Raw genomic sequence first — 57,671 nt, forward strand, 5'->3', positions numbered from 1 at the left:
ATCGAATTAATGTGTTCCGCGCAGTAACTCCGTCCCCAAGTGGCTGCTTACGGCCGAATTAATTAGTCCCGCAGCAAACCCTCGATTCAACACAGTTCTTTTTTTGAAATAGCGATGCACCGCAACAAAAAAAGTGGGCTTGCGGCACCCTCGCCGCAAGCCCGAAATCTATTATTGAAAAGGGGGGTCATGTAAGCATTGTAACCCGTCAAGATGAAGAGAACATGAAACTTAGATTACGGTATTATTACAAACAAGAAAGCGCTATACATAGGGTTTAGGTTGAAACGCAGCATACTTTGCGGGCTCATTATCAATTTTCTTCCATGTAACCGCTTTCCCTCTGTCAAATGGTCTAAGAATTTGTTATATTATTGTCAAAATATATCGCTTGACAATCGTAACCTACAAATTTATTCCATCTGACGGGTGGTACTTCTGCATGCAAATAGCGATTGTCACTGTGTTAACGGCTGTTATTTTATGCTTAGCGATCTTCGGAAGCGGTTTTGTTCTATTTTGGATTCGCCGGGCGAAGGCACTTCAAGGGCAATTAATTCAGCTTGAGGCAAGCCGGCAGGAGTACGTGGATTTACTTCGGGAACAACACGGCATGATCTGTAAGTTCAGGATGATAGACGGCCATTATCGGTTTACGTTTGGTGAGGGAAAGTTGTTATATATGCGAGGATGGAATCAGGGCGACATCGGCAAATCGATGGAAGAGCTTCTGCCTCCAAGTATGCACGAGTATATCAGAGGGATCTACGATAGAGCTTGGGCGGGGGAACATGTACAGTACGAAACAAACATTAACGGTCGCCATTATTTAAATAACGTAACTCCGGTATTCGTGAATGGCGAAGTAACGGAAGTGATTCTCTCGGGCAGCGATATTTCCGATGGGAAGACAGCCATTCATGCGGTAGAGGAAAGCGATTATCGTTATCGCAAGCTTGTGGAACTGTCACCTGACGCTATCATCGTTGTAGGCGAGGATGGAAGAATCGGGTACGCGAACGAGCGTGCGGCAGTGCTGCTGAAAGCGAAATCCGACCAGCAACTGATCGGCATGCCGGTGTTGAAGTACGTGCATCCGGACGACACCGAATGTACAAGTGAATATTTATCCAAGACTATGTTGAAAGTTGAACAATGCGTGCCTTTGGAAATCAAAATGTCAAGGTTGGACGACGTGACGATTGACGTCGAGATGACGTCAGCTTGGATATCCGTCGAAGACAGCCCGGCGGCTATTGTTATTTTCCACGATATTACGGCCAGGAAGCTCGCTGACCAGCAGAGGCAAGAGTCGAACCGAATGCTGATGCGTCTCGCGAATTTGGACGGGCTTACCGGCATTGCGAACCGGCGGTATATGAACGACAAGCTGGAGCAGGAATGGGTGCTTGCTGCCGGGCGCGGGAGCGTTCCGTTATCCGTCGTACTATGCGACATCGACAATTTTAAGTTGTACAACGATACATACGGCCATCTCGAAGGCGATATTTGCTTAAAAAAAGTGGCGAAAGCTCTCGATGCATTCGAGTTTCCACCGGGAGGATTCGTCGCGAGGTTCGGCGGTGAGGAGTTTATCGCCATTCTCCCGGAGACGGATTCGGGTGCTGCGGAGAAAATCGCATTAGACCTTGCTTCCGTTGTTTCTGCGCTTGGCATTGCGAACCGGCATTCCACGCTAACTTCCGGGCTTGTGACGCTCAGCCTCGGTGTGGCAACGGCTTACCCCACGACTGGCGGTCATTGGGACTCGTTGATCCGCCATTCCGACGAAGCACTGTACAGAGCGAAGCTGCTAGGCAAAAACCAACTACACGTATATAAACAACAGCAATTCATAATAAACGAAGAGTAAAAAAGGATCGGAATGCCGAAGGCGTAGCGCCTTACGGGTTTCGATCCCTTTTATTTATTCGTTGCCGCCGCGGTTCTCCTCGCGCATGCGCGTCATCTGCTGCCAGACGGAGCCGGCGGCTTCCTCGCCTCGTTCGATGCGGGCGACGGCCATCTCCGCTTGCAGCCGAACTTCGAACTCGGGCTCGATAGCCGTCGTCCTGCGCAGTGCTTCGAGCGCGGACTCGTCGCCCGCTTCGAAGAGGAACCGGGCGGCGCGCCAGCGGACGAGCTTATTGGAATCCTCAAGCGCCTCGATCATCGAAGGCGCGGCGGCGGGATCGCCGATATCTGACAACGTATCTCCTGCCGTTCTGCGTACTGCGCCGGAAGAATCCTTCATAGCGCCATACAAGTGCGGCATCGCCTCAGCCGTGCGGAGATCGCCTAAATAAACGACGGCGAGCCGACGTACCGATAGCTGGCTGTCCCGCAGGGCGCGGGCGACGACCGGTAAGTCTTCCGGCGTCGGCTTCAACCGCTCCAACGCTGCGTACCTTTCGCGCCAGTCTTGCGAGTCGAGCGCCTTCCATACTTCGGCGCCGCTTAGCGGAGCCGGAGGGGCGGGAGGTGGAGCTTCGGGACCGGCGGCGATGGATTGGGCGACGAGGTCGCGAAGCCGTGCTTCGGGATATGCGGCATCCAGTTCTCGCTGCACTTCATCAAGCACTTCCTGCGGTTCGCCGTAGCGCACGCCGAGGTCTTCCAGCATCCGCTCCCGAATCATCGTCGCCCCGGCCGCTTCGGTTACCGCTTTCGCGAAACGTTCGGGCATCGCGGCTCTGAATTCCTGACCGCCGCTCTGAACTCGCAGCTGCATCGGAATGCCACGGAATTTCTGAACTTTCACGTGGGCTTCCCCAAAACCTGCTGCGCCTTCCCCTTGACCGGTCAGAGATCCTCCATCGGCAATGCCGAACGCTTCGCGGACGCCGTCTAGAATAGTGGCCCAGTCGGCATTGCCTTTGCGGTCCAGCGCCAGGAAGTCCGCCGTATGGAACACGGACTTAACCCCCTGCACCTCGAGCAGTTTCTGAATAAGAGGCGGCGCGGACGCGGTATTTTTGTCGTAAGTCAATTGCACCCCGGGTTCGAGTCTGACGTCGACGTTAAGTTTCATCGTATTCGGACTCGGGGTCGGCTCGATGGACAAGAGCTTCATGGACTTGACTCCCCCTCGCTTGTTCGCTTATTTAGCTACTTCCACAATAACGCATTCGGGGACGAAATGCCAAAATCGACTGGTGAACGTCGAAGAGAGGGAAACGCCGCTCTTTTTTTGCTGCGCGGCTTGGTACATTTCCGCGTTTCCTGCTATAGTATACATGAACACATCATCGGAGGGATTTCATGCTTAGAAGACGCTTCGGCAACTTGGACTCCGTTGGTGCCGGCAAAGCATCCATGGAACAGTTCGACCGTTGGCGTAGGGACCGAATTCGCAAAATTCTCGATAGAGACAACGTGGAATGCGTACCCAGCGTAGCCCCTGATTTGCGATTCCTACAGCATAACCGCAACGAGCCGTCCCTGACCTGGATTGGCCACTCCACGTTTCTCATACAGATGGCGGGTTTGAATATTGTCACGGACCCGGTATGGGCGAGAAGGATGGCGTTTCAAAAAAGACTCGCCCCGCCAGGCGTCGAGCTGTCGGACATGCCTTCGACCGACGTTGTGCTTATTTCCCACGCCCACTACGATCATTTGCATATATCGTCCCTTCGTAGGTTGAGAGGCCCCAAAAAAATGATCGTACCCGCCGGGCTGCGCAGGAAACTCATGCTTCGCGGATTCTTGCAAGCCGAGGAGCTTCATTGGTGGGAGCACTTGTCACATCACGGAGCGAAGTTTACTTTCGTCCCTGCCCAGCATTGGACGAGAAGAAACCCGTGGGACATGAACACCTCGCACTGGGGCGGATGGGTGCTGCAATGCGACCACGGCCCGACGATTTATTTTGCGGGAGATAGCGGCTACTTTCGTGGATTCGAAGAGATCGGCAGAAGATTCGATATCGACATTGCGCTCATGCCGATCGGCGCTTACGATCCCGAATGGTTCATGGCGGCTCAGCACGTCAGCCCGGAAGAAGCGTTGCAGGCTTTCCTCGACGTGAAGGCAAAATATTTTGTGCCCATGCATTACGGTGCATTTAAGCTTTCTGACGATACGCCTACGGAAGCACTGGATCGTCTGGAGGCGGCAAGACAGAATCTCGGTATTTCCGAAAAGCAAATTTTGCTGCTGCAACACGGTGAGACGTTACGTTTCGATCGTGCGGTTCGCGACAATTCAAGTGAAAAGGATGGATTAGACTCATGATTACCGTATCCGGCGTTAGCCTCCGTTTTGGCAAGCGCCCCTTATTCGAAGATGTAAATATCAAGTTCACGCCAGGCAATTGTTACGGTTTGATCGGTGCGAACGGAGCAGGCAAGTCTACGTTTCTGAAAATTTTGTCCGGCGAAGTGGAGTCTTCGTCCGGAGAAGTCCACATAACGCCCGGCGAGAGGCTCGCCGTCTTGAAACAAAATCATTACGAATACGATGACTTCCAAGTGTTAGAGACAGTCATCATGGGCCACGATCGACTCTATAAGGTCATGAAGGAAAAAGATGCCATCTACGCGAAGGAGGATTTCTCCGACGAAGACGGCATGAGAGCAGGCGAACTCGAGGCTGAATTCGCTGACATGAACGGCTGGGAAGCGGAGAGCGAAGCGGCGGGTATGTTGAACGGACTCGGCATCACGACTGATCTGCACGACAAGAAGATGTCCGAGTTGGACGGCAACCAGAAAGTTCGCATTTTGCTCGCGCAAGCTTTGTTTGGCAGTCCGAACAACCTGCTTCTCGACGAACCTACCAACCACTTGGATCTCGAATCGATCAACTGGCTGGAAGATTTCCTGTCGCGTTACGAAGGTACTGTCATTGTTGTCTCACATGATCGTCACTTCTTGAATCAGGTGTGTACGCACATCGCGGATATCGACTTTGGCAAACTTCAATTGTACGTGGGCAACTACGACTTCTGGTACGAATCGAGCCAATTGGCTCAACAGTTGATGCGCGACCAGAATAAGAAAAAAGAAGATAAGATGAAAGAGTTGCAAGCATTCATCCAGCGCTTCTCCGCAAACAAGTCGAAGGCTAAGCAAGCGACAAGCCGCCAGAAGATGCTCGACAAAATCTCGCTAGACGACATTCGTCCATCGAACCGCAAATATCCGTTCATTAACTTTAAGCCTGAACGCGAAGTCGGTAAGCAGGTCGTTACGGTCGAGAACTTGACCGCTTCTTTGGACGGTGAGAAAGCGTTGAACAACGTCAACTTCGTCGTGAACAAGGGCGACAAGATCGCGCTCGTCGGGCCTTACGGTCTGGCTAAGACGTTGTTGTTCCAAATTCTCGTAGGCGAGAAGGAGCCAGAAGCGGGTTCCGTCACGTGGGGCGTCACGGCGATTAATGCGTATTTCCCTAAAGAAAACGGAGCTTACTTCGATGGCGTTGACCTGAACCTGGCCGAGTGGCTGCGCCAATATACGAAGGATCCGGACGAATCGTTCATTCGCGGCTTCCTCGGACGGATGCTGTTCTCCGGCGACGAAGCACTGAAGAAAGCTTCCGTTATTTCCGGGGGAGAGAAAGTTCGTTGTATGCTGTCGCGTATGATGCTGACGAACGGCAACGTACTGCTGCTCGACGAGCCGACGAACCACTTGGATCTCGAATCCATCACGGCGCTCAACAACGGCCTCATCGATTTCGACGGTCCGATTATTTTTACCTCGCATGACCATCAGTTCGTGCAAACGATCGCGAATCGCATAATCGAGATTACGCCGAATGGACTCATCGACCGGATGATGACGTTCGACGAGTATCTGGAACATCCGGAAGTTAAAGCTCTCCGCGAGAAGCTGATTCCGGAAGAGGACAGAAAGTAAAATAGAGTTGCAGCTAAGCTTGCCGGGCAGCCGGCAAGCTTTTTTTACGTTGTTACACTCGACAGCCCGCCTCCCATCTCCCGCCGATCAGCACTCAACCCCCGGACTAGAAGTCAGTGTTAATGGAAAAGTCCATTAATTTCGCCCACGGCAGATAGTTTCTAGAACAATTAATGGAAATGTCCATCAAGATTCGGGGATCTCTCCGGTTTCGAGCGGGAATGTGCCGATTTACCAAAGGAAAGGGAGATCTCAAGCGATCGCATAAATCCGCTGAAGAGACCGCTGGTAAATCGCACCAATCGCGATCACTGTTCCCTCCGATTCCCTTGAATGGCGCGGGTTGCCGGACGTATGGCCTATGCAGCTATTGGCTCTTCTTGCCTATAGAGGGAATACGCGGCGTGATCGGCGACTCATGGAAGCAGCCCCTTGAAAAAATATAATGGACAAGGAGTTACATTTTTTCATCTTGGGAGGAATCGGCGCATGAGGAAAAAGGGTATACAGCTGTTGCTCGCCGCTTCGTTGTTCATCTCCGCGCTGCCGGCTGTCGCATCTGCAGCAACGAAGGTGGAAACCGCACAGATCGTGGCATCGGTGAGCTTCAGAACCGGACCGAGTACGTCAACTGCGGTAACGCGGTATTTGAAAGCGGGAGAGGAAGTCGTCGTCTTAGAGCGCACGAACGATAACTGGTTGAGAGTCCAAGATGTGTTCGGCAAAATCGGTTACATATCCTCGAGCGATAAATATGTAGATTACAAGCCGGCGGCGCAGCAACCGGCAGGGGCGAACGCGATTGTTGTCGCGTCAGTATCGTTCCGTGAAGCACCATCTACGAGCGGAGCTTTCATTCGATATTTGAAAAAGGACGAACAGTTCGTCATCACAAGTGTTGTCAACAAGAGTTGGTATGCAATTAAGGACAGCGCAGGCCTCACGGGTTATGTCAGCAGTCAGGAGCAGTACGTCAAAGTGACAGGCGCACTTCCGCAGACGTCCGCACCGCCAGCGTCCACACCGCCGACTAGCGTTCAAACCGCAGCACAGAAAATCGAAGCGGTAATCGCCGCGGGACAGAAGTACCTCGGTACGCCGTATGAATACGGCTCGGATCGGAATACAACCGCAACGTTCGATTGCTCGGATTTCACCCGCCAGGCGTTCAAAGACGCACTCGACATTGTGCTTCCGGCTGATTCGGCCGCCCAAGGCGACTACGTACGCAACAAGAACACCGTGACGACGGATTGGCATGCGCTAAAGCGCGGCGATTTGATGTTCTTTATGGATTATAAAGGCACGAAAGCATCGCTATACGGCGGTAAACGTCCGTTCTCGACCAAAATCTCGCATGTTGGCATTTACCTCGGCGATGGCCAGATGTTACATACCTACTCCGTCGAGTCCGGTGGCGTCCGGGTAGATAGCATAGCCGGCAAGCACTGGGAATATCGGTTCCTGTACGGCGGCAGCGCGCTGTAAAGGTTCAATCGACAGAAAAGAAGGAAGTTCAAGGTTTTCGCCCTTGCCGGGCGTTCCTTGAACTTCTTTTGTTTGTCTTATCCATTAGGGCGTGTCTGAAAACCCCTCGGAGTATTCAGACACGCCCTAGTTCATCAATGCGAGAACCGCTTCGGAGCATTTCGCCGGATGATATTCGGCATTGCGCAACGCAAGAAGTGCATCGCGGTGCTGATCGGACGCATAGGGCTCTTGAATAAGTCGGAACCAACGGTCGATCGTTTCGGTTGTCGTCATGAGCTCGCCGAAGCCGTGGGTGACGAAATATTCGGCGTTCTCTTCTTCTTGTCCGGGGATTGGTTCATAGAACAGCATCGGAATGCCTTTGGCCATGCCTTCGGTGCATGTCATGCCGCCGGGTTTCGTCACGAGCAGATCCGACACGTCCATCAGCTTGTTGATTTCCTTCGTATAGCCGATGACATGGATGTTCCGGTGCTGGAAACGAGGGTCAGCCATCAGCTTTTCCCTTGCCTTGTCGTTGTTGCCCATGCATAGAATCAACTGTACGCGCTCGGCATAGCCGGCCATATATTCAACGAGCTCCTCACCGTACAGCAATCCCCAACCGCCGCCCATAACAAGCACAGTAGGCATGTCCTTCAAGCTAAACTCCGCTAGCGCCTCCGCGCGGTCATGCGGGTGCCAGAAGTTCGGATGGACCGGTATGCCCGTCACCTCGATCGAAGTCGGCGGAACGCCGCGGGCGATCAACTTGTTCCGCACGGTTGCAGAGCTGACCAAATAAGTGTTCACTTCCGGGTTCGTCCAAGTCGCATGCGCGTCGTAGTCCGTAATGAGCGTATAAAGCGGAACGTTCAGTCCCAGACGCTTCAACCGGCTGACGACGGCATTCGGAAACGGATGCGTGCACACGATGGAATCCGGCTTCAATTGGCGCACAACATCGGATACTTGATTGTAAAATAGCCGATGCAGCGCGAATTGCGTAACCCGGTTAAGCGATTTATGGTAGCCGCTGCGGTACATTTTGCCGACCAGTTTAGGCTGTTTGCTGACGGTTTTGCGATAGGCCGACAAGATTAACGGGCCAATAACGGGATTCAGGAAAGTTCCCAGCTCGATCACGCGAGTCTGGATGCGAGGCGACAGCTGTCGCAGCCCGACCGCCAGCGCGTACGCGGCTTGCGTATGTCCGGTGCCGAATCCTTCGGAAAGCAGCAGAACTCGTTTTTTGCGCATAAGAAATAATCCCCCACTTTACCTACCTACATATTACGCGTAAGCGAAGCTCGGAACAAGTGGTACAATAAGAAGAAGCGATAAGAAGGAGGAATAGTGCGAGATGGGGATCAATGAAACGGTGTCGCAACTTGTGAGAATTAGCTACAAAACGGGGGAATATGTCGGAGAAGCGATAGAAGAGGACGGGCGGAGAACACTGGTGAAAGTGCTCGCCGTGCTTCGTCATCCGACCCAAGGCGACTTGCACAGCGAGTTCGATCCGGACGCGCCGATCTTCCACGAGCGCAAGGCGCTGGCGTATACGGAGAAGACATGGGTGCCCTCGCAGACGGTGAAGCCTTACGGCGGAGCGCTTCCGGACTATCCAACAAGCTTAAAGACGGCGCTCGAAGCGGAAGTTGCCAGAATCGACGGACTGAGGCGTTGGGCGGAAAAATGTTTGGAGAAGCTGGACGAAGCTCGCAAAGATTACAAGCTCTAATGTGAGACGATAGTCTCATTTTGCCGACGTAAAACGATCTTTTCTGCGTTATGTATTCAGGAATCATCTTCCAAAGCCGTTATTAGAAGTAGACATTTCCGTCTTAAAACGGTGTTATGGAGGATTCCCGATTGATGAAAACCTGGAACAATCAAGTCAAACCACATTTCCCGTCGTCCCGTTCCCGTGCCGCAGGCAGCCGCTTCATGGCGGCAGTTCTCGTCTTCGCAATGTTCTTCGGCGTTGTTGGCGGCGTCGCTTCGGCAGCTGACGAGACGGTTAACAGCGTACGTATTTCGCCGTCCTCAACATCCAAACTTTACGTCGACGACAATTCGTTGACGTTAACCGCATATGCGGACATCGCGAATGCCCCGTCTGAAAGAGATGTGACCGCTGACGCCACTTGGACGTCCAGCTCAACATCGATCAAAGTCGTCAAAGGCGTCGTGACTGCCAGTGGAGAAGCGAATTCCGTTGCGATTACAGCCAGATACAAATCCGTGTCGAGCACGATTTACGTGACTTCGGAATACGCGTACGATGCTTTAAAGATCAAAAAAGATTCGACGGATGCACCGGACGCGTTAACACTCGATCTGGGTCAGGATGTCGTCTTGAAAGCCGTCGGCGTGAACGGCAGCAAGGAAAGTGATGTTTCTTCGTCGGCCACGTGGACGAGTTCTGCGACTTCCGTGGCCACGGTGGAGAACGGTACGGTTAAGCTGCTGACCGAAGGTACGGCGACGATTACGGTCAAATACAAGGGCCGTACGGATTCCGTTAAGCTGACGGTTAACAACCCGTATGAATCGATTGATCTGTATGACGGCAGTTCGGTTGTCGCAGGTCCAATTACTATGCTTTTTGGCGACGGACAGAAAGAACTGACCGCGAAAGCTAAACTGAAATTGGGCGGGACCGACGAAACCATTACAAGCAAAGCGACTTGGACGAGCAGCAATGCCGCAGTAGTCAAAGTCGATACAGCGGGTAAAATCACGATCGTCGGTACGGGTACAGCGGTCGTAACCGCGAAACGTTTTGGCTTGTCCGATGCAGTGACGGTCATCGTTCGCAATTCATTCGAGGCATTGAAAATTTCGCAAGATAAGCCGATTTACATTGCACTTAACGGCTCTTCTGTTTCCTTGACGGCAGCTGCTGCCAAGGACGGCAAGTTCGACGACGTGACGCAACAAGCGGAATGGAAAATCGCGGACGCCGATCAGGCGGTCGCAACGATTGCATTATCCGCCGACGGCAAATCGGCAATTGTGAAGCCGAGAGGCGTCGGTACGGCTACGATCACTGTCACATTTAACGGCTTATCTCGATCGCTTTCTGTGACGGTCTTCCCTACGCTTGAGAAGCTTGACATCGGAAAAGACTCGCTAGACGCTTTCGTCGGCGACACAGCAGCCCTTCCGACCGTAACGGGCACGACATTGTCCGGCGACACGAAGGACGTCAGCAAACTCGTGAAGTGGACGATTGATCCACAAACGTCGACTGCTGCAGATACCGATAATGACGATGCTGCAGCTAGCGATTCCGCCGTGTTGTCGATCGAAGACGGCAAGTGGAAGGCGCTGAAGGAAGGCACGGTTACGCTCCGCGCCGAAGTCGATAACGGCGCCAACAATATCGTATCCGATACGATCGTCGTTAACGTTCATAATAAAATTTTGACGCTGATCCCGTCCGCTGATAACGTCAGCGTCGTCATCGGCAAGGAAGTATCGCTTCCGACGGTGAAACTGATTTACGAGAACGGAGAAGAAGTATCGATTACCGATAAAGTCGTCTGGAAGTCGTCGACACCTAACTTGCTCGTGAAGACAAAGACGATGAAGGGGCTTCTCCCGGCAACTGCGACGTTAACCGGCACGTATCTCGGCAAGACGGTTAAAGTGAAAGTAACGGTCGAGGAAGAGTTTGTTTCCTTCGATATTTCGCCGAAGAGCGTAAGCGTAACGTTAAACCGTTCGCAGGCGATTAAAGTGACGGCCACGACGAAAAGCGGTAAAAAAGTATCGATAGGCTCCCGAATCGACTGGAATCCATCTAATGAAGGTATCGTAACCGTGAACGGAGCGTCGGTGAAAGGGCTCGCGGAAGGAAGCGGCAAGCTGACGGCCAAAGTACAAGAGAAGTCGTTGGAAGTGTCTTATGTCGTAACGGCGAAACTCACGAAGCTTACGCCATCCTTGACTTCGACGAAACTTGCGATCGGTGCTGAGCAGTCTGTCAGCTTGACGGCGGCATTCGAGAACGGCAAGACGTCAACGCCGACATCGCAAGCGACATGGACGACGTCCAATGCTTCCGTGGCAACGGTAGTCGACGGCAAAATTACCGCCAAAGGTAAAGGCTCGGCGACAATTAAAGCGGCCTTCGGCGGAAAGACGGTCACGATTAGAGTAACCGTTAAATAAGGAGGGGTTAATATGGAAGTTGGTGGAACATTATCGGCGGCGCAGTTGCAAAACAGCGTATCGATCGCCGTCATCGGCAAAGCATTGGATCAAGCAGAGACGCAAGGTCAGCAGCTTGTTCAAATGCTCCAGACGAACATTCATCCTTATCTCGGACAGAACTTGGACATTAAAGCGTAAAAGAAAGCTCCCCCGAACCAAATGGGGGAGCTTTCTTTTTGGGGAATGCTATCGATCAAAGATTAATGAATGCGGTTTTAAGTTTGTTGCGGAACACGACCTGGTAATTCAGCGAGTCGCTAACGACTCCGAGCGGTACATACGTTTTCGTAACTTTGCCTACTTGTTGGAAGTAAGCAGGAGTAGCTAGCGGTTTCTTTACGCCGTCGACGACGATTGTTTTAGCGGCGATGGTGATGACGACGGAGTGACCGTTTTTGGTGAAGGTGACTGACTTTGTCTGAGGGTCCCACTTCCAGGTGGCGTCGATCGCATCGGCCAAGTCCGTAATGGCCAGGAAGTTTGTGTTGTTTTTGAAGATGGGTTTGTTCTGCGTCTCCTTACCATTGATGATGATTGTATTGACGACGTCCGCAGGACGAGGAGACGGCGTGCGGTATTCGTGCCAGAGGACATCGGAGAATGCTTTGGCGATCGTTTCGTAGCCTTTTTGCGTTGGGTGGATGTCGAAGCCTTCAAGCAGATTGAAATGCGTCAAGGAACTCGACTTGCCCCGGAATGGCTCGAACACATGAGCGACTTGAACGGGAATGCCAGCAGCGGATAACGAAGCGGCTTTTGCGTCCACCGTCTCGGACAGCGTTTTCCCGACATTATCCAAATCGGGGTACAACTCATGGGACGGCATTAGCGGCAAATATTGATCTGACATCACGATTCGTGCATCTGGCGCAAGCTTATGCAACAAATTCATCGTTTTATCCAAATCTTCTGTATACTTATTCATTGTTTCGGCGGCTTTATCTTGTATAATTTGTCGTGCGGAGGTTGTATCTTTGTCCTTCGCCGCTTCAATGAGTTTCGTGAAGTCGTTCGCCCCGATCGTTAAGACGACGAGATCGGCGTGGGCCAAATCTTTGCCAAGCTCGGGCGCTTTCTTGGCCATGTCATCGGCTTGCTTCAGGGCTTCCGATTGGGTTGTCGCAGGGAAGGCTTGCAAATCCATCGCAGTGACCGAACGGTTCTCCGAAGCGGCCTGCAGAAAATTGAAGAGGCCGGTCGTCGACAATCCAAGAATGGCATAGTTATCCAGCTCAGAGCGGCCATGGAACAGCGCTTGTTCGTATACGCGATCGACGTAGCCGTACGGCACGGATTGCAGCGTCATACCGGGTTCGTAACCGGTGCCGAGCGAATCGCCCAGCGCGACGATGTTGTAGCTGTCGTTCATCTGAGGGACGGGCTGGGGGACAGGATCTTCGGCGAAAGTCGCGGAAGCCTGACCGAACGTGAGCGCTGCGGCGAATAGAGGGATAAGGGTCTTGCGGAAGCTTTTGCTCATCGAAATGATTCCTCTCCTTTAATGTTCGTTATCGACATAATAAAAAAGATTAAATTGCCATCCTTCTTGACCCGGTGGTAAAATGATTGAATAAATTAAACGAATTTTATGAACGATCGCCGTGGATTTCGCCGATAATGTTCAGGTTTTCCTCTCGTTTTGTCGTTCGATCACCATTTTTTCCTCCGATAGTTCCATTTTAGGCCATCCGCGTCGGAATGAGAAGCCATGTCGTCAAATTTCCTAAACTGCGCAAGAGAGGTTGATATAGCATGATAGAGATGCATAAAGGTCTACCCATCAAACAAGGGATGTACGATCCGCAGTTTGAGAAAGACGCATGCGGCATGGGATTCGTCGCACATATTAAAGGAAAGAAATCGCATGAGATCGTCGAACAGGCGCTGACGCTGCTGTTTAACATGGAGCACCGCGGCGGTCAAGGCAGCGAGCCGAACACGGGCGACGGAGCGGGCATCTTGATGCAAATTCCGCATCGTTTCTTCCAGGCGGAGACGGAGAAACTCGGTTTTACGTTGCCGGAACCGGGCGACTACGCTGTCGCAATGGTGTTCCTGCCGAACGAAGAAGCTGTGCGCCGTAATCACGAAAGCATTTTCGAATCGATCGTTGCCAAGGAAGGTCAGACGCTGCTCGGCTGGCGTACCGTTCCGACGAACGACTCGATGCTTGGCCAATCGTCGAAGAAAGTTAAACCTTTCGTACGTCAGGCATTCATCGCGCGTTCCGAGAAGCTCTCAAGCGACATGGCATTCGAGCGCAAGCTGTATGTTATCCGTAAGCAAGCAGAGCAAGCGATTCGATTCGGCGGCATCGAAGGTGCGGATATGTTTTATTTTCCAAGTTTCTCGAGCAAGAAAATCGTATACAAAGGGATGCTGACGACGGAGCAAGTCGGTCTGTTCTATCCGGAACTGCACGAACCGACGCTGGAAACGGCACTGGCACTCGTTCACTCGCGGTTTAGCACGAACACGTTCCCGAGCTGGGAACGCGCGCATCCGTTTAACTATTTGATTCACAACGGCGAGATTAATACGCTGCAAGGCAATATCAACTGGATGCGGGCACGTCAGACGCTGTTTCAGTCAGAACTGTTCGGTGAAGACCTGGAGAAAGTTAAGCCGGTCATCGCTCCGGACGGCTCCGATACGGCAATGTTCGACAATACGTTCGAATTTATGTATTTGGCCGGCCGTTCGATGGCGCATGCGGCGATGATGATGGTGCCGGAGCCTTGGCAAAATAATGAGTTGATGGATGAAGATAAAAAGGCGTTTTACGAATACCACGCGTGTTTGATGGAACCGTGGGACGGACCGGCTGCGGTCGGCTTTACCGACGGCGTACAGATTGGTGCCATTCTTGACCGCAACGGCTTGCGTCCTGCCCGTTATTACGTGACGAAGGACGATTTGATGGTGCTCGCTTCCGAAGCAGGCGTTATCGAGCTTCCTCCGGAAGACATCGTGTTGAAGGATCGCCTTCGTCCGGGCCGCATTCTGCTTGTCGATACGAAAGAAGGCCGCATCATCTCCGATGAAGAAGTGAAGCGCGCGATCGTAACGGAGCATCCTTACCGCGAATGGCTGAACGACCATCTTGTCGATCTCGAAGACTTGCCGGAAGCGGCAGAGCTTCCGGAGCCGGATCATAGCACGGTGCAGCTGCGTCAACAAGCGTTCGGCTATTCGTTCGAAGACGTTCGCAAAATTATCGAACCAATGGCGTTGTCCGGCGTCGAGCCTCTTGCATCGATGGGGTACGACGCGCCGCTCGCTGTGCTTTCCGAGAAACCGCAGCGTCTGTTTAACTACTTCAAACAATTGTTCGCTCAAGTGACGAACCCGCCAATTGACGCCATCCGCGAAGAAGTCGTCACTTCCACGTATACGACGGTTGGACCGGAGCGCAATTTGCTGAATCCGGAGCCGGAAAGCGCGCGTCAAATTCGGCTGTACACGCCGATCTTGTCGAACGAAGAGTTCGCAAAGCTGCGCCACGTGCACCGTCCGGGCTTCAAGTCGATTACGCTGCCGATTTTCTTCGAGGCAAAGGACGGAGAAGACGGCTTACGCGCTGCGCTGAAGCTGCTGTGCGAAGCAGCGGATCGGGTTATTGCGAAAGGGCATAACATTTTGATTTTGTCCGACCGGGGCCTCGACGCTGACAATGCGGCGATTCCGTCGCTGCTTGCCGTCTCGTCGCTGCACCACCACTTGATTCGCCAAGGCACGCGGACGAAGGTCAGCATTTTGCTCGAGTCCGGCGAGCCTCGCGAAGTGCATCATTTCGCTCTGCTGCTCGGTTACGGCGTGAGTGCGGTTAACCCTTATCTGGCATTCGAGACGTTGGACGACTTGATCCGCCAAGGAATGCTGCGCAATATCTCGCATGAGAAAGCAGTCAAAAACTTCATCAAAGCGGCAACCAAAGGCGTCGTAAAAGTATTGTCCAAAATGGGTATCTCGACGATTCAGTCCTACCGCGGCGCGCAAATTTTCGAAGCGGTCGGCTTGAATACGGAAGTCATCGGCGAGCACTTTACGGGCACGGCATCCCGTATTCAAGGCGTGGGCTTCGACGTCATCGCTAGAGACACGCTCGTGGCTCACGAGCGCGCGTATTCCAAGCAGCTCGGCGCGGAGCGCGAGCTGGATTCCGGCGGCGACTATCAATGGCGCAAAGGCGGAGAAGAGCATCTCTTTAATCCGCAGACGATTCATACGTTGCAAATGGCGACGCGCACGGGCAATTACGAGACCTATAAGAAGTATTCGGCTCTTGTGCAGGGCGAATATAACGAGACGCGTACGCTTCGTTCTTTTCTGCAGTTCAAATTCGACCAGCCTCCTGTTCCGATCGAAGAAGTCGAGCCGCTCGAATCGATCTTTAAGCGGTTTAAGACGGGAGCGATGTCGTTCGGTTCGATCAGCAAGGAAGCTCACGAGGCGCTTGCGATCGCGATGAACCGCATCGGGGGCAAATCGAACTCCGGCGAAGGCGGGGAAGATCCTGCCCGTTATATTCCGGACGCGAACGGCGATTCTCGTCGCAGCGCGATCAAACAAGTGGCATCCGGTAGATTCGGCGTTACGAGTTATTACTTGTCCAGCGCGGACGAGATTCAGATCAAAATGGCGCAAGGCGCGAAGCCGGGCGAAGGCGGCCAGCTCATGGGCCGCAAAGTGTATCCTTGGGTCGCCGAAGTGCGCGGCACAACGCCTGGCGTTGGTCTGATCTCGCCTCCTCCGCACCATGATATTTATTCGATCGAGGATTTGGCGGAACTGATCCACGATCTAAAAAACGCGAACCCTCGGGCTCGCATTAACGTGAAACTAGTTTCCGAGGTCGGCGTGGGCACGATCGCGGCCGGCGTGGCGAAAGCGCGGGCTGACGTCATTCTCGTCAGCGGTTATGACGGCGGTACGGGAGCTTCCCCAATCGGCTCGATTCGCCACGCGGGCTTGCCGTGGGAGCTTGGCCTTGCGGAGACGCACCAGACGCTCATCTTGAACAACTTGCGCGACCGTGTCGTCGTCGAGACGGACGGTAAAATCATGAACGGACGCGATCTCGCCATTGCGGCGTTGCTCGGTGCGGAAGAGTATGGCTTCTCCACAGCGCCTCTTGTCGTCGTCGGCTGCATCATGATGAGAGTGTGCCAGCTCGATACTTGCCCTGTCGGCGTAGCTACGCAAAACCCTGAGCTTCGCAAGAAGTTTATGGGCGATCCGGACCAAGTCGTCAACTTCATGCGTTTCGTGGGAGAAGAGTTCCGCGAAATCATGGCGCAGCTCGGCTTCCGCACCGTCGAAGAGATGGTTGGGCGGGTCGACCGCCTAGACACGAAGGAAGCAATTGGCCACTATAAAGCCAAAGGCATCGATCTAACGCCGCTCTTGCATATGCCAGAGCTTCCGGAAGGTTCGTTCCGTTACAATGTGAAGAGCCAGCATCACTTGCTCGAGGAATCGATCGATATGATCTCGCTGCTTGATGCCGCGGCTCCGGCTTTGAACGATGGAGCACGTGTAGAAGGCACGTTCCCGGTCAAAAATACGAACCGCGTCGTCGGCACGATTGTCGGCTCTGAAGTGACAAAGCGTTACGGCAAAGACGGTTTGCCTGAAGATACGATCAAGTTCCACTTCGTCGGCACGGCTGGCCAAAGCTTCGGCGCGTTCATGCCGAAAGGGATGACGCTGACGCTCGAAGGCGACTCGAACGACTACGTCGGCAAAGGACTGTCCGGCGGTAAAATCGCCGTCTACCCTTCTGCCAAGTCATCGTTCGTGGCAGAGGATAACGTCATTATCGGCAACACGGCGTTCTATGGCGCGACAAGCGGCGAAGCCTACATTCGCGGAGTCGCGGGTGAACGGTTCGCGGTACGGAATAGCGGCGTGAACGTTGTCGTCGAAGGCGTTGGCGACCATGGCTGCGAATATATGACTGGCGGACGCGTTGTTATCCTTGGCAAGACGGGCCGCAACTTCGCAGCCGGTATGTCCGGCGGCATCGCTTACGTCATCGATTGGGACGGACGGTTCGTCGACCGCTGCAACTTCGAGATGGTATCGCTGGAAGCGATCGAGGATGCAACGGAAGCTTCAGAAGTACGGACGATGATCGAGAAACATGTAGCTGCTACGGGAAGCGATCTCGGAAGCCGCGTGCTGGAAGACTGGCCGAACATGCTCGCCAAATTCGTGAAAATCATTCCGAAAGACTACAAGCGGATGCTTGAACAAATCGCCAAAGTCGAAGCAAAAGGCTTGAGCGGGGAAAAGGCGTTGCTCGCCGCATTCGAGGCGAACATGAGGGAGCTTTCCCGCGTGAGCGGCAACTAAACGCTTAACGAAGGCGATAGCTAAAAAAATAAAACCGGAGAGGCGCGCAAGTGCGTTTCTCCGGTTTTTGCGCTTGTCCGCGTTAAAGCGGGACTACTTCGACAAAACTTCCGAAAAAACAATTGTAAAATGGTCCCATTACTCGACACCCTCCGCAAGTCCTATCTTTTATACTGTTCCTAGTGAATTTATCCAGAATCAAGAGAGGGTTTGGGAGCGGAGATGGAAAAGGAAACACCGATGGGCACCGAAGTGATGAAGCAGCCGTTGGAAGTGGACATCCGCAAGATTCTGGAACAGCTAGGCATTCGGGAAGACAAGTGGAAGGAATTCTCGAATCACTGATCGGATACGAGAAAACTTAGAACAACTACATACGTGTAAGCGGCAACATCAAATAACCTGTAAGGAATGGATGGAAGATCATCCGTTCTTCACAGGTTATTTTGCAGTTTAGCCTCTATCACAAAAAAACGGCTCACCGCCATCATGCGGGGAGCCGTTTTTTGTATGATCAGGAATTCATGTTCCGCTCGGCCCTTACGAAAGCGATAAACCTGCGCGATTCCTCCGGCGACAGCTTGCGGCCGTCGACCGTAAGTGCAAAGTGATCGAGCAATTGCTCGTCCGATAGCTCGAGCTGAAGCTCGTCGGCGAATTGCCGAACTTCTGCATCCATGGTGAGGTTCGCGTGCGGCGTACGTCCTACGAGATAATCGATGGAGACATGGAACAGATCGGCGACTTTGCCGAGCGTCTCTGTGTCCGGCTCCCTGCGGTTTTTCTCGTAATGCGACAATGCGGCACGCGAGATACCGAGGGATGATGCTAATTCCTCTTGGGTCAAGCCGCGTTGGTCCCTTAGAAATGCGAGACGGCTGCCGATGTTCATCATATCCCTCCAATTATTCCTTTGCTTTTATCATAATATGGATACACAACAAATGCATTAAATGCGACAAAATGTCGCACAAAAATGTAGCATTTTTAGCATAGCCAAAATAAAAAATGAATAAACACTAGGTAAAAACCGCATTGTAATCGCATCTTGACATGTTACAAATTGTATCGTAAAGTAAATCGTGAAACGACGATACGTATTGTAACTAAAATGATTGCGGTGATGGGATGGAACGGGAAGCGGAAAAAGGGACGAATAGAAGAGAGCACGTTCGTTTCGAGATGAACGTACCTCTATTCGCCGAGTTGTCGTTAAACAGCGTCGGAGGCCGCGAAATGGGGAGCCGCAAACAACGGGTTATCATTCGAAACGTAAGCTTTGGCGGATGTTGCTTCTCGACATTTTTGCGAATGCCCGTCAGGGACGATGTTGAATGGACTTTAAAACTAATATTAGGCCATTATCCCGCGACACTTAGAGGTGTTATCGTGCACTCGGGGGAGGCAGATGGCTTGTTTCAATATGGGGTTCGTTGGACGCTGACCGAGCTTGAGCGGCAAACGCTGCATTACCGACTAAACGACTACGTTCGGAACGTGCTCGTCCGCAGCCCGCATATCCATACGATCTACAAGCAATTGACCCGGAAGTACGAGAGCGGCAAGTTCAAGAAGTTTGACGTCACTTCCTAGACGAAGGGTGGATAGGTTATGACTAAGAAACGCGTGATCAAAATCGCACTTTATACAGTATCGTCACTTGTTGCAATCGGGCTGCTGACGGGCTGTTATGTCTGGTACTCGATGGATAAGACGATGAAGGCGATGTATGAACCGCTGCCTTCGTCGCAATGGGTTGAACCGACTTTCGAGAAGGAGCCGGACTTATCGGAGACAGGCGGGGGCGAAGTAGCCACACAAGACACTAACGATGCGAACGAACAGTCCAAGCCGCCTAAGGCTGGTGCAGTCGTTCCCGTCTCATCCGTCGCACCGGATGCATCGTCAAAAACGTCGCTAAGCGAGAAAGAGGTGCAGCGGATTCGCAACCCTAACCTCGGTGACGAAGATCCTTTTACCTTATTATTGCTAGGCGTAGATGAACGGGAAGGGGATCGCGGGAGAAGCGATTCGATGATCTTGTTGACCGTGCAGCCGAAGACGGGATCGGCACTAGCGCTTTCTATTCCGCGTGACACAAGAACGGTAATGCCCAACTCGGGCAAGTACGATAAGATCAATCACGCTTATGCCTTCGGGGGAACTTCTTTGTCCGTCCAAGCTGTCGAACAGTTATTCGGAGTCCCTGTCTCCTATTATATGAAGACGAATATGGAAGGTTTCGTGAATATGATCGATATTCTCGGCGGAGTGGACGTGAACAGTGACAGAGCTTTCGAGTTCGGCGGAGAATATTTTGAACCCGGACCGCAGCATTTGAACGGTACGAGAGCTCTCGCTTTTAGCCGTATGCGCAAGGAAGATCCTCATGGAGACTTCGGACGGACATCGCGCCAGCGCCAAGTGCTGTCCGATGCGATCGACAGAGTCGTCAGCGTGGGCTCCGTCACGAAGCTGCCGAAGCTGCTGTCCCAGCTCTCGCAATACGTCCGGACCAATTTGACTTCGGGGGACATGGTCGATCTAGCGTTAAACTATCGCCCGACGGTGAAGAACGTGAAGACCCTCAACCTGCAAGGACAGGGCAAGATGATCGGCGGTATCTATTACTATACCGTAACGCCGGAAGCGAGGCAGGCGATACAGAAGGAAATGCTGGAGCACCTCGGATATTAAACGATTGCATATAAAGGAGAATCGATATGGAGCATAATGTATTGTTTTATTGCGTGAAGTGCGAACAGTTAAAAACGTTGGAACAGGCGGGGGTCGTATTCCGGACAGGGTATTTCCGCAATCTGTATCCGCTCGGCTGCTGCGTCGCTTGCGGCAACGTATCCAGATAAAGTTTGTATAAAATCGAAGCGCCAGGGGAAAAGAATGGGTATAATCGTATTGATCTCATTCTATTGGCGGAGGTTAACTTATGGCAGAATCCACAGTCGTACGCTTGCAGGACGTGACGAAAGTCATCGGCGGGCGTACGATTATCGATCGCGTTTCTTTCGAGATTCGCCCGGGCGAAGTATTCGGGTTTCTCGGACCGAACGGGTCGGGTAAAACGACAACGATTCGAATGATTGTTGGTTTGATGGCAATGACATCGGGAGATATCCGGATCGGCGATCTTAGCGTGCGGACGGAATTCGCGAAAGCGATCGTTCAAGTCGGCGCTATCGTGGAAAACCCGGAGATGTATAAGTTCCTGACGGGTTACGATAATTTGCTGCACTACGCTCGGATGAATCCTTCCATTACGAAAGAACGAATTCAGGAAGCCATTGAGCTTGTCGGGCTTCAAGGGCGTATTCACGACAAGGTCAAGAAGTATTCGCTTGGCATGCGGCAACGACTCGGCGTCGCGCAAGCGATTATGCATCGTCCGAAGCTGCTCGTGCTGGACGAGCCGACTAACGGCCTCGATCCGGCGGGTATTCGCGAGCTTAGAGATTATCTACGCCGTCTTGCTCAGGATGAAGGGACGGCAGTACTTGTGTCCTCACATTTGCTGTCCGAGATGGAACTGATGTGCGACAGAGTCGCCATTCTCCAGAAGGGGAAAATTATCGACGTTCGCTCGATTCGCGGAGAGAACGCGGTATCCGCCGTCGCCGACGAAGTCCAGTTCGAGATTGACCGCCCGGACGCGGCGCTTGGCCTATTGGTAGGCGAGGACAAGGCGCGCATCGAAGACGGCTTGTTGACGCTTGTAGCAGATCGCGCCGGCATCGCCGGTATCAACCGCAAGCTCGTCGAAGCCGGCTTTAATGTGTACGGCATTCGCGCCAAAACGAAATCGCTCGAAGATCAGTTCCTCGAGATGACGGGGAGTGAGACGGTTGGCTAATTTCTTAAAGCTCGTTCAGAACGAGAACATGAAAATATACAAGCGGATCCGGACTTGGATTATGCTCGGGATCGTTGTCGGAGCACCAATCTTAATTTCATTAGGTGTATTGATGACGAATGGTTCCAATGCCTCGTCTAGTTGGTCTATGATGTCAGTCGAATCGCTGATATCCTTGAGCCTGTCAACGATATTTACCGTCGTAGTCGCGTCCGAGACGGTTGCAGGCGAATTTACTTGGGGGACAATCAAATTATTATTGATTCGACCGTGGAGTCGATCTGCAATACTGTTATCCAAATATTTATCGACAATGCTTTTCGGTTTGATTTTTTTCATCGCAACATACATTGTTACATTATTGATTAATATGGCTATATTCGGCAGTTCCGACAAAACGGATATTCTTGCTACAATCTCAGGTATGTCCAATATGGAGTACATGCTGAATTATTATTTATATCGCTTTATTAGTTTGATTATCATTGTGACGTTTAGCTTCATGCTCTCTTCGGCATTCCGTAGCAGCGGATTGGCGATCGGTTTGGCCATTTCGATATTATTTGCGGGTTCAATTGTTACTGGGCTGCTTTCAATGTCTGATAAGAAATGGGTGGAGTATATTTTGTTTATGCACCTGGATCTTACAGCTTATATTAATCAGCCGGCAGGACCGTTCAATAATCACCCGATGTCGCTCGGATTTTCTCTGGCCGTTCTGGCCGGATATTTTATTTTGTTTAACCTCGTGTCTTGGACGGTGTTCCGGAAACGGGACGTGGCGGCGTAACGTTCGTTATGCTTTGTTACCGCCATTATGAACACGAGAAATCGAAGTAAACGCTACCATGTATGGGCCTTGCGGCACTCCCCGCAGGGCCTTTTTGTTTTGAAACAAAACGTCGCAAAAATGCGAGAATTTACCTATTTTCGTCTTGACATGCTACAATTCGTATCTTATTGTAAGTAATATACGCATGCTCTTACGTGAAGGGAAATCAAGCTTCAACGTCTGAACGGAAAGAGATGATAAGTGACTGTTACGATCCATCACGTTATTTCGCAACAGTCCCCAAGGGACAGCCCTTGCCTCGAATGATACAAAATGTATCAACGGAAGATTTGCGTATCAGATGAACAAAGGAGCGTGCAAGGATGAGCGAGAGGCCAAGAAAAGTAAAAAAGGCGATTATTCCTGCAGCCGGATTGGGCACTCGTTTTCTTCCGGCTACGAAAGCGATGCCGAAGGAAATGTTGCCGATCATCGACAAACCAACGATCCAGTACATCGTCGAAGAAGCCGTTCAATCGGGCATCGAAGAAATTCTTATCGTGACGGGGAAGGGGAAGCGGGCGATCGAAGATCATTTCGACAGCCACTTCGAACTGGAGCATACGCTTTTCGAGAAAAACAAGCTGAAGCTTCTGGAAGAGGTCAAACGCTCCTCGAGTCTTGTGGACATTCATTACATACGGCAACGGGAACCGCTTGGCTTAGGGCATGCAATCTGGTGCGCCAGAAAGTTCATCGGCAACGAACCTTTCGCGGTCCTGCTTGGCGACGATATCGTACAGGCGGAAACGCCGTGCTTGAAGCAACTGATGCTCCAGTACGAGTTTACGCAGAAATCGATAATCGGTGTTCAGCCCGTTCCGATGGTTGAAACTCACCGCTACGGCATTGTGGAAACCGACGAGAGGCACGGAAGGTTAGCCGGCATCTCGAGAATCGTGGAGAAACCGCCGTGGGGCACAGTATCGTCCAACCTGGCTGTGCTGGGGAGATATATTTTGACGCCGGATATTTTCGCTTTGCTGGAGCAGTTGCCGCCGGGAACCGGAGGAGAAATCCAACTGACCGACGCCATTCAACAGTTGAATTTGGCCGACCGCGTGTATGCCTATCAGTTCGAAGGAAGGCGATACGACGTCGGCGAGAAGCTCGGGTTTATTTTGACGACGTTGGACTTTGCCCTTCGGAACGAGGACCTGAAACATCCGCTGATCGAAGCGTTGGAGCAAATCGTCGACGGGTTGAAAACTCAAAAAATATAAAAGAATCGCGCAAGGAGTGTACGGAATGAGCGTCAGGGAAGCTGATCTGGATATCGAAGTGACGAGGGTAACCGTTCGCCAGGACATGATCAAACGGACGATGGACATTATTTTGGCAGTCATCGGCATTCTCTTCGTTACTCCGATATTCCTCATGATCGCGGTCGCCATTAAAATCGAGGACCCTAAGGGGAAAATCCTTTTCAAGCAAATTCGGGTAGGCAAGGACGGCAAAACGTTCTGGATGTACAAGTTCCGTTCGATGGTCAGCGATGCGGACAAGAAGCTGCAGGATTTGCTGCATCTCAACGAAACGAGCGGGGCGCTGTTCAAGATGAAAGACGACCCGCGAGTTACGAAAGTAGGGAAGTTCATTCGGCGAACTAGCCTTGATGAGCTGCCGCAGTTCGTCAACGTTTTACGCGGGGAGATGAGCATGGTAGGGCCAAGGCCTTCCCTGCCGAGAGAAGTCGCCGAATACTCCGCCTATGATCTGCAACGGCTTAAAGTCGTACCTGGCTGCACGGGGCTCTGGCAAGTAAGCGGGCGCAGCACGATCGATTTCAAGGGAATGGTCGAGCTTGATTTGACCTATATTCGTCAACGTTCGGTATGGCTCGATATCAAATTGATTTTTCGTACGGTCGGTGTGCTCGTCGGAACTAAAGATGCTTATTGAAACGAGGTATTCAGGTGGAAACAAACGCGAGAATCTATGTCGCCGGTCATAAAGGCATGGTCGGCTCGGCGATCGTCAGAAATTTAGCACAAGACGGATATTCGAATCTCGTGTACCGGACGAGCGGCGAGCTCGACTTGCGGGACGCTGGTGCGGTGAAGCGGTTTTTCGAACGGGAAAAAATCGAGTACGTTTTCCTGGCGGCGGCCAAAGTCGGAGGAATAGCAGCGAATCGGGACTATCCGGGGGATTTCATCCGTGACAATCTGCTCATCCAGACGAACGTCATCGATGCGGCGTATACGTACGGCGTTCGCAAGCTTCTGTTTCTGGGTAGCAGTTGTATTTACCCGAAATTCGCGTCGCAGCCGCTGAAGGAAGAGTATCTGATGAGCGGTCCCCTCGAACCGACAAACGAAGCTTACGCGATCGCCAAAATCGCCGGCATTCAAATGTGCCAGTCCTACAACCTTCAGTATGGAACGAATTTTATTTCTCTGATGCCCACCAATCTGTACGGGCCGTTCGACAATTTCGATACGCGAACGTCACACGTGCTGCCGGCATTAATAAGGAAAATGCACGATGCCAAGCTATCCGATGCCAAAGCGGTGGAAATATGGGGGACGGGAAAGCCTTACCGGGAGTTCCTTCACGTCGACGATTTGGCGGACGCCTGCGTGTTCCTGATGAATCGGTACAACGGCAACGATATCGTTAACGTTGGAACGGGAAAAGACATGACGATCCGCGATCTGGCTTATCTCGTGAAAGAGGTCGTCGGTTATTCGGGTGAATTGGTTTTTAACCCGGAGATGCCGGACGGCACGCCGAGAAAGCTGCTTGACACCGGGAAGCTGAACGAGCTCGGGTGGCAACCTGGCATTTCGCTGAAGGACGGTTTGGAAAGCACCTACGCTTGGTACGTGACAGACGCGGCAGAGGGACAAATTACGGCTCCGGCCAGCGAATATGAGGAGGCACTATGAAAAGTGCGCTAATCACCGGCATAACCGGTCAAGACGGCTCTTATTTGGCGGAATTTCTGCTCGAGAAAGGTTATCGCGTCTTCGGTTTGCGGAGACGCACGAGCACGCCCAATTATACAAATATCGAACATATTTTGGACCGTATCCAGATTATCGACGGAGATTTGTCCGACTTAAGCTCATTAATTCGCGCAGTACAGCTGGCGAATCCGGATGAAGTGTATAATCTGGCCGCCCAGTCCTATGTGGAAACTTCATGGTCCCAACCGCTGCTGACGAGTGAATTCACGGCTGTCGGCACGACAAACATGCTGGAGGCCGTTCGGCTGATCAAACCTTCGGCCCGTTTCTATCAAGCTTCCAGCAGTGAGATGTTCGGCAAAGTGGTTGAAACTCCGCAAAAGGAGTCCACTCCCTTTTACCCGCGGAGCCCTTACGGCGTATCGAAAGTATACGCGCATTGGATGACCGTTAACTATCGGGAAAGCTTCAACATGTACGCCTGCTCGGGCATTTTGTTTAATCACGAATCTCCGCGCCGTGGGATCGAATTCGTAACCCGCAAAGTGACGAATGCGGTCGCGCGCATTAAGCTCGGCTTGCAGACGGAGCTGCGAATGGGCAATCTCGAAGCGCGCAGAGACTGGGGCTTCGCCGGAGATTACGTACAGGCCATGTGGCTGATGCTCCAGCAAGAGACGCCGGACGATTACGTTGTCTCTACCGGAGAAACCCATTCCGTCAGAGAACTGCTGGAAGTCGCCTTCTCGTACGTCGGCCTGGATTACCGCGATTACGTCGTGAACGACGAACGGTTCCATCGGCCTGCTGAAGTCGATCTGTTGCTCGGAGAGTGTGCTAAAGCTTGCGAACGGCTGGGATGGGAGCGGAAAGTCGGGTTCGTGCAGCTCATTCAGATGATGGTCGATTCGGACTTGCGGCTCAACCGGACGAAAATGAACGATTCGATCGCGGAAGGAAAGTTGGAGCTTTCCAATCCCCTCGTGGCTGCGGGCTGGAGCGGGAATCCATGATCGACGTCCTCTTCGTCACGAATATTCCGTCTCCCTACCGGGTGGAGTTTTTTAACGAGCTCGGTAAGCATTGCAATTTGACTGTCTGGTTCGAGGCAAAGTCCGAATCGAACCGTCAGTGGGACGTCGGCGAAGACGGGATGAATTTCAAATATGAATTTCTGAAAGGGTTCACGTTAGGCCTCGATAAACACGTGAATTGGAACATTATTCGCAAATTGAAGGAAAAAAGATTCGACCTGTATGTCATGGGTTGCTACAGCTCTCCGACGGAAATGGCGGCGATCGCTTGGCTAAACGCAAACAAGATTCCGTTCGTGCTCAATTCCGACGGCGGTTTCATCGCCGAAGGAGAAAGCGGTTGGAAGCGAAAGCTCAAAACCCGTTTTATTGCGACCGCCAGCGGATGGCTCTCGTCGGGCAAAACCTGCACGGACTACTTGCTTCACTATGGAGCGAGGAAGGAGAACGTCTACGAGTACCCATTCGCTTCATGCACTTACAACGAAGACGAGCTCGCGCCGATGTCTGACGCAGACAAAGACGCATTCAAACGCGCGGAAGGTTTGCAAGGCAAAGTCATTTTATCGGTCGGGCAGTTCATTCCCCGCAAAGGATTGGACGGCATGATCGGCAGCCTTGCCGACCTCCGGCTTGAGGATACGACAGTTGTTGCGATCGGCGGCGGCCCGTTGAAGGAACGGTATACCGAAATCGCACGCGAGAAAAAGATGGAGCATCTGGTGCTTAAAGATTTCATGAACCGGGAAAGCTTGCTTTCCTACTACAAAGCGGCGGATCTGTTCGTATTGCCGACCCGTTACGACGTATGGGGTCTCGTGATCAACGAGGCGATGACATTCGGCTTGCCGGTTGTGACAACGAAAGGGGCGGGGGCTTCGCATACGCTTGTCGAGGAAGGCGTCAACGGTTACGCGGTAGAAGTGGACGACTACGGCGCATTGGGCCGAAGATGCGCGGCGCTGCTGGCCAACGACGATCTGAGAAGCCGTTTCGGAGCGGCGAGCAGACGGAAGGCGGAAGCTTATACGATCGCGCGTATGGCGGAAAGGCATGTCGAAATTTTTCGGAACGAGACGTTAAGAAGGAAACGCGCTCCGTCCGCCGGAAGCCCCGGAGAAGCGGCTAGAGCGCTATAGAATGGAGATGACCGGCATGAAAATCATTTTGCTGTCGGGTGGCTCCGGCAAGCGGCTGTGGCCGTTATCCAATGAAGCGAGATCCAAGCAATTTCTGAAAATTCTCCGAAATTCCGACGGGCAGATGGAATCGATGCTCCAGCGGGTATGGCGGCAATTGAGCAACGTTGGCTTGGCCGAAAGCACACTGTTTGCGACGAGCGGCAATCAAGTCGACATGATTAAGCAGCAAGTCGGGACGGATGCCCGAATCATTGTTGAGCCGGAGCGAAGGGATACGTTTCCCGCCATTGCTCTTGCTTCGGCTTATCTATATTCGAACCTTGGCGTTGATCCGGGAGAAACGGTCATTGTGCTGCCCGTCGACGCCTATGTCGAAGACGGTTTCTTCGAGAATCTGCGACAGTTAAATGCAGTGCTGGATCGTTCCGAAGCCTCTTTGGCGTTGATTGGCGTGCAACCGACGTACCCATCCTCCAAATACGGCTATATCGTTCCGGAGCCTTCGGCCTCGCTAGAGGATCCATATGCGAAGGTGTGCAGCTTCCGCGAGAAGCCGAGCGAGGAGGAAGCCGAACGGCTGATCGGGGAGCACGGTGCGTTGTGGAATTGCGGCGTATTCGCTTTCCGTCTGGAAAGCGTCATCGAGCGGTTATACGAGTACGAAGTGCCGCTTCAGTACGAACTGCTGGCGAAAAAGTACACAGAGCTGAAAAAGACAAGCTTCGATTACGAAATCGTAGAACGAAGCGACAATATCGTCGTTATGCCTTACAAAGGTTATTGGAAAGATCTTGGCACATGGAACACGCTTACGGAAGAGATGGCAGTCTCCCAGATCGGTAAAAGCGTGCTTAGCGAAGATTCGCATAACACTCACATCATTAACGAGATGCAAGTGCCGGTCACGGTGCTCGGCCTTTCCAACATTATCGTTGCTGCCAGCCCGGACGGCATTCTCGTATCCGACAAGGCGGCGAGCCCTAGGTTAAAAGAATTCATTTTGTTCGACCAGCGCCCGATGTATCAAGAGCACGAATGGGGATGCTCCAGGGTGCTCGATCATCATCGTTTAACCGAGGGGGGCGAGGTGCTGACTTCGCGTATTTCCGTCATGGCGGGCAAGCAGACTCCCGTCGAAGCGCATTTTCGTAGAACCGAGATCTGGAACGTGCTAAGCGGTGCCGGTGAGGCGTATGTAGACGGCAAGATTATCGCACTTGCATCCGGCTCGGTCATCCAGATTCCGCCAAGAGCGAGGCACGGGCTCAAAGCCAATACCGAAATGGAATTGGTGGAAATCCGGACAGGAGAAACGTTTGACGAAGAAGATGTCGTCGAGTTTGCATTGAAGTGGGGAGAAACGGAAACAGCCGTATAGCGGAGAATCGGGAGATGACACGGAATGGCTCGCAAGCCGCGAAAAGAAAAAATATTGCTGTACAGCATCAATTTTGCTCCTGAACTGACAGGGATCGGCAAATACAATGGCGAGATGGTGAAATGGCTGACGGACAACGGCTTCGATGTCCGCGTCGTGACGGCGCCGCCCTACTACCCGCAATGGCGAGTGCAGGAAGGATATTCGCCGTACCGATATGCGTCCGAACTTTGGCATGGCGCCAAAGTGATTCGCTGTCCGGTGTGGGTGCCGAAGAACGGTTCGGGAGCAAAGCGGTTGCTTCATTTATGCTCTTTCGCCTTGTCGAGCATTCCGATGCTCCTCAGGCACATGTTGTGGAGACCCGACATGTGTTTGGTCGTGGAACCGCCGATTGTTTTGTCGCCGATGGTCGTATTGCTTGCCAAAATACTCCGCGTACGCACATGGCTGCATGTCCAGGATTTCGAAGTGGACGCGGCGTTCGAACTTGGGTTGCTGCCTGGCGGCGGCAAACTCAGATCTATCGTTACCAAGGCCGAGAGCTGGCTGATGAGACGATTCGACAGAGTGTCCTCGATCAGCGAGCCGATGACGCATCGTCTTCGCAAAAAAGGAGTACCCGAGCATAAAACAGTGTTATTTCCCAACTGGGTCGACACGGAAGTGATTCGCCCATTGCCCCCGGAAGAGAGAAGCGCGTATCGCCGGAAATCCGGTTACCGGGACGAAGATTTAATCGTGCTCTACTCGGGAAACATGGGAGAAAAGCAAGGGCTCGAGACGGTGTTGGATACCGCCGAGAAACTTCGCTTCATCAGCAAAATCGTGTTTATTCTTTGCGGCGACGGCGTTGCGAAGAAAAAACTCGTCGAGCAAGCGAGCTCGCGCAAGCTAAGTAATGTGAAATTTATGGAGCTGCAGCCAGCCGAGCGGCTGAACGAGTTGCTGAACATGGCGGATGTGCACTTGCTTATGCAGAAAAAAAATGCGTCCGATCTCGTCATGCCGTCCAAGCTGACCGGTATGATGGCGAGCGGCAAGGCGGTTATCGCGATGGCGGAGCCTTCAACGGCGGTGCATACCGTCATCGTTCGGTCCGGCGCAGGCGTTATCGTTCCTCCGGAAGATGCGGACCGGCTTGCTATTGCGATCAAGTCGCTTTCGGAAGAGGCGGACAAGAGAGCGGTGTGCGGATCGCAAGCGAGAGAGTATGCGCTCACGAACGTCGGTTATCATGCCGTCATGCATAAATTCAAGCAAAGGCTAAGCGAGATTGGGGTGAACGCGGAATGATCGACGAGATTCGGCTGGATCTCTACGAGCAGCGGGGGTATTCCAGAGGAAGAAGCGGAATATACGTCATGCTGTGGTGGTTCGTGCAGGCGACGCTCTTTCGCTGTTCTCCTCAACCGATGTATCGCTGGCGCAGGATGTTGCTGCGGATGTTCGGGGCCGATATCGGCCAAGGGGTCAAAATCAGGCCGTCGGCGAGAATTACATACCCGTGGAAAGTGAAGATCGGCGATCATTCGTGGATCGGCGACCAGGCCGAGTTGTATAGTCTGGATGCCATTACGATCGGAAGGCAATGCGTCGTTTCACAGAATAGTTATTTGTGCACCGGAAGTCACGATATGGTCGATCCGAAGTTTTCCTTGATCGTCAAGCCGATTTGCGTCGAAGACGGCGCATGGATTGCGAGCGATGTGTTCGTGTATCCTGGCGTAACCGTTGGGCGGATGGCCGTCGTGGCGGCGCGAAGCACGGTGCTCCGGAGCGTTCCCGCCGGAGAAGTGCATGCGGGTTCCCCCGCCAAATACTTGCGGCCGCGGTTCGACGCGGTCAGCAACGAAGTGGCGGCGACGAGCGGGGCGTGATTTGAAGGAGTGGAACTGAAGTTAAGCTGCCGTTGCTCGGCGGCTTTTTTGTGTTTTGGCGCGCTCGTTGCTGGGAGGCCCGTGCGGGGAGTGTACGAGAGTGACTGTCGATTAATTGTTTTGGTAAGACATTTTAAATCCCCCACACAAAAATCGACCTTAGAGGAAGACGCTCAGAATTAATCGGCAGTCTCAAAAGTCGAATAACTCACTCTCGGGTGAAGCTCTCTGCAGGCAGTTGCTCGAAAAAGTCGAACATCTCGCCCTCGGAAGAGGCTCACGGCAGGCAGTTGCTCGAAAAAGTCGAACATCTCGCCCTCGGAAGAGGCTCGCGGCAGGCAGTTGCTCGAAAAAGTCGAACATCTTGTACTCGGAAGAGGCTCGCGGCAGGCAGTTGCTCGAAAAAGTCGAACATCTCGTACTCGGAAGAGGTTCGCGGCAGGCTGTTGCTCGAAAAAGTCGAACACCTCACTCTCAGAAGAGGCACGTTGCTGGCCGTTGCTCGAAAAAATCGAACATCTCGCTCTCGGGAGAGTCTCGCTGAAGGCCGTTGCTCATTTTAAGTCGTTGGTTTTAAATTAATTGACAGTCTCTGAGAGCGAGTACCTCGGGGCTCGGAGTCGCGTGCGGAAAGGAATTAGTGCGCAAAAGCCTCCAGTTCGCTGACCGGAGGCTTTAGCGAGGAGAAACTAGCCGATCTGAGAGACGGCCAGATCGAAGCTGAAGCGATCGATTTTGCGGAGCAGGCCACATTGTTCCAAAGCTAGCGCGGGCTCGTGAAGTGTACTGCCGACAACTCCAAGTTTCTCGGCGATATCAATCAAATCCCGCTTCCCGTCGCTGAAGGCGATCAAATTGGTAATGGCGGCGATTCGGCGTTTCTGTTCCTCCGTGCGGTTGCCTCCGGTATACGGGTACAATCCACGCTTGTCCAACTTCGGTTCCCCGTAGATGTGGAGGCAGGTGTACGTTTCATTCGCTTCGAGCGTCTCGATGATGTCGATGTACATCTGCACGGTTTCTTGCAGCGCCTCCTCGGAGATGAGAGTCCGATTGTCCAGCGATGTATGGTATTCCGGATATTTATCGTACATCGTCCGCATCAGACTGCCGACAGGCAACCGAAAACCTTCGCTGCAATATTGTCGTTCGTCGCTGCCAAAGGGGTTCCACTCGACAATCTCGTAAGGTTTGCCCGATTGCTTCAGCACGTGGATGGCTGCTTTGTCCGCGAGCGTATCGCCTCTTTTGCTCTTTTTGTACGTGAAGCTTTCTCCGTGCCCTGTACAGGTGACGACGTATCCGGCAGCGACTTTTGATTTCATCCGTTCACCATGCTGGCTCAAGTAAAGCAATGCCCCGATCGTCTCCGGCACATAGAGGAATCGATAGCTGTATTTAAGCCCTCCCCGCTGTGCCAAGTAACGGTACACGGCGGTTTGCACGAGCGGTCCGGACAGCTCGTTGATCGCCATGGACGGGTGGCAGACGTACGTCGAGAGCAAAATTTCCTCTTCCGTAGCGCCAGGCAAATAGCCTTCCCCGATCGTCATGAAGCCGTCTTCCAGATCGGCGTCGATATACACTTCATAGCTGTCGTCGGTGAATTCTCCGAGCCGGTCATGCTCGATGCAGAACCCCCAATTTTCCTTGTAGTAAGACATCATATACGGAATCGCATTCGGCAGGTCGGGGCGCGTGTGAAGATGCGCCATCAACTCTTCGCGGGAAACGATGCCTTGGAACGGCACGCTATACCCCATCAGATGCAAATTATTGTCGGCGAAATCAATCAGCTTGCGTCCATGACTATCTTTGACGTACGCGGTGCGCACGTTCCACTCTTTGGGTACCTCCCAATCGAAACACGGCGTTCCCGTCTTGTATTCCCGAAGCTCTATCGGTACGCTCTCGCCGAGAATGCGAAGCGATTCCCTGACTCCGTTGCCTGTAATACTGCGATTGATCGGAAACAACCGATCGAACAAGTCCATTAACATGCGTTGATTCTCCTCTGTTTAGAAATCATGATCGCCGCCGACGATGCCGGAGACGCTTTCGCATAAATAGTAGGTTTTGACATGGGGATTGTCTGACATGCAGACGTACCACCCGATCGTGCCGCCGAAGAAGTCCATGAGCGTCTCGTCTTCGCTTAATCTCCATTGCAGGAAACCGTTCGGCGGCAACACGTAATTCCGGACGATCGTCGCCGTGTCCTTCTCCCTGTAGAAGGAAAGCGTAATTGAAGCGTGCCGTTCATACGGAATGCGAGGCCCGCTGTTCAGTATCCATACGATACCGTCCGCCTGGTCGGCGATAACCGGCGCCCAGTGGAAGCTGCTCATTTTGTTTTCGAGCATCGGGTTGTAGACGTCCATGCTTTTGCAAATATTGCACGGAAGCGACTGCTCGTTGAGCCCGTAATCAAGTCCGACTTTCAGCCTTGTCGGCAAACGGCTGCCCTGAACGGGTCTCGCGATCAAGTTCGCGCCGAGCGGCCGGCTTGAATCGACGCCAAGTTCGCTGCAAATGCCGCCCAGATCAAGTGTCTGCAGCCGGTTGTCCGTCGGGGATACCTGATGGGCGGCGGGTTTTCTCCCGAGCAGACGGCCATGTTCGTCGTACAGTTCAATGTCGATCTCGAGCCGAGATGGCGAATAGATCGGATAGAAGTTGACGCGAGTGAAGCGTTCGGCCTCTAGCGATACCGGAATCAGCATGCTGGCCGGGTGCCAGCCTTCCTCGGGATCGTTCCAGTAATCGTCTTGCCCAGTACGAGAGGAGCAGTCGTAGTAAGTATGGGTAACGCTGACGGCTTGCTTCGAATGTTGAATATTGCCTGCGATAATGCGCGGGAACACCCAGTCCACGTCGAAAGCGATTCTGGCCGTCCCGGGCTTGCCGTTCAGGAAGCCTTGCAGGTCGAGATGGCGATCCGGGTATATGGTGGTCGTTTCGTATGGGGCTAGAAAAGGGACGGTAATATCGTGATCGAGCACTTCGTTTTTGTCGTTGTGGAATCTCATCCGAATGCTTCCGCCCTTGACAGGCTCGAAGCCGTTGACGAACGAGAAGAACGGTTCTCGGTCGCCGTCCGCGTACACGTTAAACCCGGCTTCCGCGACGGCCGCCTCGCGGTTGGCGTTGCGGTCTTCGGCGTCATTGTATACGCGCTGGGCGGTGTGCACGACGCTGCCGAAAGAGGGGCCATAGTAGTTAACGACGACGGCAGGATAAGCGTACACGAGGTCTCTCGAAGAGAAAAACTCGATTTCCAGACTGCCTGCGAACTCGACAGGCGTAGTGACGCCCTCGTTCCCGTCCCCCGAGGACAGTAGGTCCTCCAACTCGATACGATAGGCTTTGGGCTCCCTGATAATCGCGGAGGATCTTCGGATGATCCGGCCTTTGTCCGAACGGAGCGTCAAGACGGAATGAATTTCGGAAATGCCTCTTTTGACCATCCAGTAACCTAGAAAACAAATCCGAGTACTCAGCCCTTCGCTTTGAAATACCGGGAAAATCGCCGACGACCTCAGCGTTGGCTTACGATCGATACGACCGGCTTCGGGCGCGTTAGTATGCGAGAGATGATTGCGATAACTTCTCATAGATAAGCCTCCTCATAACTAGGAATCGCGGCCTTAGCCGACGACCGCTCCGACGGATGAGCCAGCGGCCGCAAGGTTGCGAGCCCATGCTTGCGTAACTCCTCGACAAATGTGCGCACGAAGACGAAGCTGATGCCGATCGTTTCGGCGATATCGAGACAACTCCGCTGTCCGTCCATCAGAATCTGGATTTCTTGCAAAGCGGTGTACCCGCGCTGATCGAGCTTCGGATCGATGTAGAGATCGTAATCGGTCAAATACAGCGGGCCGGCGAACAAGCGGGTCGGAACGGCATCCGTTTCGAGAATGCCGACGATTTCTTCGAGCGCCCGGTACGTTTCGTCGAGCTTGTCGAAGTCGCAATGCGCCAGATCGTCCAGATCCGTATGGTAATGCTCGTAAGGGTGACGTGCCAGACAGACGGTCGGAATATCGAAGCCCGGACCGTCGTAGAACATCTCGTCGTTGCCGTACAAGCTTCGGTACGGGGCGTCCAGCTTGCCGGAACCGTATCGGGGCAGCACTTCTCTCGTGATGCGATCCGCGTAGCTATTCCCATGGAAAGAGCGGGAAAAGCCGAGCGGAAGCGGGTTGGCAACCATGTCGAGGTAGAAGCCCCAGCGCAAATCTTTGATGTTCCGCCCGTGCTGGAGAATAGCCGCAGCCGCGTAATATTCCGGCCCCAGCACGAGGCGGTATGTATATTGCCTGCGCGGCAACGTCTCGAGGTAGCGGAACAATTCGACCAATACGGCAATGCAGGCGATGCCGTCGTTCACTTGCGCAGGGTGACACGTGTGGGCCGCGAACAGCACCGTTTCCGGGCTGTCTCCGGGAATGATCCAGTCGATGACGTCCATGCGGCCGGGCTCGAAGGCGGTATCGACAACGACTCGGTAATCGGTGTCGGGAAGGGCGTCGACGATCGAACGGGGCAGACTGAACGCCCACTTCGTATGTTTCTTGTGATATTGCCAACGATTCAAGTAAATGAGCCGATCTTCGAATTCCGGGTGAACGTTTACGTGCTCGAGCAGCTCCTTGCGGGACAACACCCCTTCAAACGGAGCGGAGTATGAATTCAAATAGAGGGGGTTCCAGGCGAAATCCGCGATTCGCTCTCCGTCTGCCTTTTCAATGTAAGCTTGGCGCACGATCCATTTGTCGGGAATCGTCCAAGTCAGGCACGGGGTTCCGGAAGGGAAGGAGAGCAGATCCACTTTTAATGAAGCGGCCAACGCTTCGGCGAACAGCGACGTATCGTCGGATACGGTGACCCGGTTGAGCCGGTAGTAAGGCTCGATAAGCTGTTTCATCCGTTGTTTGCGAAGAAGGGAATCGTCCATAATAACCTCCGTTTGTATACGTTTTGGAATGTTAATGTTACATATTGTATCTACGATGGTTTTACTTTATACTACAACTGAAAGTCAGTCAATCCCGTATTTCGGCAGTTCACAACGAATAAAGGAGGAACGGGATGAACACCGTAGCGATCGTTCAAGCGCGCATGGGCTCCACCCGACTGCCCGGCAAAGTACTGCGGCGCCTGGACGGCCTTTCTATAGTAGAGCTCATTTGCGAGAGGCTGAAAAATTGCGAAACGATTGATCGGATCGTCGTGGCGACAAGTCGTTCGGAGAAAGACGACCCGTTAGCGGAAGAGTTAAAGAGGATTGGCATTCCTTGTTATCGCGGAGACGAAAGCGATGTATTGGATCGTTATTTTCAAGCGGCTTCAGTTGAAAGAGCGGATATTGTCGTCCGAATAACCGGCGATTGCCCTTTGATCGACCCGGAAGTCGTTGATACCGTCGTGCGGACGCTCAAGGAAAGCCCGGCATTGGCGTATGTCTCTAACTTCGCTCCCCCTACTTTCCCGGACGGACTCGACGCGGAAGCGATGACGTTCGCGGCGCTAAGCCGGATGTGGCAAGAGGCGAGGTCGGCTTTCGATAGGGAGCATGTGACGCCTTATTTGCGCGCTAATCCGGAATGGTTTCCGCAAGTGAACATCGCTTCCGACATCGATTATTCCGGATATCGCTGGACATTGGACGAAGAGCGGGATTTTGCATTTTTGCACGCTTTTGTCGCGTCCGCCAAGGCGCTAGGCATCGATCCCCGGCTCGCCGGTTTGGAGAGCTGGCTGCATGTCGCAGAGAACGAACCCCGCCTGTCGCAGATTAACGAAGGCATCGTCCGCAACGCAGGTTCGATGCAGCCTACTGGAGGGAGCGGGCTATGAAGCTAGGATTAGGTACGGTGCAGTTCGGCATGCCATATGGGGTGTCGAACCGGACGGGTCAGACGATGCCGGATGAGGCGGCCTATATTTTGGATGTCGCAGCCGCCGCAGGCGTGCAGGTGCTCGATACGGCGGCGCTGTATGGCGAGAGCGAGCGAGTGCTGGGACGATTGCTGCGGAAAAGCCATCCTTTCCGGATCGTGACGAAAACCGACAGTCTGATTCCCCCGAATGGCGCATCGCTCGATGCGGACGAAGTCGTTCGCAGGCTCGAGCAATCTTTAAGAAGGCTCGGACAGTCGAACGTGTACGGTTTTCTGCTACATCGCCCGGCAGAACTGTTGTCTCCATACGGGGAAACGATCATGCGCGGGCTCGAGAAGTGCAAAAGAATGGGGTACGTCGCCAAAGTCGGCGTGTCCGTCTACCCGGAAGACTCGGTATTCGAGATGATCGCCAAGTATCCGCTCGATCTCGTCCAGGTGCCCGTCAATCTGCTGGACCAACGGCTTATAGCGAACGGTTTTCTCGACCGCTGCAAGGAGCAAGGGATCGAGATTCACGCCAGATCCGTGTTTCTTCAAGGGCTGATCGGCATGGAGCCTAATCAGATGCCAGCCTATTTCGCGCCATACATGCCGAAACTGTCGGAGCTGAGAGACACGTTGGACCGAGAAGGGATCGGACCGATGGAAGCGGCGGTCTCGTTTGCGGAGCAGTGCAGACTCATCGACGCTTACGTCTGTGGCGTGAACGACGGCGCGCAGCTAAGTCAATTGATCGCATGGGCAGTGCGGTCGAAGCCGCGGTTGGATTATACGGCATTCGCCGCGACCGAACCGGGGCTGCTCAATCCGGCGTTATGGAAAATAAGCTGAAAGCAGGTGTTTTTATGTCCACCCGTTACGAAAATTCAGAAATCGAGCTGGCCAGAGCTTTACGCACGATCCCCCTCGGCAGCCAGACATTCAGCAAAAGCATGACCCAATACCCGCTCGGCGTTTCTCCTTATTTCATCGAAAGGGGCAAGGGGAGCCGCGTGTGGGATGTAGACGGCAACGAATACGTGGATTTTGTAAACAGCTTGGGGGCGGTCTCGCTCGGATACTTGGACCCTGACGTAGATGAGGCTGTCTCCAGACAGATGGCGAATGGCGTATCGTTCAGCCTTCCTCATCGACTCGAAGGGCTAGTGGCGGAGAAGTTGACGGAACTGATCCCGTGTGCGGAGATGGTTCGATTCGGCAAAAATGGCTCCGATGCGACTGCCGGGGCGATTCGGCTCGCTCGCGCCTATACGGGGCGGGAACGCGTAGCCGTATGCGGTTATCACGGGTGGCAGGACTGGTACATCGGTTCGACGGCTAGGCACGCCGGCGTGCCGGAAGCTGTTCGGGAGCTTACGCATTCGTTCGCCTATAATCGTCCGGAGACGCTGGAAACCTTGTTCGACGCGTATCCCGGCGAGTTTGCCGCCGTGATTCTGGAGCCGATGAGCGCGACGCCGCCGGAACCGGGATTCCTGGCCGCCATCGAACGGCTCACTCGCAAACACGGAGCATTGTTCGTGCTTGACGAGACGATTACCGGTTTTCGATATCATCTCGGGGGAGCGCAGACGTTGTTCGGGGTTACGCCCGACTTGGCAACGTTCGGCAAAGGCATGGCGAACGGGTACCCGATTTCCGCCATTGTCGGCAAGCGGGAATTGATGAAGGAGATGGAGCGCATCTTTTTCTCGTTTACGTTCGGTGGAGAGACGCTTTCCTTGGCGGCCGCTCTGGCGACGATAAGCAAGATGGAAAGAGAGCCGGTTATCGCCACGTTATATGAACAGGGAACGAAAGCGATGGAAGGCATTGCGTCCTTGATCGGCAAGTATAGGCTCGAGGGAGCGGTATCGCTGGCTGGCAGCCCGGTATGGTCGCTTACCGGATTCAAAGATGCAGGCGGCTACAATTCCTGGGATCTGAAAACGTTATATTTGCAGGAGATGCTCGCCAGGGGGATTTTGACGGTCGGGTCCCACAACATAAGCTATGCCCATACGAACGCTAACGTGGAGCAATTGCTGTCTGCTTATGACGATACGTTCTCGATTATCGCTGCGGCGATTCGTGAAGGAACGTTGGAGAACCGGTTATTGTGCAAACCGCTGGAGCCGCTGTTTAAAATCCGATAGGAAAAACAGACAAAAGCTTACATTTTTATGCTTGACATGATACGAACTGTAACATAATATGGATTTCATAAGACAATTTGTATCGGAAGAAAGGAAGGTCTGACGTGGACTTCAACGGAAAAGTCGTGTTGGTAACCGGGGGAACGGGATCGTTCGGCAAAAAATTCGTACGCAAAATGCTTGAGCTCGACGTCAAGAAAGTAATCGTGCTTAGCAGAGACGAATTGAAGCAATACGAGATGAGCCAGGAATTCACGGACCCGCGCATGAGATTTTTTATCGGGGACGTTCGCGATTCGGAAAGGTTAAACCGCGCGTTCGATGGCGTCGACATCGTCGTCCACACGGCAGCGCTGAAGCACGTGACCGCATGCGAGTACAATCCGTTCGAGGCGGTTCGGACGAACATACTCGGCGCGCAGAACGTCATCGATGCAGCGATCAACCGCGGTGTGAAGCGAGTCATCGCTCTTAGCACGGACAAGGCCGCCAATCCGATCAACCTGTACGGGGCGACGAAGCTCGCTTCGGACAAGCTGTTCGTCGCCGCGAATTCATACGTTGGAGACTGTCCGACCAGGTTTGCCGTCGTCCGGTACGGCAACGTTGTCGGCAGCAGGGGCAGCGTCATTCCGTTTTTCCATAAAATCCGCTCGACCGGCAGGTTGCCGATCACGGACGAGCGAATGACGCGATTCTGGATTACGCTCGATCAAGGCGTCCAGTTCGTGCAAGATTGCTTGGGCAGGATGAAAGGCGGAGAAATTTTCGTGCCGAAAATTCCAAGCGTGAAAATCGTCGATCTCGCTCGGGTCATCGCGCCGGAATGCGATCTGGACTACGTCGGCATCCGTCCCGGCGAGAAGCTTCACGAAGCGATGATTACCGAGGACGATGCCCGCAAGACAGTCGAGTTTGACGATTATTTCATTATTAAGCCGGAATATCCACTCTGGCTGGACGACCATGAGGCCGACCACTACGGCGGTCGTCCGCTTCACGAGAGATTCAGCTATAGCAGTCATACGAATACTCACTGGCTGACAGATTCCGAAATATCTCAGTATTTGGGGGAATACGCATGGCCGTTAATGCCCGCAACCCGGTGAGAGAAACTTACTTGCCTTACGGTCGGCAATGGATCGACGATGCCGATATTGAAGCGGTAACGGCTGTACTGCGCGGCGAGTTTCTGACGACCGGACCGGCGATCGCTTCATTCGAAGCGAAGTTCGCCGATCGGGTCGGAGCCAAGTACGCCGTCGCTTTCGCGAACGGGACGGCGGCGTTGCACGCTGCATGCGACGCGGCGGGCATTGGGGAAGGGGACGAAGCGATCACATCACCGATGACGTTCGCCGCCAGCGCGAACTGTGTGTTGTACCATGGCGGAGTGCCGGTATTCGCCGACATCGATCCGCGAACATACAATATCGACCCCGTACAAGTCGAACGACTGATTACCGAACGAACGAAAGCGATCATTCCCGTCGATTTTGCCGGGCAACCGGCCGATCTCGACGCCATCATGACGCTGGCGGAGAAACATGGCATCACCGTTATCGAAGACGCAGCACACGCGCTTGGAGCGGATTACGAAGGAAGGTCTGTAGGTTCGATCAGTCATATGACGATGTTCAGCCTTCATCCGGTCAAGCACATCACATCTGGAGAAGGCGGCGTTATCGCGACGAACAGCGAGGCGCTCTACAACAAACTGCTCGCTTTCCGCAACCACGGCATCGTTCGCGAAGCCGAAGCGATGGAAAGAAGATGGCGCGGGAAGTGGTACTACGAGATGCAATCGCTTGGCTTTAATTATCGTCTGACGGACATTGCGGCAGTGCTCGCTTCCAGTCAACTCGACAAGCTGGATCGTTTCGTGGCACGGAGAATCGAAATTGCCAATGCCTACAACGATGCCTTCGCGAATTGGGAGGCGTTGACCATCCCCTACCAAGATCCGCGCGGCACATCAAGTTGGCATTTGTACGTCGTAAAGCTGTCTCTCGATCGACTGAAAGCTTCGAGAGATGAGATTTTCGAAAGGCTGCAGTCGGAGAATATCGGCGTTAATGTCCATTATATTCCCGTGTACTTGCACCCCTATTACGAGAAGCTCGGCTACCGCACGGGCCTATGTCCTGTCGCGGAGGCGGCATTCGAAAGTTTCCTGACTTTGCCGTTGTTTCCTGCAATGTCGGACGATGACGTCTCTGACGTGATCCGCGCAGTTAAACAGGTAGTCGGCGAGTGTCTCGAGGAAGAGGCGGTCTACCCAGCATGAACGTATGGATTCGGGCGGACGCGGGCTCCGACATTGGAACCGGACATGTGATGCGATGTTTAACGCTGGCGGACAGATTGAAGGGAAACGCTAATCTATCGTTCGTATGTCAGGAACGGCCAGGCGACTTGATTGCGTATATCCGGGAAAAAGGTTTCGCCGTCCACTCGTTTCGTTCCGCGACAGGGTCTTGGGAAGAAGACTCGGACTATACGCTGGGCGCCATTCGGCAATCCGATCAGTCGGTCGACCGGTTCGTCGTCGATCATTACGGGCTGGCGTCCGAATACGAGACGAGAATTCGGACGGAGGTCGGCAAGCTGATGGCGATCGACGACTTAGCCGACCGGGCTCATGAATGCGATTGGTTGCTCGATCAGAATCCTTACGCCGATGCGAAGAGTCGGTACGAAAATTTGGTGAACGGGGAGTGCGTGACACTGCTCGGTCCGAGTTATGCGCTGCTGCGCCCTGATTTTGCCCGGACGAAAGAAAAAGTGTATCGCACGGGAAAGGTTGATCGCCTTCTCGTGTCTTTCGGAGGTGCGGATTTGACCAATGAGGCAACGAAGACACTGCGAGCGATCGTCCGGGTGCGCGAAAGGACGGGCAAGCAACTTCCTGTTAGCGTGCTCGCGGGCCGCATCAATCCTCATGCCGAGTCGATCCGCGAGTTATGCGCCGGGTTGCCCGATGTCCGTTATTTCGCACACGCGGAGAACGTGGCGGAATTGATGGCGATGTCGGATCTGGCGATCGGGTCCGGCGGTACGACGACATGGGAGAGGTGCTGCGTCGGACTTCCCGCGCTAGTCGTCACGACTGCGGATAACCAAGTCGAGTTATCGGTACATGCTGCGAAATTGGGAGTGATCGGCTTGCTGGGCGCGAACGGGAATGTTGACGAGGAACGTATCGCCGACGCCTTAATCGCCAGATTGGAAGACAAGGAAGGCACGAGGAAAATGTCAGAAGCCGGCATGGCTCTCGTGGACGGTATTGGCGCAGATCGCATAATGAAGGAGTTGTTGACATGCTGAATCAAATTACGGTCGTGTCCGACAGGAGAAATTGGGTTAACGACTATGTCGCTGCGTGGTTGCCCTCGCTCAAGAAATTCGCGAAAGAAGTTGTATGGACGCATGACGTTGCCGACCTGACCGACGGGGATATCGCTTTTTTTCTCGGGTGCGAGCAGATCGTGCCGCAGGATTTGTTAGCGAAGAACACGCACAATCTAGTCGTCCACGCCAGTGATTTACCGAAAGGCAAAGGGTGGTCGCCGCTCACATGGCGCATTCTCGAAGGGGACAACGACATCCCTGTCGTCCTCTTCGAAGCCGCAGAGCGGGTAGACGACGGACCGATTTATTTGCGGGAGAGAATCGCGTTCAACGGTACCGAACTGATCGATGAGATGCGCACCGCGCTCGCGATGACAACGATTAAGCTGTGCAATCGCTTCTTGGACGAATATCCAGGCGTCGTCTCCGGAGCCGAGATGCAGCTCGGGGAGAGCAGCTATTACCGTCGTAGAACGCCCTCGGACAGCAAACTTGATCCCGACCGTTCGATCCGCGAGCAATTCCGGCTAATGCGGGTGGCGGACAACGATCGTTATCCTTGTTTTTTCGACTTGGATGGCTGTACGTACGAAATTAAAGTCGCGAAGAGAGGTTGAACGATCGAATGAAGGAAATTCGATTAGGCGGTATTCCTATCGGGGACAATCATCCTCCGTTTATCATCGCGGAGATGTCCGGCAATCACAACCAGTCGCTCAAGAAGGCGCTCGAGATCGTGGACGCGGCAGCTGCGGCGGGCGCGCACGCCTTGAAGCTGCAGACGTATACGGCAGATCTGATGACGCTCGACCTGGACACGGGGGATTTCTTCATTCAGGACCCGGATAGCTTATGGCAAGGCCGCTCGCTGTTCAATCTGTACGAGGAAGCCCACACGCCATGGGAATGGCATCAACCGATCTATGACAGATGCCGCGAACGCGGAATCATTCCGTTCAGCACGCCGTTTCATCCGAAAGCCGTCGATTTTCTGGAACAACTGGACACGCCGTTTTACAAAATCGCTTCTTTCGAGAACAACGATCTTCCGCTTATCCGGCATGTCGCCCGTACAGGCAAACCGCTAATCGTGTCGACGGGAATGGCGTCGATCGGCGAGATCGAAGAACTCGTCCGGACGGCCAAGGAGGCCGGATGCGATCAGATCGTGCTGCTGAAATGCACGAGCACGTATCCTGCCTCGCCGGCGGACAGCCACTTGCGCACGATTCCGCATCTGAAGCAAATGTTCGGCTGCGAGGCTGGCTTATCCGACCATACGCCCGGCATCGGGGCGGCGGTTGCCGGCGTCGCGCTGGGAGCGACGGTTATCGAGAAACACTTTACGATTTCCCGGGCGGAAGGCGGCGTGGACGCGGCGTTCTCCTTGGAGCCGCGCGAGATGGCGATGCTTGTCTCGGAGACCAAGACGGCATGGGAAGCGCTTGGGGGCGTACAATACGGTCTAAGCCGCAAGGAGATCGGTTCGCTGAAGTTCAGACGTTCCTTATATATTAGCCGGGACGTGTCTCCCGGGGAGACGCTCACCGAGGACAACGTCCGCATTATCCGCCCCGGGTACGGATTGCCGCCGAAGTATATGGAACAGATTGTCGGCCGCAAAGTAGCCGTCGATGCCAAAGCGGGAACGCCCGTCAGCTGGGCGTTATTCGGATAGACCACGCGAAAGGCGGAGCACAATGAAAAACCTATTGTTCGTTCAACCGTACGCGAGCCAAGTCGGCGGCGTGGATTCGGTGCTTCTCCAATTGATCGAAGGGCTCGACCGCAAGCGTTACCGTTCATTCGTTCTGCTGACGGAACCGACGCCGTACGCGTCCAAGTACGAGACGCTTGGAGCAACGGTGTTGTACGGTCCGCTCGCCGTATTCGGCAAGCCGACGGATGCGGGCTACTATTTCCGCAACTTGTACAAGCTGGCTCAGTCGCTGCGACATATCCGCCGATTGGCGAAGGAGCATCGAATCGACCTCATCCACTCGCATAAGATGGAAGCGATCGGCGCGAACATTATCGGCAAGGCGCTCGGCATTCCGACGGTCCAAACCGTCCATGAGTTGCCGCGCAAGCCGCTAGTCGCCTATAAGTTCGTCGCGTATCTGAATCACCTGTTTAACGACAAAGTGATCGTGCTGTGCGAGCGCAGCAAAATCATGTTTCGCTGGTTTAGCGGAGAGTCCGCGAAGCTGACGAAAATATATAACGGCATCGCGGATCAATCGGAGGGCGGCGACTTGAGGCCGATCGGCTTCGACTTAGGCCGCGAGCTCGGCCTTGCCCCGGACGATCGTCTGGCGATTACGGTCGCCCGGTTGTCCCCGATGAAAGGGCTGGAATATTTAATCGAAGCGGCCGCCTTGCTGAAGGAAGAAAGCCCGGAAATCAAGTTTGTCATCGTAGGCGACGTTGCTTTCGCGCACGAAGCGCCTTACAAGGAGAAGCTGGCACGCTCGATCCGGGATGCAGGACTCGAAGGGCAGGTGTTCATGCTCGGTCTGCGGCGTGATGTTCCGTCGTTGCTGGCGCAATGTGATGCACTTGTCGTTCCGTCCGTCTATGATATTTTTCCAACTGTCATTCTGGAAGCGATGAGCAGCGGTCTTCCGGTCGTGGCGACCGACGTCGGCGGTATCCCGGAAATGGTCAGACAAGGCACGGGATTGCTGACGGTTCCGGAAAGCGGCGAAGCGTTGAAAGAAGCGCTGGAGCAGTTGTTCTCCGCAGACTACAAGGCGATGGGAACGGCCGGAAGGGCCGTATTCCTTCGAGAGTTTACGCGGGAGAAGTACGTGAGCCGGACGGCCGAGCTTTACGAGGAGCTTTTTCGCGCGCGGGCGGCGCAAAGATCATCTTAACGAGGTGCCGGATATGAGAGAAGGAACCGCGGTCATGAAAAGACCGGACAGAGATGCGAAAATCAAATACCGCGAGCTGTGCAGATCAAATAAGGACATGTCTTTGTTTGACCAGGATTGGTGGCTCGATATCACTTGCGGAGGTCCGGATAAATGGGATGTCGTTCTCGTGGAGCGAGACGGACAGATTATCGCGAGTCTTCCGTACCATCGGGTGAAAAAGTACATGTTCGATACGATTCAAATGCCCGAGCTGACGTTGACGATGGGCGTATGGATTCGTTATCCCGAGCATCAGGATCCGAACACGAAACTTGCGTATGAGCGCGAAATCTATTTGCAACTGATCGAGAGGTTGCCCAAAGTTGAGTACTCTTACCAGCATTTCAACTGGAACATTACGAACTGGAGCGCTTTCTACTGGAAAGGATTCAAGCAGACGACTCGCTATACTTTCGTATTTGAGGATCTCGGAAACCTGGACCAAATCTACGCGAACTTTCGCGACAATATCAGAGCGGAGATCCGCAAGGCGCAAAAGCAGCTCAGAATCGTTGAAAGCGACGATTTCGAGAAATTCCATGAAATGAACAAAATGACTTTCGAGCGGCAGCAAGTGCCGATGCCCCATAGCTATGACGTGATCAAACGGCTGGACGAAGCATGCAAGGAACGGAATTGCCGTAAAATCTGGTTCGCTCAGGATGACGAAGGGAAAATCCACTGCGCGATTTATGTCGTGTGGGACGGCAATTGCGCTTATTATTTGCTGGGTGGAGCAGATCCCGACCTGCGTAAAAGCGGCTGTCACTCGCTCGCTTTGTGGCATGCGATCCGCGAAATGTCCAAAGTCACAAAGCAATTCGATTTGCACGGCGGCATGCATGAGCCGGTCGAACGTTTCTTCCGGTCTCTAGGTGCGAAACAGAAGCCTTATTTTCAACTATCGAAAATTAATGGGCGTTTGTTTAAATTCGTGTATTACATGAAGCAGGCGCTGTTGCAGGTGTCCGTGGCGGTAACGACCGCCATTGCATTCGAAGCGTTCTGAGGGGGGGTGACGAGATGAGCGAGGAGCAGGAGAAATATCGCGAATTATGCAGTTCCGGGACGTTGATCCCCGTATATAACCAAGACTGGTGGCTCGACATCACATGCGGGGGCGCCGAACGTTGGGACGTCGTGCTCGTTGAGCGCGATCGGCAAATCGTAGCGGCATTGCCTTATTACAAAGTAAAAAAGTACATGTTTAATCTCATCCAAATGCCGCAAATGACACTGTCGATGGGCATCTGGATCAAATATCCGGATAAGCAGAAGTATGCGACGAAGCTGGCGTACGAGCGGGAAATTTATCTTGAGCTGATCGAGAAGCTGCCTCGCATGGATTACTCTCACCAGCAATTCAATTGGCATATTACGAACTGGAGCACCTTCTATTGGCGCGGCTTCCGTCAAACGACGCGTTATACGTACGTGATCGAAAATATTGCAGATCCGGATGCTGTCTTTGAGAACTTCCTGCCCCAAACCCAGTTGGAGGTGCAGGAGGCCGAGCAAATCTGCTCGATCATCGAGACGGCGGATGTCGATCGTTTCCTGGAGATGCACGCCAAAAACTTCGATCCGAAAATATTCCCAATGCCATACAGCGCCGAGACGCTTCGGGCGTTGGACCGGGAGCTTGCGGCGCGTGGACGCAGGAAAATCTGGCTCGCCCTGGACAGGGAGGGGCGCGTGCTCAGCGGCGTATATATCGTATGGGACGAGGGGTGCGCGTACAATTTGCTCGGCGGGTCCGACCCGGAACTGGAAGGCGCCTCTTCGCATTCGCTGCTCATCTGGCACGCGCTGAAAGAGATGTCCGTCCGAACATCCCAGTTCGATTTCTACGGCGGCATGCATGAGACGATAGAGCGATTTTTCCGGTCGTTCGGTGCCATTCAGAAGCCGTATTTCCAGTTATCCAAGTTCAGCGGACGGCTGTTCAAGTTCGCTTATTATTTGAAACACGCCATTCGGTAAAGGAGTTTTCAAGGTGGAAATCGAGGCCGTGGGAAAGAAACTGTTCGTCTGCACGAAGCCGTACCAGTATCTTATCGCCAGGCTCATTAAAGAGGGGTGCGGATTTGCCGATTGCGAGCTCGTTATTCTAAACCATTTCCATAAGGCGGAACAGTTTAGCGAACGCGTTCGGGCTTTGGGCATTTGGGCTAAAGTGACGTTCATCGACGACGGCATGCTCGATCAATTCAAGCTGCGGCTGAATCCTGTCCGGAAATATTTCTTTTATCATTCCTGGAGAAGGTTTTTGCCCGAAGCGTTCAAAGACATTACCGAGTACTCTTCGTTATTCGTCGCGCACGATTTCGTTGCCGTCGAGTACGCGATTATTCGCAAGTTCGGCGCGGAAGGCAAAAAAGCGATTTTATTCGAAGAGGGCTCCGGGAACTACATCAATAACAGCACCCATAAATCGTGGCACATGCGATTGCTGAAGAAAATGGCGCCTTGGCTCGGGTTGCCCGGGGGGTATTTCGGAAGCATGCGCTGGATTCGCGAAATTTGGCTGCAGCGGCCGGAGATCATTACGGGCAAACGCGACAATCCGATTTTCCGCAAAACGATCGGACTCCCGCTCACGCTGGAGTCGTTCATGAGGATGCCGAAGATTATACGGGAGAGTTATTTCCTGTATCCGGAGCTGGAAGAAGTAGACGAGCTTGTCAGAGGACATGAAGAATTAACCGTCGTGCTGACCGATCCGTTTCTGGATGACGTCGACAATCGGGAAGCTTATATCGAAGATATCGTGAGGAAAGCGAACGAGGCGACGAACAATCGCAGGAGCCCCGTTTTCTTTAAGCAACACCCGGGCGAACGATTGCCTTTTCCGCAAAGCGGGAATCCGCAAGTGTCAGCCTTGCCTCAGAAGCTTCCGATTGAGCTGCTCTACCATGTCATCAAAAACAACGATATCAAAAGAATTCATCTCGTCTCGTTCGGGAGCACGGCGATTTTGAATTTATACGATTTGTGTCGCGCCGACGATTGCATGAACGTCTACATCATCGACAGCTTGTCTATGAACGAAGACGATAAACTAATCGCGTCGCGATTCGCGGATCTGGCGGAGAAGCATAAGATTATTTTCCGATTTATTTAAGAAAATCTCCGATCGAGTGGTCAACCTTCCGCTTGACTTGTTACGTTATGTATCGTAAAGTAGCGATATGAATGTTACTAAATGTATCATTAAAGGCGGGGAAATGAAGATGGAGCTGCGCGATGCCGGCGAGCCGCAAGAGCCGGAATTAAAGCAATACGTCAAGCTGTTATGGAAAAGAATGTGGTTGATTGGTTTGATGATGCTTATGTTCGGAGGAGCAGTGTTCGTTCAGCACTCGTTATACTCTTCTCCTCGTTACGAAGCGACAGCCAAAATCATCGTTAGCACGACGAAGACGGCGGCGGAAGCGGTTCGCGGCGTCGATGCGAGCCAGATCGCTTCGGACATTATGCTCATAGATACGTACAAGGAAATATTAACGACACCCGACATCATGGAGGAAGTCGTGGAGAAACATCCCGAATTCGGTTTGACGGCCGAGCAAATCGGCAAGAAGCTGAAAGTAAGCTCCTCCGAGAAGTCCCAGGTGATGAGCCTCGCCATCGAAGACGCTTCCGCGCCGCGTGCTGTGGCCATCGTTAACGCCGTCACGGAAGTGTTCCGCCAAGAGATTCCGAAAATCTTAAACGTGGACAACGTCAGCTTGCTAAGCGAGGCGAAAATGTCGGATCAAACGCCGAATTTGTCGCTCAGCTTGACGAAGAAACTCGTCATCGCCTTTCTATTCGCGATCGTCGTATCCGTGGCAATCGTGTTTCTGTGGGAGTATTGGGACGATAAAGTCAGGGAAGAGAAAGATGTACTCTCCTATCTGGGTAAGCCGATGCTGGCCAGAGTCGGAAAAATAAAACCGTCGGAGCTGAGAATGGTAGATGATGCCAACTCCAAAAACATGGCAGGTGATTCGGTACATGTCGGCGTCAACCAATAAGCATAAGCTCGTTGCGATTGCCAACCCGAGCTCCAGACACGCGGAATCGTACAGAACGCTTCGCGCCAACATTCAATTCGCTTCCCGCGATCGCAAGTTAAAAGTCGTGCTTGTCACGTCGTCCAAGCCAGGCGAGGGAAAGACGACGACGGCGGGCAATCTGGCCGTGCTATACGCTCAGCTTGGAAAGAAGACGCTGCTTATCGACGCGAACTTGCGCAAGCCGGACTTGCATCGGTATTTTAATGTCGCGAACAGGTTCGGGTTAACGAACGTGCTTTCCGAAGAAGCGATCTTGGAGCATGCGGTTACCGCCAATGTTTATCCGAATTTGACATTAATGACGTCAGGATCGCCAACGGCTTTTCCTTCGGAGATGCTCGCATCCGAGCGGTTCGCGCAGCTCATGGCGACGCTGCGGGAACTTTACGATATCATCATCGTAGATGCGCCTTCTTCTCTCGGAACTGCCGATTCGCAGCAGATCGCGACCATGTGCGACGGTTCCGTTCTGGTTGTCAGACGGGGCGCCTCGAGAAGGGGAGAAGCCCATGAAGCGGTTGCGAAGCTGGATCATGTACATGCGGGTGTCATCGGCGTCGTATTAAACCGGTAGCAACACCATATTCATCCGACTAGTAGGTGGCTAAGTCCATGATCGATACCGAGACAATCGCCGTCGTTTCAAGCGCGGACAATTTATACGTGCAGCATCTTTGCGCGGCGTTTGCCTCCGTCATGGTGAATTTGTCCAAAGGCTGGCGCGCGTCGTTCTACGTGATCGACGGAGGCATCGATGTCGGGAACCGAAGCAAGCTCATTCGCACCGTCACCGGGATGGGAGCGGACGTCGAGCTGATTCCGGCGGACAAAGAGTCGTACGGAGATTTGTTCATCGCTAGCGACAGGCATATTACATTGGCTGCGTATTATCGATTGTCCATTCCGGAGCTATTCAAGGACAAGGCGTATGAGAAGGTTATTTATCTGGACTGCGATTTAATCGCGGTAGACGACCTTTCGAAGCTGTGGCAGACGCAGTTGAGACAGTATCCTTTGGCGGCCGTCCAAGATCCGGGCGGTGGAGAACGGCTTGCCAAGCTTGGCATACCGGAAGGGGAAAGCTACTTCAATTCAGGGGTCATGCTTATTAATTTGGCGCGCTGGCGAGAACTGTCTGTGACGGAGAGGACGCTCCGATTTTTGAGGGAAAACAGGCACCGCTTGTATTATCACGACCAGGACGGCTTAAACGCGGTGCTCTACGGCCAATGGCTGCAGCTACATCCTCGGTGGAACGTCCAGCGGGCGATGTTCTCCCGCAAAATTCGCGCGGAACTGCCCTGGTCATTCGGAATCGAGGCGCGTGAAGGCTGCCGCGAGCCAGGTATCGTGCATTTTACGGGAACGTCAAAGCCGTGGCAATTCGATAATGCGCATCCGTACAAACGCGAATATTATCGGTATTTGCGTATGACCGAATGGAAGGAATTTCGCCCGGCGGTCGGACTGCGTCTTGCGTTGAGGCGTTTGGCGAAGCTGGTGTTGCCAGCCTCGCTTCATTCCGTATTCGCTAAGATGAAATTCAGGTCGGTCGCGAATCAGGATGTTCGTCGCGGACATTCAAGTCACGCCGAAGAAGAGGGTATACGATGAATGCAAAAGCGATTTTTTCAGGAGCGGCAATCTTATTCGTCGGCAACTTGCTGAGCAGCTTCCTCGGACTGGGCAGGGAAATTCTATCGGCCGCGTATTACGGCGCCGGCATGCAAATGGACGCGTACCTTTTCGCCAATACGTTGCCATCGATTGTCCTGTCGTTTTTTGGCGGTATTCTGATGGGGGGATTTATCCCTTTGTTCATTAAAAAACGAGTAGAGAACGAAGAGGAAGCGTCGGCCATGTTCAGCAATGCGATGAACTGGGTCATCGTCATCGTGCTTGCCCTGACAGCGGTGTTCTACGCCTTGAGCGATCCGATCGCTTCTCTTTTCTCTTCCGACGCCGAAAGCCATCGGATGATCGAGCGGCTGCTCTGGATTTTGCTGCCCAGCATTTTATTCTTTGGCCTCACATACGCGCAGTCGGCCGTATTGAACAGCCTGAACCACTTCGTCGTTCCCGCGCTGTTGACGGTACTGAACAACATCGTCGTCATCGGCTTCATGGTTTTTTTTCACAAATCGATGGGCATCGATTCCGTCGCGCTCGGTTTTGTCGTCGGCACGGTTCTGCAAGTGATCGTGCAGTGGCCGATGATGAGGAAGAAGGGCATCCGTTATCGGTTGCGGATGACATGGAAGGATGAGCAGCTCAAACGTCTTGTTTTCATGTCGTTTCCGATTATCGGCCTCGTTCTTATCGACCAGTGCATCGTGTTCTCGACCCGTTTTTTCGCCTCGTATTTGGAAGAAGGCAGCATTTCGGCGATTAACTACGCTAACCGGTTTATTATGCTGCCGGTAACGTTGTTCGGAACGGCGCTGATCAGCGCGACTTATCCGACGGTCGTGACGCTAATCGCCGAGAACAAGAAAAAGGAATACAACGAAATTGTGTCGACGACGGTGAAAAGTTTGCTCCTAATGCTGCTGCCCGTCGCGGTCACTTGCATGGTGTTCGCTCCGAACATTATCCGGTTGCTGCTGGAGCGGGGAGCGTTCGACAAGCAGGCGACCGAGATGACTTCGTCTGCATTCCTCGTGCTCGCGATCGGGATCTTCATTATTCCGATTCGAGAGTTTTTCATCAAACTGTTTTTCGGCAAAGAGAAAATGAGGACTCCGATCTACACTTCGCTGATCTATATGAGTTCTTTTATCGTCGGTTGCTTTCTGTTGATCCCTTCACTTCACTATATGGGCATCGCCATCGCGACCGCGATCGGAATGGTATGTTCGCTTACGTTCCTCATCGTGCGGTATTTAAGGATGGACGGAGGAAATCGAATCGGCGTCCCGGTTGTCTACATAGCGAAGGTAGCTGCATCTGCCGGTTTGGCAGCGGGCATCGCCCGCTTGCTCTACGAATCGGTCAGTACGCAGATTCCCGGCCAATGGGAAGCGCCGCTGTCGGTGTTGGCTATTTGCTGCAGCGTGCTGATGTACTTGGTGTTCATTCGTTGGTTCGGCATTCGGGAAATTCATCTTGTCATCGGGAAAATCACCGCCAGATTCAGCGTCAGAAAAAGCAGGACGAATGCCGCAGTCGGCGAAGGCTGATCCGCGGCACGCCGGAAGGGAAGTTCCGAATGAACGTCTTATTTCTATCGTGGGCATATCCGAAGAAGAACACTCCGTATCTCGGGATTTGGGCGCATCAGCAGGCTTTGGCGTTGCAGACGCAAGGCGTCGAAGTTGAAGTGGTAAATTCGGTGCCTTATGTGCCGTCGATTGCCGGTGCGCTCTCTCCCAAGCTGCGTGATTATTCGTTGATTCCGGCGCAGGAGCATTATGACGGGGTAAAGGTGCATCATCCTAAGTTTCTGCGGACGAAACCGAATTCGCTGATCGACAAGCTGATGTTCCGGCTAATCGGGGCGCAGTCGACACTCACAAGCCGCGCGTTGGCGCGAGCGCTAGAGATGAGGAGATTCCATGTCGTCCATGCCCACAATTTATTTCCCGATGGTGCGGTTGCTTACCGACTATTTCGGAAATACGGCATTCCTTATGTGTTGACTCTTCACGACGTAGACCGGTTCAACAGCTTTCCGGATCGAGGAACGGCTCGAGCGCTGGCGGAAGCAATCGTTGCGCACGCGAAGAAAGTGCTCGTCGTTAGTACTCGCGTGCAGCGGAACATGTCATCTCAAGTGCCGAAACAAAGATTGGAAGTGTTATATAACACGTACTGGACGGAAGCGAAAGCGGCCGTGAAGCAGCGGCAGAACAAAATCGTTACGATCGCTTCGCTCATCGATCGCAAAGGCGTGCATTACCTGCTTCGAGCGTTTCGCCGGGTAGTCGACAAGCACGGGAAATACGAGCTTGTCATCATCGGCAATGGCCGGGAGATGTCGGCGCTCAGCAAATTGGCTGATGAACTTGGAATCGCCGACAAAGTGACGTTCACGGGGACGCTCGAGCACGCGAAGGCGATGGATAAGCTGTCGGAAGCTTCGATATTTTGCTTGCCTAGCTGGGACGAGGCGTTCGGCGTTGCGTACGCCGAAGCGATGTCATTCGGTATCCCTGTCGTAGGCTGCAAAGGTGAAGGAATCGCGGACATCGTGACGAGCGGATTAAATGGCATGCTCGTCGAGCCTCGCAACGAAGAACAACTGGCTGAGGCTCTGTTCGAGCTGATCGAGCAACCGGCGATGGCCGAACGGATCGGCTTACGCGGCCGAGAGGCGGTTCAGCAACTTCAGCCGGATGTGTTCGCGGCTAGACTCGTCGACATTTACGAGGATGCGCTGTGCAGAGCGTGAGGAGGAAGTGGCATGTTAAGGTTGTACATGATGTTTATTTTCTTCCTTCTGAACGGGGCGCTCTGTTACGCTAACACGGAATCATGGCCGCAGTCGGGAATGATGATGGCTGTGTTTATGTTAAATCTCGTCTGCGTGACGATCGGCTTCTATCGGGCGATGAGCGTAAAGACGCTGAACTTGGACACGATCATCTGGATTTTCGTCTATATGTTCTTTTTTATCGCGCCTGTAATTCAACTGCAAGCCGGTCCGTTATTTCCGAACACGATGCCGATCGAACCCGGCGACGTTATCCGCGCGGGAATTGTCGTATTCGTATGGAATGTCGTCTACATGCTGTTTCGCAGCCTTCACCGTCCTTCCGCGAGACGCGAAAATGCAATCGGAGGATCCGGGCTTGAGATCATCGGCAGCCGGGTGAGAGTCCTGTACTTTGCCCTATCGTGCGGCATTTTCGCTATGACGATCGCTTTGTTTAAACTGAATTACTTTTTCGGAGCGGCTGAGTTCGGCGCCGTTTTCGCGAATAAGTCATTGCTGCTGCTAGTAAATATTTCGTTTCAAGGCATCGTGTTCGCGAACTGGTTGTTCGCTTTCGATGACCGAAGACGGTATCGAAGCTTGGTCGCTCGGATGAAGCTGCTGCTCGCTTCGGTTATTCTGCTGAACCAGTTGAGCCCGTTTAACACCTCCCGCTTCTATATTGGTTTTTGCGTTATCCTCGTCGTCTATCTTTTCTACTTTCCACGGCTCAAGCCGAGCCAATTCATATGGATTATGTTTACCGGCCTGCTGTTTATATTCCCGTTTCTGAACATGTTCCGTTACGGCTTCGGCGGGTATGAGATGCCGACTGCTTACCACTTAATGTTCGATCAATTAACGGAGTTGCACTTCGACGCTTTCTCGAATTTGGCGGCGACGATGAGGTTTACCGATCTCCATGGATATTCTTACGGTTACCAGATGCTCGGCGTCTTGTTTTTCTTTGTCCCGAGGGATATTTGGTCGGGGAAACCTCTCAGTTCAGGGGAAGCGATCGGAGATTTTATATCCGGCAATTACACGTTGAATTTCAACAATTTGTCCAATCCGTTGCCAAGCGAGTTCATGATCAATTTCGGATGGGTCGGCGTCGCGGCGGGGGCGTTGCTGATGGCGCTGTTCGTGAACCGTCTGGAGTCGTCGGTAGGTAAAAATCGTTATACGCACGCGTTGATCGCAGGGTTTTTGTTTATATTGCTGCGGGGCGACCTCATGAATGCATTCGCTTACTGCTTCGGCACATATTGCGTCATGGTACTGTTGCCGACAGGGTTATCCAGATTTCTTGACCGGGCGCCCCGATCTTCTTCATCTCATTCGCCGCGCAATGGAAAGGAGAATGCTGGATGGACAGGGAGCGGGATTCGTCCGGTAACCGCGCGGGCGAACATAAGAGAATAGGCAGAAGGCAGTTTCTAACGGGCATGGTGACGGCGGGAGCCGCGCTGATCGCGGGCAGATGGCTCAAGGAAAGACTGTTTGATTCTGGCGGCGCCGCCGAGCCCGCCCATATTGTAGTTTCCCGAGGAGAGGCGCTGTTCGTCACGCTTGCGGATTTCGGTGCCGACCCGACGGGCGTAACGGATAGCAGCGACGCGTTCGCCCGGGCGCTCGACTATATCGAGCAAGCGACGGCGGCGAATCCTGCGGCATCCGTGCTGGAAGACCACACGCGAAGAGGGAGAGCCAGGCTGATCATTCCGGAAGGTTGTTATTCGATTTCGAAACCGGAGGCGCTGATGCGTCGGTCGTATCGAACAAGGACGCTCGGTTTGACCATTCAAGGCGCAGGCAGGGGCGTTACGCAAATTATTTATCGCAATAAAGCCAAAAACAAATATTTGCTGTACAACGAGGACGCATGGATGTTCGTTTCGATATCCGACATCGAATTTATTTCCGTTGAGCCGGGAAACAACTTTATGTACTCTCATGCAAGCGGAGGCGCGCAAAATTATTCGTTCGAGCGATGCGTCTGGAACGGCGAATGGAACGATATTTTCCGGCTCGAAGGTTCGAACAACAACAGTGAGATGACTTGGTATCATTGCAATTTCTCGGGTTCAATCAAGAGGGGCGTATACGTGCCCGCAGCGGGAGGTTCGGATCAATTTCTGAACTACAACTTCTTCGCTTGCCAATTCGAAGTAAGCGCCGGCGATTACCTCGTATTCGAGAGAGGCGGCAACATTAACGTATGGGGAGGAAGTTTGATCCATACGGACAAGGATCAGGGTGGCACGTTCTTTAAGCTGCTCAACGGCAGCCATGCTTTCGGCGTGCAGCGGTTTCTTTGCATCGGAGCGAGGTTCGAGCATCGCGGCCCCGGGAGCAGGCTGATTGAGTGCGAATGGAACGATGGCACAGTATCGTTCATTAGCTGTGATACCGCTTCGCAATCGTTCAGACTGGCTCCGGTCGTGAATGCAGTGTTTACGTCCGCTAATCAGAAGATGCCGAGCATCCTGTTTCACATGTGCGTGCTTGCCGGCAAGCATGAGTATCGGTACGGAAGCGGATCATGGAACGCCCCGCATAACGTCGCTTACGAGAACTGTGAATTCTCGCAAGCGGCTTCCGCTCAAGACGTCATCGTATGGACGTCGGAACCAGGAGTTGGGAAAGGGGGGCGGCCGATGATCCAGTTTCGGAATTGTCGGGGAGCGAACGCGGACGCGGAGACGGCGTTCTTCGATTCGGATCTGGGCTATCGGAACAGCAATCGGGCGCAACTTTCGCGGAAAGTCGTCAGCGTGAAAAACAGCGAAGGCGCTTTTCCGGCCGCGGGAGGACAAGAGACGTTTAAGCTGCCGCTGGGCGCCGTCATCTTGAATATTCGGATATTCTGCAAGCAAGGCGAGATAAAAGAAGGTCAGGCGGCTCGTTACTGGCTGGAGACGGCGGAGCCGGTTCCGACGGAGCTTGCGTCGGTTGACGTCGCATCGGGGCGGGACGGTTTCAACGTTAACCAGGATACGTTGTTTGAGTGCGACACCGATGAGAGAAGAACCATTCGGCTTTGCGCGGGCGCCGAAGTTGCCGAAGCCGTTCGCGCCGCCTGCTGCTTCGTCGAATATATAGGTTGAGAGGTAGTTTGCTAAATTTGCTTTTGGTCACGCTGCACGGGATATCCGGCGCACGCCGTTACACCGTATGCGTCCTCCGACGGACTGCCCTGTGCACCGCTTTATACGAAAACTACTTTCTAACTTTAAAGCAGTGCATTATGGCAAAAGAGTACCCTACGATCTGAGATTTCTTTTTTTTTCTATAACGGCACAATTCATAAACAAACGAAAGTCCGCGTGAGAGAATAGCGTTACAGGATCACCCTATCAACTGCTCCGGCGCCTGTTGAAGAACAATAAGGTTACGGCATAACGTAATTATATACAAAAAACCAATATATGGGGCTTGTGGAATACCATTAACGTTATGCCACCATCTTATTCTCGCTGCCGCAGCCATTTCGGGGCGAATAAGACTGTGCCATAGCGCTATTCGCTGTATATCGGACTTTTATTAGTCGATTGTGCCGTCGTAGTTTTGTTAACGTTGCGGGAGTTGGCTTCACTACACTTGAGTATTCATGTATTTTATTCACCGATCTTCTTGTCCCCAATATAATGTAGTAATTTTATGTGGGAGAAGGGTGGGCGGACAGTGGCGGATGGAAGTATTTCGATCAATGACGGCGCGATTTCGAGCGGGAAGCTGGCGGACGGAGCAGTCACGACGGGCAAGCTGGCAGACGGGGCGGTCACAACCAATAAAATCGGGTCAGGGCAAGTAACGGCCGATAAAGTGGCGGACGGGTCGATCGGAACTGCGGAGCTGGCGAGCGGCGCGGTAACTGCCGACAAGATCGGGGCGGGGCAAGTAACGGCCGATAAGGTGG

At 53.2% G+C, this 57,671-nt stretch carries 49 protein-coding genes (1 of these 49 only partly in view); 42 read left to right on the forward strand and 7 right to left on the reverse strand.

Features of this window, described 5'->3' with window-relative positions:
• Positions 1-442: 442 nt before the first annotated feature.
• Positions 443-1,873, forward strand: a complete 1,431-nt coding sequence (locus ACFPOF_RS19730; protein ID WP_378135753.1) for a sensor domain-containing diguanylate cyclase — start codon at positions 443-445, stop codon at positions 1,871-1,873.
• A 54-nt stretch (positions 1,874-1,927) separates the two neighbouring features.
• Here ACFPOF_RS19730 and ACFPOF_RS19735 read toward each other — a convergent pair whose 3' ends face one another.
• A complete protein-coding gene (locus tag ACFPOF_RS19735) occupies positions 1,928-3,073 on the reverse strand; it encodes a virulence factor (RefSeq protein ID WP_378135755.1) in 1,146 nt (381 codons plus the stop codon).
• Between the two features lie 188 nt (positions 3,074-3,261).
• Between ACFPOF_RS19735 and ACFPOF_RS19740 the strand changes: the two genes are divergently transcribed.
• From ACFPOF_RS19740 to ACFPOF_RS19750, 3 genes are all read left to right on the forward strand, one after another.
• Entirely contained in the window at positions 3,262-4,236 is a 975-nt protein-coding gene (locus tag ACFPOF_RS19740) for an MBL fold metallo-hydrolase (protein WP_378135757.1), read from the forward strand.
• Positions 4,233-5,864, forward strand: coding sequence for an ABC-F family ATP-binding cassette domain-containing protein (locus tag ACFPOF_RS19745; protein ID WP_378135759.1), 1,632 nt, complete (start codon positions 4,233-4,235; stop codon positions 5,862-5,864). Before ACFPOF_RS19740 ends, ACFPOF_RS19745 begins: the two co-directional genes overlap by 4 nt.
• Before the next feature lie 489 nt (positions 5,865-6,353).
• The gene (locus tag ACFPOF_RS19750) at positions 6,354-7,352 is read left to right on the forward strand and encodes a C40 family peptidase (protein ID WP_378135761.1); all 999 of its coding nucleotides are present in this window, start codon (positions 6,354-6,356) and stop codon (positions 7,350-7,352) included.
• Between the two features lie 126 nt (positions 7,353-7,478).
• Here the strand turns inward: ACFPOF_RS19750 and ACFPOF_RS19755 are convergent, their stop codons facing one another.
• Entirely contained in the window at positions 7,479-8,594 is a 1,116-nt protein-coding gene (locus ACFPOF_RS19755; protein WP_378135763.1) for an MGDG synthase family glycosyltransferase, read from the reverse strand.
• A 103-nt stretch (positions 8,595-8,697) separates the two neighbouring features.
• On the opposite strand from ACFPOF_RS19755, the gene kapB reads away from it, so the two are divergent.
• The 3 genes from kapB to ACFPOF_RS19770 all read left to right on the forward strand — a co-directional run bounded on the left by kapB (position 8,698) and on the right by ACFPOF_RS19770 (position 11,696).
• Positions 8,698-9,078, forward strand: coding sequence for a sporulation phosphorelay system protein KapB (kapB, locus tag ACFPOF_RS19760; RefSeq protein ID WP_378135765.1), 381 nt, complete (start codon positions 8,698-8,700; stop codon positions 9,076-9,078).
• Between the two features lie 131 nt (positions 9,079-9,209).
• Positions 9,210-11,516 carry a hypothetical protein gene (locus ACFPOF_RS19765; protein ID WP_378135767.1) on the forward strand — a complete coding sequence of 769 codons (2,307 nt, stop codon included), beginning with the start codon at positions 9,210-9,212 and terminating at the stop codon, positions 11,514-11,516.
• Between the two features lie 12 nt (positions 11,517-11,528).
• The gene (locus ACFPOF_RS19770; RefSeq protein ID WP_378135769.1) at positions 11,529-11,696 is read left to right on the forward strand and encodes a YjfB family protein; all 168 of its coding nucleotides are present in this window, start codon (positions 11,529-11,531) and stop codon (positions 11,694-11,696) included.
• A gap of 55 nt (positions 11,697-11,751) precedes the next feature.
• Here ACFPOF_RS19770 and ACFPOF_RS19775 read toward each other — a convergent pair whose 3' ends face one another.
• On the reverse strand, positions 11,752-13,038 hold the full coding sequence (locus ACFPOF_RS19775; RefSeq protein WP_378135771.1) for a stalk domain-containing protein: 1,287 nt from the start codon (positions 13,036-13,038) through the stop codon (positions 11,752-11,754).
• Between the two features lie 272 nt (positions 13,039-13,310).
• Here ACFPOF_RS19775 and gltB point away from each other — a divergent pair, with 272 nt between their 5' ends.
• Both gltB and ACFPOF_RS19785 read left to right on the forward strand, forming a co-directional pair.
• Positions 13,311-17,915 carry a glutamate synthase large subunit gene (gltB, locus tag ACFPOF_RS19780; protein ID WP_378135773.1) on the forward strand — a complete coding sequence of 1,535 codons (4,605 nt, stop codon included), beginning with the start codon at positions 13,311-13,313 and terminating at the stop codon, positions 17,913-17,915.
• 222 nt (positions 17,916-18,137) lie between these two features.
• Positions 18,138-18,260 carry a hypothetical protein gene (locus tag ACFPOF_RS19785; protein WP_378135775.1) on the forward strand — a complete coding sequence of 41 codons (123 nt, stop codon included), beginning with the start codon at positions 18,138-18,140 and terminating at the stop codon, positions 18,258-18,260.
• Positions 18,261-18,429: 169 nt separating this feature from the next.
• Here ACFPOF_RS19785 and ACFPOF_RS19790 read toward each other — a convergent pair whose 3' ends face one another.
• Positions 18,430-18,807, reverse strand: coding sequence for a helix-turn-helix domain-containing protein (locus tag ACFPOF_RS19790; protein ID WP_378135777.1), 378 nt, complete (start codon positions 18,805-18,807; stop codon positions 18,430-18,432).
• A gap of 236 nt (positions 18,808-19,043) precedes the next feature.
• Between ACFPOF_RS19790 and ACFPOF_RS19795 the strand changes: the two genes are divergently transcribed.
• The 13 genes from ACFPOF_RS19795 to ACFPOF_RS19855 all read left to right on the forward strand — a co-directional run bounded on the left by ACFPOF_RS19795 (position 19,044) and on the right by ACFPOF_RS19855 (position 30,961).
• Positions 19,044-19,508 (forward strand): PilZ domain-containing protein, encoded by a 465-nt coding sequence (locus tag ACFPOF_RS19795; RefSeq protein ID WP_378135779.1) that lies wholly within the window; start codon positions 19,044-19,046, stop codon positions 19,506-19,508.
• An 18-nt stretch (positions 19,509-19,526) separates the two neighbouring features.
• Positions 19,527-20,612: an LCP family glycopolymer transferase gene (locus ACFPOF_RS19800; protein WP_378135781.1), complete on the forward strand. Its 1,086-nt coding sequence runs from the start codon at positions 19,527-19,529 to the stop codon at positions 20,610-20,612.
• A 26-nt stretch (positions 20,613-20,638) separates the two neighbouring features.
• Complete coding sequence (locus ACFPOF_RS19805) at positions 20,639-20,782, forward strand: hypothetical protein (protein WP_378135783.1); 144 nt, start codon at positions 20,639-20,641, stop codon at positions 20,780-20,782.
• 80 nt (positions 20,783-20,862) lie between these two features.
• The gene (locus ACFPOF_RS19810) at positions 20,863-21,783 is read left to right on the forward strand and encodes an ABC transporter ATP-binding protein (protein ID WP_378135785.1); all 921 of its coding nucleotides are present in this window, start codon (positions 20,863-20,865) and stop codon (positions 21,781-21,783) included.
• Positions 21,767-22,573 (forward strand): ABC transporter permease, encoded by an 807-nt coding sequence (locus ACFPOF_RS19815; RefSeq protein WP_378135787.1) that lies wholly within the window; start codon positions 21,767-21,769, stop codon positions 22,571-22,573. Before ACFPOF_RS19810 ends, ACFPOF_RS19815 begins: the two co-directional genes overlap by 17 nt.
• Positions 22,574-22,938: 365 nt before the next feature.
• A complete protein-coding gene (gene galU, locus ACFPOF_RS19820; protein ID WP_378135789.1) occupies positions 22,939-23,838 on the forward strand; it encodes a UTP--glucose-1-phosphate uridylyltransferase GalU in 900 nt (299 codons plus the stop codon).
• An 85-nt stretch (positions 23,839-23,923) separates the two neighbouring features.
• Positions 23,924-24,517, forward strand: coding sequence for a sugar transferase (locus ACFPOF_RS19825; protein ID WP_378136064.1), 594 nt, complete (start codon positions 23,924-23,926; stop codon positions 24,515-24,517).
• Positions 24,518-24,531: 14 nt separating this feature from the next.
• A complete protein-coding gene (locus ACFPOF_RS19830) occupies positions 24,532-25,506 on the forward strand; it encodes a GDP-L-fucose synthase family protein (protein WP_378135791.1) in 975 nt (324 codons plus the stop codon).
• Complete coding sequence (gmd, locus tag ACFPOF_RS19835) at positions 25,503-26,540, forward strand: GDP-mannose 4,6-dehydratase (RefSeq protein WP_378135793.1); 1,038 nt, start codon at positions 25,503-25,505, stop codon at positions 26,538-26,540. The genes ACFPOF_RS19830 and gmd overlap by 4 nt, the downstream gene beginning before the upstream one ends.
• Positions 26,537-27,700: a glycosyltransferase family 4 protein gene (locus ACFPOF_RS19840; protein ID WP_378135795.1), complete on the forward strand. Its 1,164-nt coding sequence runs from the start codon at positions 26,537-26,539 to the stop codon at positions 27,698-27,700. The genes gmd and ACFPOF_RS19840 overlap by 4 nt, the downstream gene beginning before the upstream one ends.
• A 16-nt stretch (positions 27,701-27,716) precedes the next feature.
• Complete coding sequence (locus ACFPOF_RS19845) at positions 27,717-29,081, forward strand: sugar phosphate nucleotidyltransferase (RefSeq protein ID WP_378135797.1); 1,365 nt, start codon at positions 27,717-27,719, stop codon at positions 29,079-29,081.
• A 24-nt stretch (positions 29,082-29,105) separates the two neighbouring features.
• Complete coding sequence (locus tag ACFPOF_RS19850; protein WP_378135798.1) at positions 29,106-30,377, forward strand: glycosyltransferase WbuB; 1,272 nt, start codon at positions 29,106-29,108, stop codon at positions 30,375-30,377.
• A complete protein-coding gene (locus ACFPOF_RS19855) occupies positions 30,374-30,961 on the forward strand; it encodes a putative colanic acid biosynthesis acetyltransferase (protein ID WP_378135800.1) in 588 nt (195 codons plus the stop codon). The genes ACFPOF_RS19850 and ACFPOF_RS19855 overlap by 4 nt, the downstream gene beginning before the upstream one ends.
• A gap of 689 nt (positions 30,962-31,650) precedes the next feature.
• Here the strand turns inward: ACFPOF_RS19855 and ACFPOF_RS19860 are convergent.
• From ACFPOF_RS19860 to ACFPOF_RS19870, 3 genes are read right to left on the reverse strand one after another with little or no spacing between them, the layout of a single operon-like run.
• The gene (locus ACFPOF_RS19860; protein ID WP_378135802.1) at positions 31,651-32,961 is read right to left on the reverse strand and encodes a DUF4910 domain-containing protein; all 1,311 of its coding nucleotides are present in this window, start codon (positions 32,959-32,961) and stop codon (positions 31,651-31,653) included.
• 18 nt (positions 32,962-32,979) lie between these two features.
• The gene (locus tag ACFPOF_RS19865) at positions 32,980-34,575 is read right to left on the reverse strand and encodes a hypothetical protein (RefSeq protein WP_378135804.1); all 1,596 of its coding nucleotides are present in this window, start codon (positions 34,573-34,575) and stop codon (positions 32,980-32,982) included.
• On the reverse strand, positions 34,572-35,921 hold the full coding sequence (locus ACFPOF_RS19870; protein ID WP_378135806.1) for a DUF4910 domain-containing protein: 1,350 nt from the start codon (positions 35,919-35,921) through the stop codon (positions 34,572-34,574). The genes ACFPOF_RS19865 and ACFPOF_RS19870 overlap by 4 nt, the downstream gene beginning before the upstream one ends.
• A 134-nt stretch (positions 35,922-36,055) precedes the next feature.
• Here ACFPOF_RS19870 and ACFPOF_RS19875 point away from each other — a divergent pair, with 134 nt between their 5' ends.
• The 20 genes from ACFPOF_RS19875 to ACFPOF_RS19970 all read left to right on the forward strand — a co-directional run.
• Positions 36,056-36,823, forward strand: coding sequence for a cytidylyltransferase domain-containing protein (locus ACFPOF_RS19875; protein WP_378135808.1), 768 nt, complete (start codon positions 36,056-36,058; stop codon positions 36,821-36,823).
• Positions 36,820-37,701 carry an aldo/keto reductase gene (locus ACFPOF_RS19880; RefSeq protein WP_378135810.1) on the forward strand — a complete coding sequence of 294 codons (882 nt, stop codon included), beginning with the start codon at positions 36,820-36,822 and terminating at the stop codon, positions 37,699-37,701. The genes ACFPOF_RS19875 and ACFPOF_RS19880 overlap by 4 nt, the downstream gene beginning before the upstream one ends.
• Before the next feature lie 14 nt (positions 37,702-37,715).
• Positions 37,716-39,005: an aminotransferase class III-fold pyridoxal phosphate-dependent enzyme gene (locus ACFPOF_RS19885; protein ID WP_378135812.1), complete on the forward strand. Its 1,290-nt coding sequence runs from the start codon at positions 37,716-37,718 to the stop codon at positions 39,003-39,005.
• Positions 39,006-39,109: 104 nt separating this feature from the next.
• A complete protein-coding gene (pseB, locus tag ACFPOF_RS19890) occupies positions 39,110-40,114 on the forward strand; it encodes a UDP-N-acetylglucosamine 4,6-dehydratase (inverting) (RefSeq protein ID WP_378135814.1) in 1,005 nt (334 codons plus the stop codon).
• Entirely contained in the window at positions 40,087-41,292 is a 1,206-nt protein-coding gene (pseC, locus tag ACFPOF_RS19895) for a UDP-4-amino-4,6-dideoxy-N-acetyl-beta-L-altrosamine transaminase (RefSeq protein WP_378135816.1), read from the forward strand. The genes pseB and pseC overlap by 28 nt, the downstream gene beginning before the upstream one ends.
• On the forward strand, positions 41,289-42,332 hold the full coding sequence (gene pseG, locus ACFPOF_RS19900; protein WP_378135818.1) for a UDP-2,4-diacetamido-2,4,6-trideoxy-beta-L-altropyranose hydrolase: 1,044 nt from the start codon (positions 41,289-41,291) through the stop codon (positions 42,330-42,332). Before pseC ends, pseG begins: the two co-directional genes overlap by 4 nt.
• Positions 42,326-42,973 carry a formyltransferase family protein gene (locus tag ACFPOF_RS19905; RefSeq protein WP_378135820.1) on the forward strand — a complete coding sequence of 216 codons (648 nt, stop codon included), beginning with the start codon at positions 42,326-42,328 and terminating at the stop codon, positions 42,971-42,973. The genes pseG and ACFPOF_RS19905 overlap by 7 nt, the downstream gene beginning before the upstream one ends.
• An 8-nt stretch (positions 42,974-42,981) precedes the next feature.
• Entirely contained in the window at positions 42,982-44,034 is a 1,053-nt protein-coding gene (gene pseI / locus ACFPOF_RS19910; protein ID WP_378135822.1) for a pseudaminic acid synthase, read from the forward strand.
• Positions 44,035-44,056: 22 nt separating this feature from the next.
• On the forward strand, positions 44,057-45,232 hold the full coding sequence (locus ACFPOF_RS19915) for a glycosyltransferase family 4 protein (protein WP_378135824.1): 1,176 nt from the start codon (positions 44,057-44,059) through the stop codon (positions 45,230-45,232).
• Positions 45,233-45,245: 13 nt separating this feature from the next.
• A complete protein-coding gene (locus ACFPOF_RS19920; protein ID WP_378135826.1) occupies positions 45,246-46,283 on the forward strand; it encodes a GNAT family N-acetyltransferase in 1,038 nt (345 codons plus the stop codon).
• A gap of 14 nt (positions 46,284-46,297) precedes the next feature.
• The gene (locus tag ACFPOF_RS19925; RefSeq protein WP_378135828.1) at positions 46,298-47,257 is read left to right on the forward strand and encodes a GNAT family N-acetyltransferase; all 960 of its coding nucleotides are present in this window, start codon (positions 46,298-46,300) and stop codon (positions 47,255-47,257) included.
• A 13-nt stretch (positions 47,258-47,270) separates the two neighbouring features.
• Positions 47,271-48,398, forward strand: coding sequence for a hypothetical protein (locus ACFPOF_RS19930; protein ID WP_378135830.1), 1,128 nt, complete (start codon positions 47,271-47,273; stop codon positions 48,396-48,398).
• Positions 48,399-48,507: 109 nt separating this feature from the next.
• Positions 48,508-49,293 (forward strand): YveK family protein, encoded by a 786-nt coding sequence (locus tag ACFPOF_RS19935; protein ID WP_378135832.1) that lies wholly within the window; start codon positions 48,508-48,510, stop codon positions 49,291-49,293.
• Positions 49,274-49,909 (forward strand): CpsD/CapB family tyrosine-protein kinase, encoded by a 636-nt coding sequence (locus ACFPOF_RS19940; RefSeq protein WP_378135834.1) that lies wholly within the window; start codon positions 49,274-49,276, stop codon positions 49,907-49,909. Before ACFPOF_RS19935 ends, ACFPOF_RS19940 begins: the two co-directional genes overlap by 20 nt.
• A 38-nt stretch (positions 49,910-49,947) precedes the next feature.
• Entirely contained in the window at positions 49,948-50,949 is a 1,002-nt protein-coding gene (locus ACFPOF_RS19945; RefSeq protein ID WP_378135836.1) for a glycosyltransferase family 8 protein, read from the forward strand.
• A complete protein-coding gene (murJ, locus tag ACFPOF_RS19950) occupies positions 50,946-52,514 on the forward strand; it encodes a murein biosynthesis integral membrane protein MurJ (RefSeq protein ID WP_378135838.1) in 1,569 nt (522 codons plus the stop codon). Before ACFPOF_RS19945 ends, murJ begins: the two co-directional genes overlap by 4 nt.
• Positions 52,515-52,543: 29 nt before the next feature.
• Positions 52,544-53,725 carry a glycosyltransferase gene (locus tag ACFPOF_RS19955; protein WP_378135839.1) on the forward strand — a complete coding sequence of 394 codons (1,182 nt, stop codon included), beginning with the start codon at positions 52,544-52,546 and terminating at the stop codon, positions 53,723-53,725.
• 12 nt (positions 53,726-53,737) lie between these two features.
• A complete protein-coding gene (locus ACFPOF_RS19960; RefSeq protein ID WP_378135841.1) occupies positions 53,738-55,174 on the forward strand; it encodes a hypothetical protein in 1,437 nt (478 codons plus the stop codon).
• Positions 55,120-56,859 (forward strand): glycosyl hydrolase family 28-related protein, encoded by a 1,740-nt coding sequence (locus tag ACFPOF_RS19965; RefSeq protein ID WP_378135843.1) that lies wholly within the window; start codon positions 55,120-55,122, stop codon positions 56,857-56,859. Before ACFPOF_RS19960 ends, ACFPOF_RS19965 begins: the two co-directional genes overlap by 55 nt.
• A 577-nt stretch (positions 56,860-57,436) precedes the next feature.
• On the forward strand, positions 57,437-57,671 hold the beginning of the coding sequence (locus ACFPOF_RS19970; protein ID WP_378135845.1) for a hypothetical protein. Its footprint extends 1,682 nt past the window's final position; only the first 235 of its 1,917 coding nucleotides appear in the window; the start codon lies at positions 57,437-57,439; the stop codon falls past the right edge of the window.

Source organism: Cohnella soli (assembly GCF_042655525.1).
Classification (GTDB): domain Bacteria; phylum Bacillota; class Bacilli; order Paenibacillales; family Paenibacillaceae; genus Cohnella; species Cohnella soli.

Coding starts and splice junctions, on each gene's coding strand:
- ACFPOF_RS19805 (WP_378135783.1), top strand. CDS start 20,639: ATGGAGCATAATGTATTGTTTTATTGCGTGAAGTGCGAACAGTTAAAA.
- ACFPOF_RS19840 (WP_378135795.1), top strand. CDS start 26,537: ATGATCGACGTCCTCTTCGTCACGAATATTCCGTCTCCCTACCGGGTG.
- ACFPOF_RS19925 (WP_378135828.1), top strand. CDS start 46,298: ATGAGCGAGGAGCAGGAGAAATATCGCGAATTATGCAGTTCCGGGACG.
- ACFPOF_RS19885 (WP_378135812.1), top strand. CDS start 37,716: ATGTCCACCCGTTACGAAAATTCAGAAATCGAGCTGGCCAGAGCTTTA.
- ACFPOF_RS19915 (WP_378135824.1), top strand. CDS start 44,057: ATGAAAAACCTATTGTTCGTTCAACCGTACGCGAGCCAAGTCGGCGGC.
- gltB (WP_378135773.1), top strand. CDS start 13,311: ATGATAGAGATGCATAAAGGTCTACCCATCAAACAAGGGATGTACGAT.
- ACFPOF_RS19845 (WP_378135797.1), top strand. CDS start 27,717: ATGAAAATCATTTTGCTGTCGGGTGGCTCCGGCAAGCGGCTGTGGCCG.
- ACFPOF_RS19775 (WP_378135771.1), bottom strand. CDS start 13,038: ATGAGCAAAAGCTTCCGCAAGACCCTTATCCCTCTATTCGCCGCAGCG.
- ACFPOF_RS19735 (WP_378135755.1), bottom strand. CDS start 3,073: ATGAAGCTCTTGTCCATCGAGCCGACCCCGAGTCCGAATACGATGAAA.
- ACFPOF_RS19750 (WP_378135761.1), top strand. CDS start 6,354: ATGAGGAAAAAGGGTATACAGCTGTTGCTCGCCGCTTCGTTGTTCATC.
- ACFPOF_RS19865 (WP_378135804.1), bottom strand. CDS start 34,575: ATGAGAAGTTATCGCAATCATCTCTCGCATACTAACGCGCCCGAAGCC.
- ACFPOF_RS19905 (WP_378135820.1), top strand. CDS start 42,326: ATGCTGAATCAAATTACGGTCGTGTCCGACAGGAGAAATTGGGTTAAC.
- murJ (WP_378135838.1), top strand. CDS start 50,946: ATGAATGCAAAAGCGATTTTTTCAGGAGCGGCAATCTTATTCGTCGGC.
- kapB (WP_378135765.1), top strand. CDS start 8,698: ATGGGGATCAATGAAACGGTGTCGCAACTTGTGAGAATTAGCTACAAA.
- ACFPOF_RS19935 (WP_378135832.1), top strand. CDS start 48,508: ATGGAGCTGCGCGATGCCGGCGAGCCGCAAGAGCCGGAATTAAAGCAA.
- ACFPOF_RS19745 (WP_378135759.1), top strand. CDS start 4,233: ATGATTACCGTATCCGGCGTTAGCCTCCGTTTTGGCAAGCGCCCCTTA.
- ACFPOF_RS19740 (WP_378135757.1), top strand. CDS start 3,262: ATGCTTAGAAGACGCTTCGGCAACTTGGACTCCGTTGGTGCCGGCAAA.
- ACFPOF_RS19825 (WP_378136064.1), top strand. CDS start 23,924: ATGATCAAACGGACGATGGACATTATTTTGGCAGTCATCGGCATTCTC.
- ACFPOF_RS19850 (WP_378135798.1), top strand. CDS start 29,106: ATGGCTCGCAAGCCGCGAAAAGAAAAAATATTGCTGTACAGCATCAAT.
- ACFPOF_RS19810 (WP_378135785.1), top strand. CDS start 20,863: ATGGCAGAATCCACAGTCGTACGCTTGCAGGACGTGACGAAAGTCATC.
- ACFPOF_RS19860 (WP_378135802.1), bottom strand. CDS start 32,961: ATGTTAATGGACTTGTTCGATCGGTTGTTTCCGATCAATCGCAGTATT.
- ACFPOF_RS19790 (WP_378135777.1), bottom strand. CDS start 18,807: ATGAACATCGGCAGCCGTCTCGCATTTCTAAGGGACCAACGCGGCTTG.
- ACFPOF_RS19940 (WP_378135834.1), top strand. CDS start 49,274: ATGTCGGCGTCAACCAATAAGCATAAGCTCGTTGCGATTGCCAACCCG.
- ACFPOF_RS19920 (WP_378135826.1), top strand. CDS start 45,246: ATGAGAGAAGGAACCGCGGTCATGAAAAGACCGGACAGAGATGCGAAA.
- ACFPOF_RS19875 (WP_378135808.1), top strand. CDS start 36,056: ATGAACACCGTAGCGATCGTTCAAGCGCGCATGGGCTCCACCCGACTG.
- ACFPOF_RS19730 (WP_378135753.1), top strand. CDS start 443: ATGCAAATAGCGATTGTCACTGTGTTAACGGCTGTTATTTTATGCTTA.
- pseG (WP_378135818.1), top strand. CDS start 41,289: ATGAACGTATGGATTCGGGCGGACGCGGGCTCCGACATTGGAACCGGA.
- ACFPOF_RS19955 (WP_378135839.1), top strand. CDS start 52,544: ATGAACGTCTTATTTCTATCGTGGGCATATCCGAAGAAGAACACTCCG.
- ACFPOF_RS19965 (WP_378135843.1), top strand. CDS start 55,120: ATGGACAGGGAGCGGGATTCGTCCGGTAACCGCGCGGGCGAACATAAG.
- ACFPOF_RS19755 (WP_378135763.1), bottom strand. CDS start 8,594: ATGCGCAAAAAACGAGTTCTGCTGCTTTCCGAAGGATTCGGCACCGGA.
- ACFPOF_RS19855 (WP_378135800.1), top strand. CDS start 30,374: ATGATCGACGAGATTCGGCTGGATCTCTACGAGCAGCGGGGGTATTCC.
- ACFPOF_RS19880 (WP_378135810.1), top strand. CDS start 36,820: ATGAAGCTAGGATTAGGTACGGTGCAGTTCGGCATGCCATATGGGGTG.
- ACFPOF_RS19960 (WP_378135841.1), top strand. CDS start 53,738: ATGTTAAGGTTGTACATGATGTTTATTTTCTTCCTTCTGAACGGGGCG.
- ACFPOF_RS19945 (WP_378135836.1), top strand. CDS start 49,948: ATGATCGATACCGAGACAATCGCCGTCGTTTCAAGCGCGGACAATTTA.
- gmd (WP_378135793.1), top strand. CDS start 25,503: ATGAAAAGTGCGCTAATCACCGGCATAACCGGTCAAGACGGCTCTTAT.
- ACFPOF_RS19770 (WP_378135769.1), top strand. CDS start 11,529: ATGGAAGTTGGTGGAACATTATCGGCGGCGCAGTTGCAAAACAGCGTA.
- ACFPOF_RS19800 (WP_378135781.1), top strand. CDS start 19,527: ATGACTAAGAAACGCGTGATCAAAATCGCACTTTATACAGTATCGTCA.
- pseI (WP_378135822.1), top strand. CDS start 42,982: ATGAAGGAAATTCGATTAGGCGGTATTCCTATCGGGGACAATCATCCT.
- ACFPOF_RS19870 (WP_378135806.1), bottom strand. CDS start 35,921: ATGGACGATTCCCTTCTTCGCAAACAACGGATGAAACAGCTTATCGAG.
- ACFPOF_RS19785 (WP_378135775.1), top strand. CDS start 18,138: ATGGAAAAGGAAACACCGATGGGCACCGAAGTGATGAAGCAGCCGTTG.
- pseC (WP_378135816.1), top strand. CDS start 40,087: ATGGCCGTTAATGCCCGCAACCCGGTGAGAGAAACTTACTTGCCTTAC.
- galU (WP_378135789.1), top strand. CDS start 22,939: ATGAGCGAGAGGCCAAGAAAAGTAAAAAAGGCGATTATTCCTGCAGCC.
- ACFPOF_RS19795 (WP_378135779.1), top strand. CDS start 19,044: ATGGAACGGGAAGCGGAAAAAGGGACGAATAGAAGAGAGCACGTTCGT.